The organism is Sphaerisporangium siamense (genome assembly GCF_014205275.1).
Classification (GTDB): domain Bacteria; phylum Actinomycetota; class Actinomycetes; order Streptosporangiales; family Streptosporangiaceae; genus Sphaerisporangium; species Sphaerisporangium siamense.
In genome coordinates, this window is sequence record NZ_JACHND010000001.1 from 1,025,141 (window position 1) to 1,080,841 (window position 55,701).

General features: G+C 70.2%; 59 protein-coding genes (2 of these 59 only partly in view). 34 read left to right on the forward strand and 25 right to left on the reverse strand.

Going from position 1 to position 55,701, the window contains the following annotated elements; genetic code table 11:
* The 7 genes from BJ982_RS04745 to BJ982_RS04775 form a co-directional block, all read left to right on the forward strand.
* Positions 1–407 carry the 3' end of a methylmalonyl-CoA mutase family protein gene (locus tag BJ982_RS04745; protein ID WP_184876905.1) on the forward strand. It extends 1,159 nt beyond the left edge of the window, so only the last 407 of its 1,566 coding nucleotides appear in the window; its start codon lies off the left edge, out of view; it ends in the stop codon at positions 405–407.
* Positions 404–817, forward strand: a complete 414-nt coding sequence (locus BJ982_RS04750; protein WP_184876907.1) for a cobalamin B12-binding domain-containing protein — start codon at positions 404–406, stop codon at positions 815–817. The genes BJ982_RS04745 and BJ982_RS04750 overlap by 4 nt, the downstream gene beginning before the upstream one ends.
* Positions 818–821: 4 nt before the next feature.
* Complete coding sequence (locus tag BJ982_RS04755; protein WP_184876909.1) at positions 822–1,631, forward strand: IclR family transcriptional regulator; 810 nt, start codon at positions 822–824, stop codon at positions 1,629–1,631.
* Positions 1,632–2,136: 505 nt separating this feature from the next.
* A complete protein-coding gene (locus tag BJ982_RS04760) occupies positions 2,137–3,321 on the forward strand; it encodes an ABC transporter substrate-binding protein (RefSeq protein WP_184876911.1) in 1,185 nt (394 codons plus the stop codon).
* Between the two features lie 152 nt (positions 3,322–3,473).
* Positions 3,474–4,340, forward strand: a complete 867-nt coding sequence (locus tag BJ982_RS04765) for a branched-chain amino acid ABC transporter permease (protein ID WP_184876913.1) — start codon at positions 3,474–3,476, stop codon at positions 4,338–4,340.
* Positions 4,341–4,363: 23 nt separating this feature from the next.
* Positions 4,364–6,184: a branched-chain amino acid ABC transporter ATP-binding protein/permease gene (locus BJ982_RS04770; RefSeq protein WP_184876915.1), complete on the forward strand. Its 1,821-nt coding sequence runs from the start codon at positions 4,364–4,366 to the stop codon at positions 6,182–6,184.
* Positions 6,177–6,902, forward strand: a complete 726-nt coding sequence (locus BJ982_RS04775) for an ABC transporter ATP-binding protein (RefSeq protein ID WP_184876917.1) — start codon at positions 6,177–6,179, stop codon at positions 6,900–6,902. The genes BJ982_RS04770 and BJ982_RS04775 overlap by 8 nt, the downstream gene beginning before the upstream one ends.
* Positions 6,903–6,932: 30 nt before the next feature.
* Here the strand turns inward: BJ982_RS04775 and BJ982_RS40250 are convergent, their stop codons facing one another.
* The gene (locus tag BJ982_RS40250; protein WP_184876918.1) at positions 6,933–7,748 is read right to left on the reverse strand and encodes a carboxymuconolactone decarboxylase family protein; all 816 of its coding nucleotides are present in this window, start codon (positions 7,746–7,748) and stop codon (positions 6,933–6,935) included.
* A gap of 99 nt (positions 7,749–7,847) precedes the next feature.
* Here BJ982_RS40250 and BJ982_RS04785 point away from each other — a divergent pair, with 99 nt between their 5' ends.
* From BJ982_RS04785 to BJ982_RS04795, 3 genes are all read left to right on the forward strand, one after another.
* Positions 7,848–8,663 carry an SDR family NAD(P)-dependent oxidoreductase gene (locus tag BJ982_RS04785; RefSeq protein ID WP_184876920.1) on the forward strand — a complete coding sequence of 272 codons (816 nt, stop codon included), beginning with the start codon at positions 7,848–7,850 and terminating at the stop codon, positions 8,661–8,663.
* Positions 8,660–9,496, forward strand: coding sequence for an LLM class F420-dependent oxidoreductase (locus BJ982_RS04790; RefSeq protein WP_184876922.1), 837 nt, complete (start codon positions 8,660–8,662; stop codon positions 9,494–9,496). The genes BJ982_RS04785 and BJ982_RS04790 overlap by 4 nt, the downstream gene beginning before the upstream one ends.
* A 63-nt stretch (positions 9,497–9,559) precedes the next feature.
* Positions 9,560–10,801: an IS701 family transposase gene (locus tag BJ982_RS04795; protein ID WP_184875953.1), complete on the forward strand. Its 1,242-nt coding sequence runs from the start codon at positions 9,560–9,562 to the stop codon at positions 10,799–10,801.
* A gap of 138 nt (positions 10,802–10,939) precedes the next feature.
* Here the strand turns inward: BJ982_RS04795 and BJ982_RS04800 are convergent, their stop codons facing one another.
* On the reverse strand, positions 10,940–11,827 hold the full coding sequence (locus BJ982_RS04800) for an IS5 family transposase (protein ID WP_311772227.1): 888 nt from the start codon (positions 11,825–11,827) through the stop codon (positions 10,940–10,942).
* A gap of 141 nt (positions 11,828–11,968) precedes the next feature.
* Positions 11,969–13,141 carry an acyl-CoA dehydrogenase family protein gene (locus BJ982_RS04805; protein ID WP_184876925.1) on the reverse strand — a complete coding sequence of 391 codons (1,173 nt, stop codon included), beginning with the start codon at positions 13,139–13,141 and terminating at the stop codon, positions 11,969–11,971.
* A 125-nt stretch (positions 13,142–13,266) separates the two neighbouring features.
* Between BJ982_RS04805 and BJ982_RS04810 the strand changes: the two genes are divergently transcribed.
* On the forward strand, positions 13,267–13,881 hold the full coding sequence (locus BJ982_RS04810; protein WP_184876927.1) for a TetR/AcrR family transcriptional regulator: 615 nt from the start codon (positions 13,267–13,269) through the stop codon (positions 13,879–13,881).
* A gap of 50 nt (positions 13,882–13,931) precedes the next feature.
* Here the strand turns inward: BJ982_RS04810 and BJ982_RS04815 are convergent, their stop codons facing one another.
* From BJ982_RS04815 to BJ982_RS04825, 3 genes are all read right to left on the reverse strand, one after another.
* A complete protein-coding gene (locus BJ982_RS04815; RefSeq protein WP_184876929.1) occupies positions 13,932–14,486 on the reverse strand; it encodes a hypothetical protein in 555 nt (184 codons plus the stop codon).
* Positions 14,483–14,692, reverse strand: a complete 210-nt coding sequence (locus BJ982_RS04820; RefSeq protein WP_184876931.1) for a hypothetical protein — start codon at positions 14,690–14,692, stop codon at positions 14,483–14,485. The genes BJ982_RS04815 and BJ982_RS04820 overlap by 4 nt, the downstream gene beginning before the upstream one ends.
* Before the next feature lie 102 nt (positions 14,693–14,794).
* The gene (locus BJ982_RS04825) at positions 14,795–16,276 is read right to left on the reverse strand and encodes a SulP family inorganic anion transporter (RefSeq protein WP_203959290.1); all 1,482 of its coding nucleotides are present in this window, start codon (positions 16,274–16,276) and stop codon (positions 14,795–14,797) included.
* Between the two features lie 271 nt (positions 16,277–16,547).
* Between BJ982_RS04825 and BJ982_RS04830 the strand changes: the two genes are divergently transcribed.
* From BJ982_RS04830 to BJ982_RS04840, 3 genes are all read left to right on the forward strand, one after another.
* Complete coding sequence (locus tag BJ982_RS04830) at positions 16,548–17,018, forward strand: MerR family transcriptional regulator (RefSeq protein ID WP_184876935.1); 471 nt, start codon at positions 16,548–16,550, stop codon at positions 17,016–17,018.
* 132 nt (positions 17,019–17,150) lie between these two features.
* Positions 17,151–17,648 carry an NUDIX domain-containing protein gene (locus tag BJ982_RS04835; RefSeq protein WP_184876937.1) on the forward strand — a complete coding sequence of 166 codons (498 nt, stop codon included), beginning with the start codon at positions 17,151–17,153 and terminating at the stop codon, positions 17,646–17,648.
* A 158-nt stretch (positions 17,649–17,806) separates the two neighbouring features.
* A complete protein-coding gene (locus BJ982_RS04840; protein WP_184876940.1) occupies positions 17,807–18,196 on the forward strand; it encodes a nuclear transport factor 2 family protein in 390 nt (129 codons plus the stop codon).
* 13 nt (positions 18,197–18,209) lie between these two features.
* On the opposite strand, the gene BJ982_RS04845 is transcribed toward BJ982_RS04840, so the two are convergent.
* On the reverse strand, positions 18,210–19,157 hold the full coding sequence (locus tag BJ982_RS04845) for an AraC-like ligand-binding domain-containing protein (protein ID WP_184876942.1): 948 nt from the start codon (positions 19,155–19,157) through the stop codon (positions 18,210–18,212).
* A gap of 454 nt (positions 19,158–19,611) precedes the next feature.
* Between BJ982_RS04845 and BJ982_RS04850 the strand changes: the two genes are divergently transcribed.
* Positions 19,612–21,054: an aldehyde dehydrogenase family protein gene (locus tag BJ982_RS04850; protein WP_184876944.1), complete on the forward strand. Its 1,443-nt coding sequence runs from the start codon at positions 19,612–19,614 to the stop codon at positions 21,052–21,054.
* Between the two features lie 159 nt (positions 21,055–21,213).
* Entirely contained in the window at positions 21,214–21,699 is a 486-nt protein-coding gene (locus BJ982_RS04855) for a cupin domain-containing protein (protein ID WP_184876946.1), read from the forward strand.
* Positions 21,700–21,843: 144 nt separating this feature from the next.
* Here BJ982_RS04855 and BJ982_RS04860 read toward each other — a convergent pair whose 3' ends face one another.
* Positions 21,844–23,322, reverse strand: coding sequence for an ABC transporter substrate-binding protein (locus BJ982_RS04860; RefSeq protein WP_184876948.1), 1,479 nt, complete (start codon positions 23,320–23,322; stop codon positions 21,844–21,846).
* A gap of 429 nt (positions 23,323–23,751) precedes the next feature.
* On the opposite strand from BJ982_RS04860, the gene BJ982_RS04865 reads away from it, so the two are divergent.
* The 6 genes from BJ982_RS04865 to BJ982_RS04890 all read left to right on the forward strand — a co-directional run bounded on the left by BJ982_RS04865 (position 23,752) and on the right by BJ982_RS04890 (position 29,655).
* Positions 23,752–24,693 carry an ABC transporter permease gene (locus tag BJ982_RS04865; RefSeq protein WP_221482274.1) on the forward strand — a complete coding sequence of 314 codons (942 nt, stop codon included), beginning with the start codon at positions 23,752–23,754 and terminating at the stop codon, positions 24,691–24,693.
* Positions 24,690–25,598 carry an ABC transporter permease gene (locus BJ982_RS04870; RefSeq protein WP_239123271.1) on the forward strand — a complete coding sequence of 303 codons (909 nt, stop codon included), beginning with the start codon at positions 24,690–24,692 and terminating at the stop codon, positions 25,596–25,598. Before BJ982_RS04865 ends, BJ982_RS04870 begins: the two co-directional genes overlap by 4 nt.
* Positions 25,599–27,365 carry a dipeptide ABC transporter ATP-binding protein gene (locus BJ982_RS04875; protein WP_184876951.1) on the forward strand — a complete coding sequence of 589 codons (1,767 nt, stop codon included), beginning with the start codon at positions 25,599–25,601 and terminating at the stop codon, positions 27,363–27,365.
* Positions 27,366–27,422: 57 nt separating this feature from the next.
* Entirely contained in the window at positions 27,423–28,310 is an 888-nt protein-coding gene (locus BJ982_RS04880) for a helix-turn-helix domain-containing protein (RefSeq protein WP_184876953.1), read from the forward strand.
* A 118-nt stretch (positions 28,311–28,428) separates the two neighbouring features.
* Entirely contained in the window at positions 28,429–28,878 is a 450-nt protein-coding gene (locus BJ982_RS04885; RefSeq protein ID WP_184876955.1) for a cupin domain-containing protein, read from the forward strand.
* A 126-nt stretch (positions 28,879–29,004) separates the two neighbouring features.
* A complete protein-coding gene (locus BJ982_RS04890) occupies positions 29,005–29,655 on the forward strand; it encodes a GntR family transcriptional regulator (RefSeq protein WP_184876957.1) in 651 nt (216 codons plus the stop codon).
* Positions 29,656–29,664: 9 nt separating this feature from the next.
* On the opposite strand, the gene BJ982_RS04895 is transcribed toward BJ982_RS04890, so the two are convergent.
* From BJ982_RS04895 to BJ982_RS04930, 8 genes are read right to left on the reverse strand one after another with little or no spacing between them, the layout of a single operon-like run.
* Positions 29,665–31,080: an NADH-quinone oxidoreductase subunit N gene (locus BJ982_RS04895; RefSeq protein WP_184876959.1), complete on the reverse strand. Its 1,416-nt coding sequence runs from the start codon at positions 31,078–31,080 to the stop codon at positions 29,665–29,667.
* A complete protein-coding gene (locus BJ982_RS04900; protein WP_184876961.1) occupies positions 31,077–32,579 on the reverse strand; it encodes a complex I subunit 4 family protein in 1,503 nt (500 codons plus the stop codon). Before BJ982_RS04900 ends, BJ982_RS04895 begins: the two co-directional genes overlap by 4 nt.
* Before the next feature lie 4 nt (positions 32,580–32,583).
* Positions 32,584–34,455, reverse strand: a complete 1,872-nt coding sequence (locus BJ982_RS04905) for an NADH-quinone oxidoreductase subunit 5 family protein (protein WP_184876963.1) — start codon at positions 34,453–34,455, stop codon at positions 32,584–32,586.
* Positions 34,452–34,757: an NADH-quinone oxidoreductase subunit NuoK gene (locus BJ982_RS04910; protein ID WP_184876965.1), complete on the reverse strand. Its 306-nt coding sequence runs from the start codon at positions 34,755–34,757 to the stop codon at positions 34,452–34,454. The genes BJ982_RS04905 and BJ982_RS04910 overlap by 4 nt, the downstream gene beginning before the upstream one ends.
* A complete protein-coding gene (locus BJ982_RS04915; RefSeq protein ID WP_184876967.1) occupies positions 34,754–35,323 on the reverse strand; it encodes an NADH-quinone oxidoreductase subunit J family protein in 570 nt (189 codons plus the stop codon). The genes BJ982_RS04910 and BJ982_RS04915 overlap by 4 nt, the downstream gene beginning before the upstream one ends.
* 3 nt (positions 35,324–35,326) lie before the next feature.
* The gene (locus tag BJ982_RS04920; RefSeq protein WP_184876969.1) at positions 35,327–36,259 is read right to left on the reverse strand and encodes a complex I subunit 1 family protein; all 933 of its coding nucleotides are present in this window, start codon (positions 36,257–36,259) and stop codon (positions 35,327–35,329) included.
* Positions 36,252–37,439 carry a hypothetical protein gene (locus BJ982_RS04925; RefSeq protein WP_184876971.1) on the reverse strand — a complete coding sequence of 396 codons (1,188 nt, stop codon included), beginning with the start codon at positions 37,437–37,439 and terminating at the stop codon, positions 36,252–36,254. The genes BJ982_RS04920 and BJ982_RS04925 overlap by 8 nt, the downstream gene beginning before the upstream one ends.
* Positions 37,430–37,771, reverse strand: a complete 342-nt coding sequence (locus tag BJ982_RS04930) for an NADH-quinone oxidoreductase subunit A (RefSeq protein ID WP_239123272.1) — start codon at positions 37,769–37,771, stop codon at positions 37,430–37,432. The genes BJ982_RS04925 and BJ982_RS04930 overlap by 10 nt, the downstream gene beginning before the upstream one ends.
* 317 nt (positions 37,772–38,088) lie before the next feature.
* Between BJ982_RS04930 and BJ982_RS04935 the strand changes: the two genes are divergently transcribed.
* The 5 genes from BJ982_RS04935 (at position 38,089) to BJ982_RS04955 (ending at position 41,879) form a co-directional block, all read left to right on the forward strand.
* On the forward strand, positions 38,089–38,607 hold the full coding sequence (locus BJ982_RS04935; protein ID WP_239123273.1) for an RNA polymerase sigma factor: 519 nt from the start codon (positions 38,089–38,091) through the stop codon (positions 38,605–38,607).
* The gene (locus BJ982_RS04940; RefSeq protein WP_184876975.1) at positions 38,604–39,563 is read left to right on the forward strand and encodes a hypothetical protein; all 960 of its coding nucleotides are present in this window, start codon (positions 38,604–38,606) and stop codon (positions 39,561–39,563) included. Before BJ982_RS04935 ends, BJ982_RS04940 begins: the two co-directional genes overlap by 4 nt.
* 160 nt (positions 39,564–39,723) lie before the next feature.
* The gene (locus tag BJ982_RS04945; RefSeq protein ID WP_239123276.1) at positions 39,724–40,158 is read left to right on the forward strand and encodes an ArsR/SmtB family transcription factor; all 435 of its coding nucleotides are present in this window, start codon (positions 39,724–39,726) and stop codon (positions 40,156–40,158) included.
* 358 nt (positions 40,159–40,516) lie between these two features.
* Complete coding sequence (locus BJ982_RS04950) at positions 40,517–41,134, forward strand: DivIVA domain-containing protein (protein WP_184876977.1); 618 nt, start codon at positions 40,517–40,519, stop codon at positions 41,132–41,134.
* Between the two features lie 16 nt (positions 41,135–41,150).
* Positions 41,151–41,879, forward strand: coding sequence for a ZIP family metal transporter (locus tag BJ982_RS04955; protein ID WP_184876979.1), 729 nt, complete (start codon positions 41,151–41,153; stop codon positions 41,877–41,879).
* A gap of 63 nt (positions 41,880–41,942) precedes the next feature.
* Here the strand turns inward: BJ982_RS04955 and BJ982_RS04960 are convergent, their stop codons facing one another.
* Genes BJ982_RS04960 through BJ982_RS04975 form a run of 4 tightly spaced genes read right to left on the reverse strand, consistent with a single transcriptional unit; the run spans position 41,943 to position 45,293 of the window.
* Complete coding sequence (locus BJ982_RS04960) at positions 41,943–42,737, reverse strand: amino acid ABC transporter ATP-binding protein (protein WP_184876981.1); 795 nt, start codon at positions 42,735–42,737, stop codon at positions 41,943–41,945.
* Entirely contained in the window at positions 42,734–43,381 is a 648-nt protein-coding gene (locus BJ982_RS04965) for an amino acid ABC transporter permease (RefSeq protein ID WP_184876983.1), read from the reverse strand. Before BJ982_RS04965 ends, BJ982_RS04960 begins: the two co-directional genes overlap by 4 nt.
* Before the next feature lie 25 nt (positions 43,382–43,406).
* Complete coding sequence (locus BJ982_RS04970) at positions 43,407–44,228, reverse strand: transporter substrate-binding domain-containing protein (protein WP_203959275.1); 822 nt, start codon at positions 44,226–44,228, stop codon at positions 43,407–43,409.
* Positions 44,229–44,261: 33 nt separating this feature from the next.
* Positions 44,262–45,293: a cation diffusion facilitator family transporter gene (locus BJ982_RS04975; protein ID WP_184876987.1), complete on the reverse strand. Its 1,032-nt coding sequence runs from the start codon at positions 45,291–45,293 to the stop codon at positions 44,262–44,264.
* A 424-nt stretch (positions 45,294–45,717) separates the two neighbouring features.
* Here BJ982_RS04975 and BJ982_RS38950 point away from each other — a divergent pair, with 424 nt between their 5' ends.
* From BJ982_RS38950 to BJ982_RS04995, 4 genes are all read left to right on the forward strand, one after another.
* Entirely contained in the window at positions 45,718–46,080 is a 363-nt protein-coding gene (locus BJ982_RS38950; protein ID WP_203959276.1) for a BlaI/MecI/CopY family transcriptional regulator, read from the forward strand.
* The gene (locus BJ982_RS04985; protein ID WP_184876991.1) at positions 46,077–47,015 is read left to right on the forward strand and encodes a M56 family metallopeptidase; all 939 of its coding nucleotides are present in this window, start codon (positions 46,077–46,079) and stop codon (positions 47,013–47,015) included. Before BJ982_RS38950 ends, BJ982_RS04985 begins: the two co-directional genes overlap by 4 nt.
* A 93-nt stretch (positions 47,016–47,108) precedes the next feature.
* Positions 47,109–47,726 carry a thioredoxin-like domain-containing protein gene (locus BJ982_RS04990; RefSeq protein ID WP_184876993.1) on the forward strand — a complete coding sequence of 206 codons (618 nt, stop codon included), beginning with the start codon at positions 47,109–47,111 and terminating at the stop codon, positions 47,724–47,726.
* Positions 47,727–47,843: 117 nt separating this feature from the next.
* Positions 47,844–48,269, forward strand: a complete 426-nt coding sequence (locus tag BJ982_RS04995; RefSeq protein WP_184876995.1) for a hypothetical protein — start codon at positions 47,844–47,846, stop codon at positions 48,267–48,269.
* Here the strand turns inward: BJ982_RS04995 and BJ982_RS05000 are convergent.
* Together BJ982_RS05000 and BJ982_RS05005 are read right to left on the reverse strand one after the other, a co-directional pair.
* A complete protein-coding gene (locus BJ982_RS05000; RefSeq protein WP_184876997.1) occupies positions 48,242–48,727 on the reverse strand; it encodes a MarR family winged helix-turn-helix transcriptional regulator in 486 nt (161 codons plus the stop codon). The two genes, BJ982_RS04995 and BJ982_RS05000, sit on opposite strands and share 28 nt — an antisense overlap.
* Before the next feature lie 112 nt (positions 48,728–48,839).
* Complete coding sequence (locus BJ982_RS05005; RefSeq protein ID WP_184876999.1) at positions 48,840–50,294, reverse strand: APC family permease; 1,455 nt, start codon at positions 50,292–50,294, stop codon at positions 48,840–48,842.
* Positions 50,295–50,407: 113 nt separating this feature from the next.
* On the opposite strand from BJ982_RS05005, the gene BJ982_RS05010 reads away from it, so the two are divergent.
* A complete protein-coding gene (locus BJ982_RS05010; RefSeq protein ID WP_184877001.1) occupies positions 50,408–51,013 on the forward strand; it encodes a TetR/AcrR family transcriptional regulator in 606 nt (201 codons plus the stop codon).
* Positions 51,010–52,092 carry a DmpA family aminopeptidase gene (locus BJ982_RS05015; protein WP_184877003.1) on the forward strand — a complete coding sequence of 361 codons (1,083 nt, stop codon included), beginning with the start codon at positions 51,010–51,012 and terminating at the stop codon, positions 52,090–52,092. The genes BJ982_RS05010 and BJ982_RS05015 overlap by 4 nt, the downstream gene beginning before the upstream one ends.
* Here the strand turns inward: BJ982_RS05015 and BJ982_RS05020 are convergent.
* Entirely contained in the window at positions 52,076–53,065 is a 990-nt protein-coding gene (locus BJ982_RS05020; protein ID WP_184877005.1) for a hypothetical protein, read from the reverse strand. The genes BJ982_RS05015 and BJ982_RS05020 overlap by 17 nt on opposite strands.
* A gap of 73 nt (positions 53,066–53,138) precedes the next feature.
* On the reverse strand, positions 53,139–54,341 hold the full coding sequence (locus BJ982_RS05025; RefSeq protein ID WP_184877007.1) for a hypothetical protein: 1,203 nt from the start codon (positions 54,339–54,341) through the stop codon (positions 53,139–53,141).
* 179 nt (positions 54,342–54,520) lie between these two features.
* Between BJ982_RS05025 and BJ982_RS05030 the strand changes: the two genes are divergently transcribed.
* Positions 54,521–55,105 (forward strand): hemerythrin domain-containing protein, encoded by a 585-nt coding sequence (locus BJ982_RS05030; RefSeq protein WP_239123279.1) that lies wholly within the window; start codon positions 54,521–54,523, stop codon positions 55,103–55,105.
* Between the two features lie 155 nt (positions 55,106–55,260).
* On the opposite strand, the gene BJ982_RS05035 is transcribed toward BJ982_RS05030, so the two are convergent.
* Positions 55,261–55,701, reverse strand: the 3' portion of a protein-coding gene (locus BJ982_RS05035; protein ID WP_184877009.1) for a hemerythrin domain-containing protein. Its footprint extends 144 nt past the window's final position; the window shows 441 of its 585 coding nt (coding positions 145–585); its start codon lies off the right edge, out of view — the gene reads right to left on this strand; the stop codon is at positions 55,261–55,263.

Genomic DNA, 55,701 nt, shown 5'->3' on the forward strand with positions numbered 1-55,701 from the left:
CCGAACTGGAGCGCATCGACGAGCACGGCGGCGGCCTGGCGGCGTTGCACGACGGCTACATCAGCGCCCGCATCGACGAACTGCGCGGCGCCCGGCAACGTCAGCTGGCCGAGGGCGAGCGGGCGATGGTGGGCGCCAACCTGCTGCGCAGCCCGCACGGCCCGAAGCTGTTCAGCGGCAACAGCACCGGGGAGGTCGGCTTCGCCCAGGTCGAGAGGACCGCCAGGGACCGGGTGGCCGCGCACCGCCGCGACCGCGACGACCATGTGGTCCGCTCGGCGTTGGACGGGGTGCGGGCCGCGGCCGCCACCACCGGCAACCTGGTCCCGCCGACCATCGCGGCGTTGCGGGCGGGGGCCACCTCGCAAGAGATCATCGAGGCCACCAGCCGGGGGTTCGCCCAGTGACCACTAATCGACCGATCCGCGTGGTGCTGGCCAAGGTGGGCCTGGACGGGCACGACGTGGGCGTCAACCTGATCGCCAAAGCCCTGACCAACGGCGGGTTCGAGGTGGTGTACCTGGGCAAGCGGGTGCCCACCGACGACATCGTCGCGGCCGCCGTCGCGGAGGACGCCGACGTCATCGGCGTCAGCTGCCTCAGCGGCGGTCTGGGGCACTTCACCACCGCGCTGATCGGCAAGCTGCGCGCCGGCGACGCCGCCGACATTCCCGTGATCGCGGGAGGGATCGACGAACCGGACCAGATCAGTAGGATGCTCGACGCGGGTGTGTACCGCTACTTCGGTCCTGGCTCTTCCACCGAGGACGTGGTAGCTGCCTTCGCCGCGGCAGGACAGGACGGCAGGGGAGCGTGAACGGATGAGCGCGTACGAAACCGACGAAGAGCCGTCCTCGGCCACCGGGACGGAGGGGCAGGGCGTCGCCCCTGTCCGCTCGGTCGCACGAGCCGTGGACATCCTGCTGGTCCTCGGCGACGGCCCCGGGCAGCTGAGCGAGATCAGCGCGGCGGCCGTGCTGTCCAAGGCCACCACCTACCGCATCCTGACGACCCTGAAGAACAAGGGCATGGTGCTGCAGGCTCCCAGTGGCGAGTACCGGCTCGGTCCTGGCTGCTTCCGCATGATGTCCGGCCTCATCGACCTCCGGGCCGGGTTCCCGTTCGACGCGGAGGCCGACCTGAAGGCGCTACGCGCCGCGACCGGAGAGACGATCACGGTGCACGTGCGCGCGGGTCTGTCCCGCGTGTGCATCGAGGAGCTGCCGAGCCCCCAGCCGATCCGCTACACCGCCGGGCTCGGCGTGGCCACGGGCATCCACGTCGGGTCGGCCGGCAAGGTGCTGCTGGCGTTCCTGCCGCCCGACGAGCTCGAGAACGTGCTGCGCACCATCGATCTGCGGCCGATGACGCCGAGCACGATCACCGACATCGAGGTGCTGCGCCAGGAGCTCGATTCGGTGCGCCGGCGCGGGACGGCGTACAGCGCGGGCGAGCGGGTCGTCGGCGCGGTGGGCGTCAGCGCGCCGGTGCTCGACGATCGCGGCAACCCGGTCGCGGCCCTGAGCGTGCTCTCCCCCGCGTCCCGCGTCAACGACGACCGCCGCCGCGAGTTCGAAAGGCTGGTGGCCCGCACCGGCGAGGACATTTCCAAGCGTATTCACACCCGCTAGTCGCCCACGGAAGGCTCCGCCCCGGACCTCCGGACGCGGAACGCGTAAGGGTCGGTTCTCCTTCGGCGCCGGAACGGTTTTCGAAGGCGACCCCATGATGTGTCGTACAGGTATCGAATTCGACAAAGTTCCGATCGCCGCCGCGGACACGGCGACCGGAACGTGAGCCTCGGCATCTCCGCCGGGACCGGCTCTGTCCGAGCGGCCACGTCCGGCGTGAGCTCGCCGATTTCCACGACGCGTGAGCACCGGCTCCCGCGACCACACCCCGCGAGATCGCACATGAGTTCCGGGAATCCGCGAGCGAGCGCCGCTTGTCGATGAGGCTCTCGGAAGCCGCAATGATCACTAAATACGGACCACTCAGATCCAGATTATTCGTCCGCCCGAAACGTTGACAATGAAACGGGCGGGCCATATCGTGAAACGATCGGTTGCTGAGTTGGGCTCCCGTTTTCTTATAGGACCGCCTTTGAGCCGCTGACTCTCCAGGAAAGGGCCCCATATGAAGAAACGCGCGATCAGCTGTGGGCTGATCCTCGGCGTTCTCGGTTCGCTCACCGCGTGCGGCGGCAGCGGGAGCGGCGGGGACGACGACCCGATTAAGATCGGGATCATCACTCCGCTCACCGGCAACGCGGCAGCGTACGGAAGCGGATTCTGGCAGGGTGTCCAGGCCGCCGAGGAAGAGATCAACAAGGCCGGCGGAATCCTCGTCAACGGAAAACGTCACAAGTTGCAGGCGACCGTCTGCGACGACCAGTTCGTGCCGTCCAAGTCCGTTTCCTGCGGACAGAAGCTCAGCGAATCGCTGATGATCTACACGCCGGCCACCCAGTCGTCGTTCCCGCTGATGGGCTTCAATCAGAAGGACGGCTTCGTTCTGATGTCGACCTCCCAGACGCCGACGTTCACCTCGCAGGGCAACAAGCTGGTGGTGCGCTCCACCTACAACCTGGAGCGGCAGATCCCCGACCTGGCCCGCCTGGTCGGCGAGTACGCCAAGAAGGAGAATCTCACGCTGAAGTCGGTCGCGATCATGGAGGTCGGCAGCGACTTCGGGCCGGCGTTCACGGAAACCTTCTCCAAGGCATGGAAGGCGAGCGGGGGCTCCATCACCGGCACCGCTTCCTATGACACCGTGACAACGGACCTCACGAGCCAGCTCACGAGTTTGTTGCGGGGTAATCCGGACGCGATAGCCATCACCACGGTCTGCCAGTCGGCTGCCCTGGTGATGGATCAGGCCCGGCACCTGGGATTCAAGGGGACGTTCATCAACGCGGTGTGCGGCGGTGGGCCCGGAATGACCAAGTACATGAGCAACAGCGAAATCGTGGGCAGCAATGTCTCCGCGGTGAAGACCAACGCCTTCGACAGCATTCCGGTGGTCGGGGCGTTCCACAAGAAATACAGCGACGAGAAGTACAAATCGGCCATCGAACAGCAGATTCTCGCGTTCGGCTACTTCGGGATCGATTGGTTCGCCAAGGCGGTGAGCGTCGCGGGAACGACGAGCGACGCCGCCAAGGTGCACGCGGCGATGGAACCCGCGCTGCAGGAGCTGCAGCCCAACGTCCTGGGTATCACCAAGTTCTTCCCGGACACCGGCGACATTGAAATGACGACCTATCTGGCCCAGACACAACCGGATGGTAAATCGTTCGACCCGCTGGCCGGCCAGAACTAGTGCCCCTCCCGCCAATATTCGTCCCGTCGCGCCGTCGGGGCAGACCTTGGCGGTCGCGGCACCGGTAGTGCCGCGACGGTGTGGGGCATCCCCGACACGGCGCCCCACACCGACCACACGTCTCACATCGCCGAGTGGATCGGGTTACGTGTATGCAAGTCCTCGCTAACGGGCTGGCGCTCGGAGCGATCTACGCTCTCGTCGCGTCCTGCCTGTTGCTGATCTTCGGGATCCTTGAGATTCCCGACTTCGCCCTGGGCGGCCGAATCATGGTCGGCGGCTACGCGGGCTACTTCGTCGCCGACACCCTGGGCCTGCACTACTGGATCGCGGTCATCGCCGCCGCGCTGGCCGCCGGGGTGATGGGCGTGATCAGCGAACTCGCCGTCTACCGATGGCTGCGCAACACGCCCAGCCCCCTGCTGAGCGGATTCATCGGGGCACTGGTGCTCCTCACCGCGACCGAGATAACGGCGCAGCTCCTGTTCACCGCCGACTTCCGCAAGCTTCCGAGCCCGTACGAGTCGCACATCCTGGAGTTCGCCGGTATCCGGATCACCGAGCAGCGGTTGCTGGCCGGGGTCGTCGCGCTCGTCCTGATCGCCGCGTTGCACGGCTATCTCCGGGGAACACGGGGTGGCCGAGCCATGCGGGCGACGCTGGAGGACCGGCGCGGGGCCGAGATCGTGGGCATCTCGCCGAAGAAGATGGCCATCATCGCCATGCTGCTCGGGAGCTGCCTGGCCGGTGTCGCCGGCGCCCTGCTCGGGCCGATGTACCTGGTCTATCCGACCATGGGCGACAACATCCTGATCAAGGGCCTGATCGTCATCGTGCTGGCCGGCATGCGCAGCAGCCTCGGCGCGATCAGTGCCGCACTGCTGCTGGGCATCGCCGAGAGCTTCGGAGCGAGCTACCTGAGCGTGGGCTTCTCGGACGCGTACGCCTTCATCTTCTTGATCATTGCCCTGATGGTGCGGCCCAACGGGCTGTTTACGAAGAGCGTATTGGTGCGGTGATGTCCGTAATGAACAAATCCGTAATGAGCAAACCCGTCGTGGCCCGCGCCGCCGCCGGCTTGAGGTCGCGTGAGCCCAGCAGCCGGGAATGGCTGGTCATCGTCCCGATCGTGGCCATCTGCGCGCTTCTGCCGTTGGTCGTCCGCGGTCGGTACGAGGTCGGGGTCATGACCCTGATCCTCATCTACGCGATCGCGGCCTACGGCCTGGACCTTGTCCTCGGCCACCTCGGCCTGGTGTCCGTCGCGCACGCCGCCCTGCTCACCGTCGGCGCCTACACGCTGGTGATCCTCACGACCAAGTACGGCGTCGGCTACTGGTGGGCGGCGATCGCCGGCGTCGCGGTCAGCACCCTGGCCGGGCTCCTGCTCGCCGGGCTCACGATGCGCAGCAGGGGACACTACTTCTCGGTCAGCAGTCTGGCGTTCGCCGCGGTCACGGTAGTGGTGATCACGCAATGGTCGAGCCTGACCAACGGGGCGAGCGGGATCTACGCGATCCCCGCGCCCCCCGGGTTCGAGTCCACGACCGCGCAGTTCTACCTGAGCCTGATCGTGCTGACCGTGGTGCTGGCCGGGATGTTCCTGATCACCCGATCGACGCTCGGGCGCAACCTTCGCGCCATTCACGCCGACGAGGTCCTGGCGGCGTCGCTCGGCATCAACGTCGTCGCCACGAAGTTGAAGGCGTTCACGGTGAGCGCGGCGATCGTCGGACTGGCCGGGCCGTTGTTCGCGAGCTGGATCTCCTACATCACCCCGAGCAGCGCCAGCATCACGGAAGGCTTCAACCTCCTGATCTACGTGATCATCGGAGGATCGGCGACACTGGCCGGACCGCTGGTCGGGGCGGCCCTGGTCGTCGGCGTGACGGAGGCGTTCCGGTTCACCGAGCTCTTCCAGACCCTGATCTTCAGCGGTGTCGTCTTCCTGGTACTCCTGTTCTTCCGGGGCGGCGTCGTCGGAAGTGTCGCCCGCGCCTGGACCCGGGTGGCGGCCCGCCGGCGTCCCCCCGAACCCGCCGTGGTCCCCGAGACTCCGGCCGACCCCGACGCCGGTCTCGTCGCGTTGCCCTATCTGAACCCCGACCGGCGCGGCGAGTCGGCCCAGCCCGGCAGGGTGCTGTTCGAGGCCCGCTCCCTCACCAAGAAGTACGGTGGAGTGACCGCGGTGAGCGATGTCTCGCTGGTCGCCCGTGAAGGCGAGATCATCGGCGTCATCGGCCCGAACGGAGCCGGCAAGAGCACCCTGTTCGGCCTGATCTCCGGCGTGGTCGGAGGGTGGTCGGGATCCGCGAGCTTCGCCGGGCGGGATCTGCGCCCGCTGCCGGTCCACGAGCGGGCGCGGCTGGGCATCGGCCGCACGTTCCAGACCAACCGGCTGCTCAGCGACAAGACCGTGCTGCAGAACCTGATCACGGCCGGTTATCTGCATCGGCCCACGCGGAGGACCGCGGACGCGGACGACGGCTTCCTGGACACGATCCTCGACCTCACCGGCCTTCGCGCGAAGGCCCATGAGGTGGTGAGCGGCCTGTCCATCGAGGAGCAGAAGCTGGTCGGCGTCGGCATGGCGCTGGCCGTGCGCCCGCGCATGCTGCTCCTGGACGAACCGTTCGCCGGGCTCCGCGAGTCGGAGACCCCCCGGCTGATGCGGCTGCTCGAATGGCTTCGGGACCAAGGCATGGTGATCCTGCTGGTCGAGCACAAGATGCGAGTCCTGATGTCGCTGTGCGGCCACGTGTACGTACTGGATTCGGGACAGTTGATCGCCGAGGGCTCACCGACCCAGATCGTCAACGATCCGCGGGTGATCTCGGCCTACCTGGGGACCAAGAATGCTTGAGGTCTGCGACATCACGGCAGGTTACGGCAACAGCACCGTGCTGACAGGCGTGTCCTTGTCCATCGGGCAGGGCGAGGCGGTCACGGTGCTGGGCGCCAACGGGGCCGGCAAGTCCACGCTGATCCAGGCCATCGCCGGCCTCACCCCGATACGAAGCGGGGAGATCCGGTTCGAGGGAGAACGGATCGACGGGTTGTCGGCCGCTCGGATCGTGCGCCGCGGTCTGGTGCTCTGCCCGGAGGGCCGGCACCTGTTCCCGCAGATGAGCGTGCGCGAGAACCTGATGCTGGGAGCGTATCCCCGCAAGCTCGGCCGCTCGGCCATCGCCGCCCAGATCGACGAGGTTCTCGAGATCTTCCCGAGGCTCAAGGAGAAGCGGACGCTGTACGCCGGGTCGCTCAGCGGCGGCGAGCAGCAGATGGTGGCGATCGGCCGGGCCCTGATGGCCAAGCCCCGGCTGTTGCTGCTCGACGAGCCGTCGCTGGGCTTGGCTCCGCTGCTGGTGCAGACGGTGATGCGGGTGGTCGGCGAGATCAACCAGCGGGGTATCGCCATCGGACTGGTCGAGCAGAACGCGGCGGCCGCACTCGAACTGGTCTCCCGGGGCTACGTGCTGGAGACGGGCGCGGTGGTCATCGAGGGGTCGTCGCACGAGTTGTCCACCGACGACCGGGTGCGGGCGGCCTACCTCGGCGTCACCGAACAGACCGTGGAGTAGTGGCCCGCGCCCGGGATTCGCCGGCGATGTTCAGTCGACCGTCCGGTCCGCGGGCCGGCCACCCCCGCCGGGCGGTCGAGCGTCGGTCGCGGTGTTCAGCAGCGGGACCCCGAGCAGGCACGACTCGACCCCCATCAGGCTGATCAGCTCGAACACCTGCACGATCTCACCGAGAGTCGCTCCGTGGGCGCGCGCGTTGCGCACGTGGATCCGGATACCGGGCGCGTACAGGTGCGTGGTGGCCGCGTCGATCGCGATCAGGACCAGCTCGCGCGTCTTGGCGTCCAGCACGCCGTGCCGCCCGGGCGCCGCGCTGAAGTCGATGTACCGGTCGAGGAAGCCCGGCAGGTGGGCGAGCACGGGCTGCCATCCGGCGTCCCAGTAGCCGCGCATGCGCTCGAACCGCTCCCGGACACGTGCCTGGAGGGCGGGCGACGGTTCGGGACGCTCCTCGTCCGCGTACTCCTCCAGCGCGATGGACAGCCCGACGTTCAGGGCGTGGATGCCCAGCACGCTGACCAGTTCCAGGACCTCCAGCACTCCCTCCGGGGGGACGCCGGCGTCGAGCGCGCCGTGGATCCGTGCGGGCAGGGAGTCGCGGTTGCGGTACGTCATCGCGGCGTCGCAGGCCAGCAGCACCAGCGTCTTCGCCTGGGTGCCGAGCGGGCCGGCCGCCGCTTCTTCGGCCAGTGCGACGAAGGCGCCGGCGTAATCGGGGTCCCGCTCGATGACCGGGTCCAGTCGCTCGTCCCACGAGCCGAGCGCCGCGCGACAACGTGTTCGAAGATCGGCCCCGCGAGGGTCGTCACCGGGCATGGGTTCGGTTTCCGGCAAGTACGCGCTCACATCAAGATCCACTATCCGGTTTCACTGTACAGTATTTGTATTTCGTAGCATGATATTCACCCTGATACAGGGTGACAAGACCACGAAAGGGGCGTGCCGATGAGGTTCGTTGATCGGGTTGCGATCGTGACCGGCGGCGGAGGCCACGGCCTCGGCGGCGCCATAGCCCGGAGCCTGGCCGGGGAAGGCGCTCGGGTCGCGGTGGCCGATCGAGATCGCGACATGGCGGAGTCCGTCGCCGCCGCGATCACCGCCGCCGGGGGCGAAGCGCTGGCGGTCGCCGTCGACGTGCGGCGGCCGGATCAGGTCGAGGCCATGGCCGAGACGGTGTTCGAAGCCTTCGGCGGGGCGGACATCCTCGTCAACAACGCGTTCACCTCGTGCCCGGACTCGATCCTGGACGCCGACCTGGACGACTGGATGCGCGACGTCGACGTCATCCTCAAAGGCGCCTTCCTCTGCGCGCGCGCCGTCCTGCCGGCCATGCGGGAACGACGGCGCGGCGCGATCGTCAACGTCTCCACGGTCAACGCCCATACGTACGTGGGCGCTTCGGCGTACAGCGCGGCCAAGGCCGGCGTGGAGTCGTTGAGCCGCAGCATCGCCGTCGAGTACGCACGGCACGGCATCCGGTCGAACGTGGTGGTCCCGGGGACGTTCGCCACCGAGGCATGGGAGCTGCGACGGCAACGCCACCCCGACATCCTGGACCGGCTCGCCCACTGGTACCCGACCGGCCGGATCGGCCGGGTCGAGGAGATCGCCGCCGCCGTCCTGTTCCTGGCCTCGGACGAAGCCGGCTGGATCACCGGCGCCACGCTGCCGGTCGACGGCGGCCTCCTGGCGGGCAACCCGTGGTTCGCGCGGGACGCCCATCCCGACGACCAGCCCGCGTCCGGCGAGGAGGCACAGTGAAGTTCGGCATCGACACCTTCATCACCGACCAGACCATGCGACCCGCGGCGCTCGCCCGCGCCGTCGAGGAGCGCGGACTCGACACCCTGCTGGTCACCGAGCATTCGCACATCCCCGTCCGCCGGGAGACGCCGTGGGCGGGAGGGCCGGAGCTTCCGCCGCACTACTACCGAAGCTACGACCCGTTCGTCGGCCTGGCCGCCGCGGCGACGGCGACGTCCCGGCTGCTGTTGGGCACCGCGGTCGCGCTCGCCGCGCAACGAGACGTCATCCATCTGGCGAAGGAGGTGGCCACCCTCGACCGGGTCAGCGACGGCCGGGTGCTCCTCGGCGTCGGTGTCGGGTGGAACAAGGAGGAGGCGCGCAACCATGGGATCCCATCGGATCGGCGCGGCGCGGCGCTCGACGAGAAGCTCGCCGCGCTGAAGGAGATCTGGACCCACGACGAGGCGGAGTTCCACGGCGAGTTCGTCGACTTCGATCCGATCTTCTCGTGGCCGAAGCCGGTGCAGCGCCCGCACCCGCCGATCCTGATCGGCGGCGAGAGCCGTCCGGCCGTACGGCGACTGCTGCGGTTCGGCGACGGGTGGCTGCCGCGGGTCAAGACCGCGCCCGAGGAGATCAGCCGCACCCGGGCCTGGCTGGCCGATCAGGGCCGGGCCGTCACCGTCACCGTCTGCGGCCTCCGGCCGGACGCGGCCGAGATCGAGCGCTTCGCCGCGATCGACGTCGAGGGTGTCACGTTCAGCCTCGCTCCGTTCCCGGCCGCCTCGCCGGACGCCCTGCGGTTCCTGGACCAGGTCGCGGACGCCGTGGCGCGGTTCAACGCCTAGTAGTGCTTTGTTAGGTCGGCGTGTCGCGGGGTGCTGTGGCGGTGCGGGTAGTTTCATGCTGCGGTGACCCCTCATGAGCTTTCGGTTGTGCGGCAACGTCTTGAGGCGTTCGCGGCGGAGATGTTCGCGCCTTTGGCCCGCTCGGATCAGCGGGCCAAGGGGCTGACGTATGTGCGTGGGTTGCTGCTGGAGGGGCGGCGTAAGTCGATGCAGCCGATGGCCGAGCGGCTGGGGGTGGATCACCAAGGGTTGCAGCAGTTCGTGACCACCTCGACGTGGGACACCGGGGCGGTGCGGGCCAGGGTGGCCCGCCGGGCGGTCGAGGTGGTGGGACCGGTGGCGTGGGTGGTCGACGACACGGGTTTCCCTAAGGACGGCACGGGCTCGCCGTGTGTGGCCCGGCAGTACTCCGGCACGTTGGGGAAGGTGGCGAACTGCCAGATCGGGGTGAGTGTCCACGCGGTCACCGACACCGCCTCCTGCCCGCTGGATTGGCGGCTGTTCGTTCCGGCGTCATGGGATGACCAGGCCGCCGGCGCCGAAACCCGTCCGCAGGTCCTCGCCCGGCGGGGCCGTTGCGGGATTGCCGAGGATGAGCATCACCGTCCCAAGTGGATGATGGCGGTGGAGATGCTCGATGCCCTGGCCGAAGCGGGGGTGCGGCCACCGCTGGTGGCCGCGGACGCCGGCTACGGCGACAACAGCCGGTTCCGCAGCGCCTTGGACGAACGCGGGATCGGGTACGTCGTGCAGGTCAAGGGTGACGCTCTGGCCCACGCTGCTGAGGTGGTGCCGGTCGAGCGGGTCTGGCCGGGGCGTGGCCGGCCCCCGGTCCGGACCGGCCTGCGTTACCCGGGTACCGCGGTGAGCCTGGCCGAGCACGTCCAGGCCGCCGGCCGGGCCGCTACGGTGCCGATCACCTGGCGGGAGGGCTCCAAAGGGATCATGAGCTCTGAGTTCGTCTTTCTGCGGGTGCGCCCGGCCGGGCACCGGGTCGCCCGTGACAGCGACGGCACTCTGCCGGAGCGGTGGCTGATCGCCCAGTGGCCCGAACAGGAGGACGAGCCGGTCAAGTACTGGCTGTCCAGTCTGCCCGCCGGCACCGATCTGGCCGACCTGGTCCGGCTGGGAAAGATCCGCTGGCGGATCGAACACGACTACCGCGAACTCAAGACCGGCCTTGGACTCGACCACTTCGAGGGCCGCTCCTGGACCGGCTGGCACCGCCACGTCACCCTGGTCACCGCCGCACACCTGTTCATCACCATGCTGCGCCTGGACCCAAAAGCGGCTGCGCCGGCCTGACCCTCTACAAGGTCATCCGCGAGCTGCAGCTACTGCTCGCGACCTGGACCGGCGCATGCCCCACCTGCCACCGCTCACTGAAACGATTACGCCGCAACAGCCATCAACAGACCTAACAAAGCACTACTAGGGCCTGTTTCAAAGACCGGTGAGCCAGTCGTTGATGGACGCGACGTGGATGGTGGCCTCGTAGCGGACGGCGAGCTTGTCGTACCTGGTCGCGATGGCTCGATGGCGTTTGAGCAGGTTGATACCGCACTCCACCGCGTGGCGGGCGCGGTAGCCGGTGAGGTCGAACTTCGGAGGACGGCCACCATGGCTGCCACGCCGTAACCGGGCGGCAACGCGGTCGGCCGGTTCGGGGATGATGCACCTGATCCGGCGTCTGCGCAGGTGAGCACGGATCGCCCGTGAGGAGTAGGCCTTGTCGGCCAGCACCACCTCAGGCCGGGTCCGCGGCCGTCCCACGCCCGGCCGGGGAACCCTGATCGCAGCCATGACCGCCTCGAACTGCGGCGCATCCCCGCGCTGCCCGGCGGTCACCACCAGCGACAGCATCCGCCGGCTCTGCTCACAGGCCAGATGCAGCTTGGTCGTCCACCCACCCCGTGAGCGCCCCAGAGCGTGATCGGCGGGCTCGGTACGCACCCCACCGGGTGACTCGGCCTGCGCCTGCGGGTGCCGCGCTGCGCCGGCCGCGTGTTGATGGGCACGCACGATCGTGGAGTCCACTCCGACCTGCCAGCCGATCAAGCCGGCGGCATCGGCCAGGGCCTGCAGCCCAGTGGCGATCTTGTGCCAGGCACCGGCACGCTGCCAGCGGCGAAACAGCCCGTACACCGCCTGCCAGGAGCCGTAACACTCCGGCACATCCCGCCAGGGCGCCCCCACCCGCACCCGCCACCGAATCCCATCGATGAGCTGCCGCTTGCTCCACTTCGACGGCCGTCCTGATCTCCTTGGCGCGGGCAGCAGCGGCTCCAGCCGCGCCCATTGCGCATCGGTCAGGTCAAACCGCCTCGTCACCGCTAAGGTGGCCACGAGGTCTCCGGTGCTGGGGTTTTTCTTGGTCGATCAACCCTCTATCGGAGACCTCACTGCATGTCCCGACACGACACGCCGTCACACAGCGGACTTCGAAACAGGCCCTAGCGGTGCGCACGGGCCTCACCGGAAGGCGGCGTGGCCGGTGAGCGCCTGGCCGATGACGAGCTGGTGGATCTCCGAGGTGCCCTCGTAGGTGAGCACCGACTCCAGGTTGTTCGCGTGCCGCATCACCGGGTACTCCAGGGTGATGCCGGCCGCGGCGAGGATCGTGCGGCATTCCCGGGCGATGGCGATGGCCTCCCGCACGTTGTTCAACTTGCCGAGGCTGACCTGTTCCGGCTGGAGGAGCCCGGCGTCCTTGAGCCGGCCGAGGTGCAGCGCGAGAAGCATCCCCTTGCCGAGTTCGAGGGTCATGTCCGCCAGCTTGGCCTGGGTCAGCTGGTACGACGCGAGCTTGCGGTCGAAGATGTCGCGTTCCTGCGCGTAGGCGATCGCCGTCTCCAGGCAGTCACGGGCGGCGCCGAGGGAACCGAACACGATGCCGAGGCGGGCCTCGTTCAGGCACGACAACGGCCCGGACAGCCCGCGCGCCCCGGGCAGCATCGCCGAGTCGGGAAGCCGCACATCGTCCAGCACCAGCTCGCTGGTCACCGAGGCCCGCAGGGACAGCTTCTTCTTGATCTCCGGAGCCGAGAAGCCGGGAGTGCCGGCCGGGACCAGGAAGCCCCGCACCTTGTCGTCCGTCTGCGCCCACACCACGGCCACGTCGGCGACGGAGCCGTTCGTGATCCACATCTTGTTCCCGTTCAGCACCCAGTCGCCGCCGGCACGGGTGGCCCGGGTGCGCATCCCGCCGGGGTTGGAACCGAAGTCCGGCTCCGTCAGCCCGAAGCATCCGATGGCGTCCCCGGCGGCCATCCTCGGCAGCCACTCCTGTTTCTGCTCCTCCGAGCCCCAGCGGTGGATGGCGTACATCGCCAGCGAGCCCTGGACGCTGACCAGCGAACGCAGCCCGGAATCACCGGCCTCCAGCTCCAGGCACGCCAGCCCGTACGCCGTGGCGGAGGTGCCGGCGCAGCCGTAACCGTCCAGGTGCATGCCGAGCACCCCGAGCTCGCCCAGCTCCTGGGTCAGCTCACGGGCGGGGATCGATCCGGACTCGTACCACTCGGCCAGCCCGGGCCGGATCTTCTCCTGGACGAAGCGATGGACCGTGTCGCGGATCGCGCGGTCCTCCTCGCTGATGAGCGAATCGGTCTCGAACAGGCCCAGTGGGCTGCGGGCAGTGGCCATGGGATGAGCGCTCCTATCATTTACCTAACGCCGTTAGGTGAACGATAGGCTGAGTCGGCAAGGATCGCAATCCCGGCCGCCAGCCGACGCGCGGCCGGACGGACGAGGTCGAGAGGCAGGACCCCATGGCGCGCCCGGCACAACCGCTGCTGAACCGCGATCTCATCCGGGACACCGCGCTGGCGATCATCGACCGCCACGGCCTGGTCGGGCTGACCATGCGAAGGCTGGCCGAGAAGCTCGGCGTCCAAGCGGCGTCGCTGTACACGCACTACCCCACCAAGGAGGACGTGCTGGACGCGGTGGCCAACCTGCTCGTGGCGCAGGTCGACACCTCAGGCTTCGAGCACGGCTGGCGCGAGGGCCTGCGCACGTGGGGACGCTCCTACCTGGGCGCCCTTGCCGCCCATCCGAACGCGGTACCGCTGATCGCCTCCGGCACCGGGCGCCGCGACACGTTCCTCGCGATGGCCAATGCCGTGCACGGTGGACTGACCGGCGCCGGTTGGCCCCCCCGGGTGGCCACGACCATCTCCGGCGCCGTGAAATACCTGGTGATCGGCGCGGCGTCCACCCCGTTCGCCAGCGGTTTCGCCGACGACGTCCAGGTCTACCTGGACCGCTACCCCCACCTCACCCAGGCCCACCGCCTCCGCTCCGACGCCGAACGAATCGACCAGGAAAGCTTCGAACTCGGCCTGTCCTGCCTGATCCGCGGCCTCGAACCAGGGCCGGGGTGACACGGCGTCGCGCGGTCAGGCGAGTGTTCAGGGGCGGGGGCGGTCGCCGTTCATTCCGCCGCGACGGTGGAGCGGGGCGTGTCCAGCCATTCCTTGTCGAGGTGCGCACCGGTCCGCGCCTCCAGGATGGCCATGGCCGTGGCACGGCGTGCGGGCCAGCGGCGCCGGGCCGCTTGCCTCAGCAGATCCATGTCGGCGCCGATCTCGTTCACGTGAGTGCCCCAGGCGTTCTCCGGGTCCAGGTCGGGGACTTCGACGACGATCTCACCCTCCAGAGCGACGCGCAGTTTGCTCTGCCCTGTGATGTTCCATGACACGTGCCAGACCTCGGCGCCTTCGCTGAGCGACCTCGAGATCTCCGGCCGGCCGGTGTAGGAGATGTCGTTCGCCTCGAACAGCATCGTCGACGTCCGGACCAGCCCGAAGGAGATCTCTCCGGAGATCCCCGGCTCGGACGTGTACACGTCAGGAGCGTCGCCGAGGCCGAGGCGCGCGACCACATCCTCCGTCGACAGGCTGCCGTCGCGGGGGGTGACAACGGTCCAGCCCATGGAGGTTCCGAGCCAGGCGAGCTCGGTCATCAAGGACTTATAGCGCGCGATCATCGGTTGCAGATCCATGACATGTGCTCTCTGGTGGAAGAGGACGTCCTCGCCGCCGCCGGGTCGCCCGGCGGCGGCGAGGAGTTACGCGTGCCGTAGAGAACGCCGGCCACCGGGTCGCTGATGGTGATCGCCGGTTGGGCGGCGATCAGGGAACCGCTCTGGAACGCGTTCTGGAGCAGGAAGAAGCTGCATATGCCGGTGGCCACCAGTGTTTTCCATGATCCATGAAACGCGGCCCTCTCGTGCCAGGCCGAGGCCCACGGCGGCGCGCGGTCGTCGGGATGCGGGTTCTGCGGGCGCTTCGAGGGTCAGTGGCCGCCGGTCAGTTCGCCGGACAGGGTGGTGTGGATCTTGGCGCTGGGCTCGTTGAGGCCGACGATCTCCACGGTCTTGCCGCGGGCGGCGTACTTGGTCTCCACCGCGTCCAGCGCGGCCACGGAGGAAGCGTCCCAGATGTGCGCGTCCGACAGGTCGATGATCACATGGTCGGGATCGCCGGCGTAGTCGAACCGGGTGACGAGGTCGTTGCTGGAGGCGAAGAACAACTCGCCGGTGACGGCGTAGATGACGTGACCGCCCTCGGGGTCGGCGGCGGAGGTGACCTCGGCCAGGTGGGCGACGCGGCGGGCGAAGACGACCATGGCGGCCAGGCTGCCGACGACCACGCCGATGGCCAGGTTGTGGGTGGCGACCACGACGGCGACGGTGACGGCCATGACGGTGGTCTCACCGATGGGCATGCGCTTGAGAGTGGCCGGGGTGACCGAATGCCAGTCGAAGGTGCCGACCGAGACCAGGATCATCACCGCGACCAGGGCGGCCATCGGGATCTGGGAGACCAGCGGGCCGAAGACGATGCACAGAATCATCAGGAAGGCGCCGGCGCAGAACGTGGACAGCCGGGTGCGGGCGCCGCCGGCCTTCACGTTGATCATCGTCTGACCGATCATGGCACAGCCGCCCATGCCGCCGAAGAAGCCGGTGACGATGTTGGCGATGCCCTGCCCGATGGATTCGCGGGTCTTGGAGGAACGGGTGTCGGTCAGGTCATCGACCAGCTTGGCGGTCATCAGCGATTCCATCAGCCCGACCAGGGCGAAGCCCAGCGCGTAGGGAGCGATGAGCGCCAGGGTGGCCGGGGTGAAGGGCACATCCGGCAGGCCGGGCACCGGCAGCGCCGACGGCAGCGCGCCGCGGTCGCCGACCGTGGGCACGGCCAGGTGGGCGCCGACGGTCAGGGCGGTGAGCGCGGCGATGGAGACGAGCGGCGCCGGGACGGCCTTGGTCAGGCGGGGCAGCGCCACCATCAGGGCGAGCGCGCCACCGACCAGCGGGTAGACGATCCAGGGGACGTCGACGAGTTCGGGCACCTGCGCCATGAAGATCAGGATGGCGAGCGCGTTGACGAAGCCGACCATGACGCCGCGCGGGACGAAGCGCATCAGCCTGGCCACGCCGAGCGCGCCGAGCAGGATCTGGATCAGGCCGCCCAGGATGACGGTGGCGACCAGGTAGCCCAGGCCGTGCTCGCGGGCCAGGGGTGCGACGACGAGCGCGATGGCGCCGGTGGCGGCGGAGATCATGGCGGGGCGGCCGCCGGCGATGGCGATGACCACGGCCATGGTGAAGGAGGCGAACAGTCCGACGCTGGGGTCGACGCCGGCGATGATGGAGAACGAGATCGCGTCGGGGATGAGGGCGAGGGCGACGACCAGCCCGGACAGGATCTCGGTGCGGGCCACCGAAGGCGTCAGCCAGGCGGGGCGTCCGGCCCGCAGCCGGGCGGCCAGGGACGCGGACGGTCGGGCGGGCACAGATGAGCTGGGCAACAGGCATCCTTACAGGAGCGGCCCCGCACGGGGCGGCGACTCGGCCCGCACCGGTGCATGTCGTCGGGGGGGCCGGAGGTGACAGGGTGGCGGTATGTCCGGCTGCGCTGGAGGGGCCAGTGTGGGACCGCCGCGGCCAACCCTACCCTAACGTTAGGGTAGAGATTCGGCGGGGCCGGACAATGGCGCCCGCACGGACGTACCCGGCTGAGCAGTGAGGTCATGAGAAAAGATGGACGGTTCAGCGCTTTCCGCCGCCGGTGACGAGGTTCCGTCTTCGGGGCACAGTGGTAAAGATCACCTGCACATCGGGCAGGTGGCGGCGCGGACCGAGCTGTCGCTGCGCACCATCCGGCACTACGACGACGTAGGCCTCGTGCGGCCCTCGGCGCGCAGCCAGGGCGGCTTCCGGCTCTACACCGAGGCCGACGTGGCGCGGCTGATGGTGATCCGCCGGATGAAGCCGCTGGGCTTCACACTGGATGAGATGGGCGAGTTGCTGTCCATCACCGACCTGCTCGACGCGGGCGACACGGCGGGCCTGAAGGCGGCGGAGCGTGAGCGGTTGCTGCTGCGGCTGGGCCGGTTCGAGCAGGCCACCCGTGAGCGTTGCGAGACGTTGCGCACCCAGCTGAGCCGAGCCGAGGAGTTCGCCGCCGACCTGCGACGGCGCGCCGGCCAACTCACCACCGACACGCCTTGACCACCTCTGAGCGGCCCGAAGGTACGACACTTCGCGAGTGATCGAGTAGTCAGCACCATAAGAGTGGTTTCTGGGCATCGGCCCGCCGTGTTCGCGCGCCGTCCATGATCGGGCGTTGCTACGCTCGCTCGCGTGGCGATCAGGAATTCCCACTGCTCCTTCTGCGGAGCGGCCTACGCGCCCGGTCTGCCCTGGCCGAGGACCTGCGGGGAGTGCGGCAACACCGGCTATCTCAACCCCCTGCCGGTCGCGGTCATGGTGCTTCCGGTGGACGACGGCGTTCTCGTGGTCCGCCGGGACGTCGAGCCGCGCCGCGGCCTGCTCGCCCTTCCCGGCGGCTTCATCGACATCGGCGAGTCGTGGCAGCAGGCCGCGGTGCGGGAGCTCCGCGAGGAGACGGGCGTCGTCGTCGACGCGGCCGGCGTGCGGCTGCTCGACGCGGTCAGCGCGCCCGACGGCACCGTGCTGATCTTCGGCCTCGGGCCGCGTACGACCGCGGACGCCCTTCCGCCCGTCGTGCGCACCGCGGAGACCAGCGAGTGGCTGGTGCTCGACGGCCCTCGGGAGCTGGCGTTCCCGCTGCACACGCAGGTCGCGGCCCGCTACTTCGGCTCCGGCCGATCGTCGTGAGCCCGGCCGAGACGGTCCCCCAAGGGTGGGCGTTCACGGAACGTCAACAGGCATGCGGAAACAGACATGGAGGACGGCGGGGACGGCCGGTACGTTGGGGGGTCGCCGTGCCGGGAGTCGTGCCGGCCGGCGTTCCGCCCGCTGATCGGAGTGACACCGTGAAGAACACCGATATCGTCGCCGCCCACTACGCCGCGTCCGCACGGGGCGATCTCGACGGCATGCTCGCCCCGTTCGCGCCCGGCATCCGCTGGACCGAGGCCGAGGGGTCGCTCTACGCGGGCACCTACGTGGGGCCCGACGCGATCGTGGCGAACGTCTTCGCGCCGATCGGCGAGCAGTTCGAGGGGTTCACCGTCGAGATCGACAGCCTGCTCGACGCCGGTGACCAGGTGGTCGCGCTCGGCCACTACTCGGGAAAGCACCGGGGAACCGGCCGTGCCCTCCGGGCCCGCATGGTGCACGTGTGGGGGCTGGACGGCGGCAAGGTGGTGGCGTTCGAGCAGATCGTGGACAACGCGCCGTTCAACGCCGCCGTGTCGGGGTGACCGCCGCCGGCGTTCAGGCCGCGCGGCGCTGCCGGTAGGAGCTCGGCGAGCAGCCGAAGGCCGCCTTGAAGATGCGGCTGAAGTGCGCCGCGTCCAGGAAACCCCATCGCGCCGCCAGCGCCGCGACGGACTGGTGGCAGTGCAGCGGATCGAGAAGGTCGCGGCGGCAGCGTTCGAGCCGCCGCGACCGGATCCACGCGGCGACCGTCGACCCTTCGGCCCGGAACAGATTGTGCAGGTGCCGGGTCGAGATGAAGTGGGCCGCCGCCACCTTGGCCGGGCAGAGGTCCGGGTCGCCGAGGTTGGCGTCGATGTAGTCGCGGATCCGGTCGACGTGCGTCTGGTTCGCGTTCCCCGCCTGGTGCGCGGTGCCGAGTTCGTCGGCGAACATCGTCGTCACCAGGTCCAGGGCGTTGTGCGCCAGGCGCAGCCCGCTCGCGCCGGAGAACTGCTCCAGGTTCTGGGCCAGCTGGACGAGGAAGGGGCTGATCACCCGGCCGAGGCCGGTGTCGCCCGGCATCCGGACGGCGGTCAGGCGCCCCACGGCGTCGACGGGCAGATCGACCAGCGTGCGCGGGAACATCACGATGAGCGAGCGGAAGTCGTCGTCGTGTGTGAGGGTGTACGGTCGGCTCGTGTCGTAGACCGCCAGGTCACCGGGGGTGAGCACCGCCTCCCGTCCGTCCTGGATCAGCAGCCCCGTGCCGGCCAGTTGCAGGCTCAGCTTGAAGAACGCGGCGGCGTCCCGGCTGATCATGGTCGAGGTGCGGCGGACGGTGTGGCTGGACGCGGTGATCTCGCACAGGGACACGTCGGTGAGCACCCGGCGGCGGATGCCGCCGCGGAACCGCCGCGAACCGTCTCTGGTCACCCCGAGCGAGACGAACGATCGCGAGACGAGGTTCTGCCACTCGTCGAAGGACGACGCGACGGAGACAGCGAGGTCATTGTCAGATGTCACCCTGCTCCTCCTTGCCAGAAGGTTCTACTGCGCTGTAACGGCAGGCCAAGAAGCCAGGTCGTGTTACCATATATGATTACGTCCGAAAAAGGGACCCATCGGTAGCCGAAAACCGGCCGGGTCGGAGGTCAGCGGCCTCCCCGGCGAATCGATCGAGGGCACCGCCGCGAATCACCGGCCCGTATCCCCGACGTGGGCGACGGTTTCTCCCGCGTTCTCGCCGACCCGCGAAGAATGCCGTCCTTTGAGCCGCCTGGATTTCCCGTACAGAGTTCCCGCGCGTCGCCGCGGGCACGCCCGCGCCCCCGGATCCTGGCGGGACGGCAGCTCTTCGCGCGTGGTCAACCGCCTTACGCGCATAGTCAAGGTCACCACAGCCGCCAGCCCCCATGCTGGGGAAGCTCTCGCCGAGGTGGGAGCGCCGAAGAGTGCACCGGAGCAGGAAGAGGCGGCAGTGGCGACCAACGTCTACATCGACGGGACCTGGGTGCCGGCATCGGGCGGCGTCCTCCCGACCCATGACCCAGCGACCGAGGAATTGCTGGAGGAGGTCGGCTTCGCCGACGCCTCCGACGTCGACGCCGCCGTCGCCGCCGCGCGGCGGGCCTTCGAGGACCCGCAGTGGCGGTCGATGCCGCCGGCACGGCGCGCCCGCCTCCTGTTCGACCTGGCCGACCTCATCGAGGCGCACGCCGAAGAGCTGGCCGTCCTGGAGACCCGGGACCAGGGCCAGCCGGTCGGCATCTCCCGCGCCGTGAGCGTCGCCGGGGCCGCCGAGCACTTCCGCTACTACGCCGGCTGGGTCACCAAGATCGAGGGCACCACCGTGCCGGTCTCGTTCCCGGACACGCTGCACTACACCCGCCGCGAGCCGGTCGGGGTCTGCGCGCTGATCACGCCGTGGAACTTCCCCCTCATGATCTTGGCGTGGAAGCTCGCCCCCGCGCTGGCCACGGGGAACACCGTGGTCGTCAAGCCGGCCGAGCAGACCCCGCTCACCTCCATCCGGCTGGTTCAGCTCGCCGAACGGGTGGGGTTCCCGCCCGGGGTGATCAACCTGGTCACCGGGGACGGCTCCACCGGGGCGGCGCTCGCCGAGCACCCGGGGGTGGACAAGGTGTCGTTCACCGGCTCGACCGAGGTCGGCCGCTCGATCGTGCGGGCCAGCGCCGGCAACCTCAAGCGGGTGACCCTGGAGCTCGGCGGCAAGGCTCCCTCGATCATCGCCGCCGACGCCGACATCGACGCCGCGGTCGCCGGGAACATCGCCGGAAGCGTCCTCAACAGCGGCCAGGTCTGCGCGGCCTACACCCGCTTCTACGTCGACCGCAAGCGCGAGGACGAGTTCGTCGGCAAGCTGGCCGCCGGGGTGAGCGGGATGCGCCTCGGACCCGGGCTGGACGAGTCCACCCAGCTCGGCCCGCTCGTCTCCGCCGAGCACCTGCGCTCGGTGGAGCAGCTGGTCGCCACGGGGCCGTCCGAGGGCGCCGAGCTCGTCACCGGCGGGCAGCGCGCGGCGGACCGGGGATGGTTCTTCCAGCCGACGGTCTTCGCCGGGGTGAAGGACGGGATGACGATCGCCACCAAGGAGATCTTCGGCCCGGTGCTGTCGGTGCTCTCCTACGACGACGAGGACGAACTGGCCTCGGTGATCGCCCGGGCCAACCAGACCGAGTACGGCCTGGCGGCGACGGTCTGGACCAAGGACCTCGCGGTGGCGAACCGGGTGGCCGAGGGCATCCGCGCGGGTGCGATCTTCATCAACATGCCGTCGATCCCGGACATGGCCGCCCCCTGGGGAGGGTTCAAGGCCAGCGGCTGGGGCCGGGAGATGGGGTCGTACGCGATCGACGCCTACACCGAGGTCAAGGGCGTCTGGTGCCACTACGGAAGCTGAGCGGTGCCGGTGCGCCTTCAGTGGCCGGCTGAGCCCGCCTATCGCGTGCCGCCCGTGAGGAGCGGCGAAAAGCCCCACTTTTGCGGCAATGAGTCCCTCGAAGTGTGGGGCATCCGCTTTATACCGTTTCTATACGCCATCTGATCGAAGGAGATCGACATGTCCAGCCCTTATGAGCGGCTCTTCGTCAGGAAGATGCCGAACTGCGCCGACGATCTCGTGAACGAGGGCGCGAGCGCGGGCGTCGCCGAACCGGACAACATCGGCGAAGCGCTCGCGCTCGTCCGCTCCGAGGACGTGCCCGAGAGCCAGATCCACATGACCTACTGCTGGATCAAGGAGTGCAGTGAGCCTGTCCACTGGGTGAACGAGCACGTGCACGACTACGACGAGGTGCTGGTCTGGACGGGGAACAACCCCGACGACCCCCACGACCTGGGCGCCGAGATCTACTTCGACATCGAGGGCCACCGTCACATCGTCACCCAGAGCGGTTCGGTCTACATTCCGGCCGGCACCCGCCACTGCCCGCTGGGGTTCAACCGGGTGGACCGGCCGTTCCGCTTCAGCGCCCTGTCGCTGGCCCCCAACTACGCCAACCGCGCCTACGTCGCCACCACGCCCGAGGCGAAGGCCTCCGAGTAAGACAACCTGATCACGGCGGGCCGGCGCGGACAGACGCGCCGGCCCGCCGTTCGTGTGCGGACCGTATCCGGACCTGGAACGCGACCGGCGCCGTACCCCGACCCGGTGGTCGGGGACGGCGCCGGTCGACGGCGGCGGATGCGGTCACCCGACCGAGACGCCGCCGTAGAGGTAGGCCGAACGGCCGAGCAGGTCGGGCTGCAGACCGCGCACCTTGGAGGTGTAGGGGGTCAGGTCCTGCGAGGTGACCGCGATGATGCTGCCACCGCGCTCCCACTGGATCTTCTGCAACTTCTGGATGTCGCTGCACTGCCGGCCCGTGTCACTGCTCGCGAACAGGTCGGCGGCGATCTTGTTGAACTCCGGGTCGTCGAAGTGCGCCGCGTTGTTCCCGCCCTTGGGCAGCAGGTGGTCGGTGATGGCGTTGATCATCGGCGAGCTGGTGATGTTGATGATGAACGGCCACTCCAGCCACTTGTTCAGCAGCGTCGCGACGTCCATCTTCCGCACCGTGACGGTGACCCCGGCCTCGGCGGCCTGCTGGGCGAACAACTGGGCCAGCTCCATCATCCCGGGGAACGCCCCGTCGGTCACCAGCTCGACCTTGAGGTCGCTCTGCCCCGCCTCGGCCAGCAGTTCCTTGGCCCGGGCGATGTCCTGCGAGCGCTGGGACACGTCCGGAGCGGGACAGGAGGCGCTCACGCCGTTGTAGTCGTTGGCCGGCTTGGCGAACCCGCCGAACGCGTTGCTGGCGATCTGCTCCCGGTCGACGATCAGCTTCATCGCCTCGCGGACCCGGTTGTCCTTGAACGGCGCGACGTCGGTGCGCATGTCCAGCGACAGCACGTTCATGCTGTCGCTCTTCAGCACCTTGACCCCGCCGGCCTCAAGCGTCTTCGCGTCGGAGAAGGGGACGGACGGCGCGACGTCGATCTGCCCGCCCCGCAGCGCGTTGGTGATCGCCGTCTGGTCCTGGAAGAAGTGCACGTTGAGCGTGCCGAACCCGGGCTTGGTGCCCCAGTAGCCGTCGTACCGTTCCAGAACGGCCTGCGCCCCCGGGGAGAAGTTCTTCACGGTGAACGGCCCGGTGCCGTCCACCTTGTCCTTGGTGGAACCCGCGCCGATCATCTTGAAGGAGCTGTAGGCCCACGCCGCGGCGAACGGGCCGAACGGGCGCTTCAGATGGAACTCGACGGTCAGGTCGTCGATCTTCTTCTGCCCGTCCGGGTCGACGAAGTCGAGGTTCGCGGCGAAGGGATAGCCCTCCTCGGTGAGCAGCGACTTGACGCTGAAGATGACGTCGTCGGCGCCGAAGACCTTGCCGCTGTGCAGCTTCACATTGGGCCGCAGCTTGACGGTCCACACGTCCAGCGCCTTGTTGGGCGTCATCGACTCGGCCAGGGCGTACTTGACCGAGCCGTCCTGGCCGTACGTGGTCAGCTGGTCCAGGGTGTTCTGCCAGAGCACCTCCTCGGAGATCGTCTGCTGCGGCGCGTACGGATAGAGCATGTCCTTCGTGCCCCCGACCACCCCGAGGCTGAGCGCCCCGGAGCCGCCGGCCGAACCCGACCCGGCCTCCTTGGCCGGTGGCGAGCAGGCGACCGTTGCGGCTGCGACGAGCATCAGGGCAAGACCTGGCGCACCCACCTTCCATCGCCGGCTGCGACGTTGCCACGTTGACGAGCGCATGTAGGTCTTCCCTCCTGAGTGTCTGGCGAAGTCGCCACGACGTCGGTTCCAGTTGACGGAGTCAACCGCTAGACACGGGAGGCGTCTTGTGCGGCAGCGCACGAACCCTTGTCGTCGGGAGCACTGTGTCGTCCGGGCGGGCCGCGACGGCCGCGCCGGGCCCGCGACGCCCACCGGCGTGCGTTGGGCAACAACCGCATTGCGCGCAGGTGCAAGACGCCGTCCCGCCGGTCTGCTGGGATCGACATCGCCTTCGGGCACAGGTGAGAACGACGCGAAGGAACGGCAATGGTCGCGGAACTACCCGGTGCAACCCTGTCGGCAGGCCCCCGCCGCGGTCTCACTCGACGCCGGTCCACGACCGTGCTAGGCCGGGTCGGGTGGATCGTCGTCCAGGCCGTCGTGATGCTGTTCGTGGTGTCGACCCTGGTCTTCTTCGCCACCCAGGCCATGCCCGGCGACGTCGCCAAGGTCATGCTCGGCATGTCCGCGACGCCGGAGCGGGTCGAGGCCCTCCGGCACCAGCTCGGTCTGGACCGTTCGCTTCTGAGCCAGTACTGGGACTGGCTGAGCGGCGTACTCGGCGGAGACCTGGGCACCTCGCTGGCGAGCGGCCGGCCGGTCTCCCAGATGCTCGGCGAGCGGCTGGCGAACTCCGCCACGCTGAGCCTGTTCGCGATCGTGCTGATCCTGCCCCTGTCGCTGCTGATCGGCATCCTCGCCGCGCAGTTCAAGGACAGCGTCTTCGACCGCACATTCCTCTGGTCGTCGATGGTGGCCAACGCGCTCGCCGACTTCGTCGTCGGAACCCTGCTGGTCGCGCTGTTCGGCACCACCGTCTTCCACTGGTTCCCGCCGGTGTCGCTGATCCCGGCGGGGGACATGCCGTGGTGGCACCCGCAGGCTCTGACGCTGCCGGTCGCCACCTTGGTGATCGGCGGCGTGATGTACCTGTCCCGGCTGATCCGCGTCTCCTTCATCGACGTGCTCAACAGCGAGTACGTCGAGATGGCACGGCTCAAGGGACTCGGCCCGACCCGGATCCTGCTCACCCACGCGCTCCCGAACGCGCTCGCCCCGGCCGTGCCCGCGGCGAGCCTCGTGGCGGCCTTCACCGTCGGCGGCGTGGTGGTGGTCGAGTACCTGTTCGGCTATCCGGGCATCGGGGCGTTGCTGATCGACTCGATCAGCAACCGGGACCTGCCGGTCATCCAGGCCGTCGTGCTGGTGATCGCCGCCGTGTACTACTTCTTCAACCTACTGGCCGACCTGCTGCACACCGGCAGGAGCGGAGAGCGGAGGTGAGCACCGTGTCGGAAGTGGTCGATGCGGTCGACCTGAGTCCGAGCACCCCGGATGCCCCCGCGCCACAGCGGAACCGGTCCGGCGCGCTGCGGATCCTTCGCTCGGGACAGGTGCGGCTGGGATGCGCGCTCGTCCTGCTGACCATGGCCTTCGCCCTGATCGGGCCGCTGCTGGCGCCGCACGACCCGGGCAAGAGCATCGCGCTGCCCTACGCGGGGCCGGGCGACGGGCTGCCACTCGGCGCGGACCAGCTCGGACGCGACGTGCTGTCCCGCGTGCTGGCCGGTGGCTTCCACCTGGCGTGGATGGCTCCGGCGGCGGCGATCGCCGCGGTGGCCCTGGGCGCGCTGGTCGGCATCGCGGCCGCCTTCTACGGCGGCATGACGGACATCATCCTGATGCGGATCATGGACGTGCTGCTCGCGTTCCCCGCCCTGCTGTTCACGCTGCTCTTCGTCTCCGTGATCGGGCCCAAGCCGTGGCTGCTGGTGGTGCTGACGGCGATCGGCATGACGCCCGGCGTCGCGCGGGTGATCCGCGGCGCGGCGCGACCGCTCAACGACCGCGAGTACGTCATGTGGTCCCGTACCGTCGGGATCCCCTCCCGCACCATCCTGCTGCGCTGCTTCCTGCCCAACGTGTCCTCTCCTCTGCTGGTGGAGCTCGGGATGAGGTTGATGTGGTCGATCGGGATCCTCGCCGCGATCAGCTTCCTCGGCTACGGCATCCAGCCGCCGGCCGCGGACTGGGGCCTGATGATCAGCGAGAACCGGACCGGGCTGGCGAACATGCCGTGGGCCGTGCTGGCCCCGGTCGCCTGCATCGTGCTGTTCACGATCGGCGGCAACCTGATCGCCGAGGGCGCCGCCCGGGTGATCGCCAGGACCGAGGGAGGGCGTGACTGAATGAGTGCGATCGAGGTTCGCGGCCTGACCATCGCGTTGCGCGACGGAAGCCCCATCGTCAAGAACGCCACGTTCGACCTGGAACCGGGTCAGGTGCTCGGCGTCGTCGGAGAGTCGGGCTCGGGCAAGAGCACCATGTCCCTGGCCATGCTGGGCTACGCCCGGCACGGGGCACGGATCACCGCCGGTCAGGTGCTGGTCGACGGCACCGACGTGCTCTCGCTCGGGCCCCGTGCGCTGCGCCGGTTCCGCGGCAACGTGGTGGCCTACGTCCCGCAGGACCCGGCGACGGCGCTGAACCCGGCGCTGCGCATCGGCGTCCAGTTGGCGGAAGGGCTCGACGGGGACGCCAAGGAGGTCGACGCGCGGATCCGCGAGGTGCTCGCCGCGGTCGGGCTGCCGTCGGACGACGCGTTCCTGCAGCGCCGCCCCCGGGAGCTGTCCGGTGGTCAGCAGCAGCGGGTGGCGCTGGCCATGGCGGTCGCGCCGCGTCCCCGGCTCACCGTGCTGGACGAGCCGACGACGGGCCTGGACGTCACCACGCAGGCGCGGGTGCTCTCCCTGGTGGCCCGGCTGTGCGCGGACAACCAGATGGCGGCCATCTACGTCTCCCACGACCTCGCCGTGATCGGGGAGGTCGCCGACCGGGTCGCCGTGATGTACGGCGGCATGATCGTGGAAGAGGGCCCCACCAGGGAGGTCGTGGCCAGGCCGGCGCACCCGTACACCCGGGCGCTGCTCGCCGCCGTGCCGTCGGCCCGGGAGCGGATGCGGCTCACGTCGATCCCCGGCCGCGCTCCGGGAGTGCAGGACACCTACTCCGGCTGCGTCTTCGCCCCGCGCTGCGCTTTCGCGGTGGACGAGTGCACCACGCGGGTGCCGTCGCCGGTCGACCTGACGCCGGGCCACTCGGCGCGTTGCATCCGCGCCGAGGAGATGCCCGAGCGTCCGCGTCAGAGCGCCGCCGCACCCGCCTCCGCGGTGCGGGACGCCGCGCCGGGCGAGACCCCGCTCCTTCGCGTGCGGGACCTGACCGCCGGCTACCGCGACCGTCAGGTGCTCTTCGACGTCTCGTTCGACGTGGTCCAGGGGGAATGCCTGGCGGTCGTCGGCGAGTCCGGCAGCGGCAAGACGACCATGTCGCGCAGCCTGATCGGGCTGCAGGAACGCTGGGGCGGCTCGGTCGAACTCGGCGGGGCGCCCCTCGCGCCGACCGCCGGCGGGCGGGACCAGGACCAGCGCCGGTCCATGCAGTACATCTTCCAGAACCCGTACGGCTCGCTCAACCCGCGGGGCACGGTCGGCGACAGCGTGGCCGAGCCGCTGCGGCACTTCTTCGGGCTCGGCGCCAAGGCCGCGCGACAGCGAGTGGCTGAGCTGCTGGAACGGGTGGAGCTCCCGGCCCACCTGGCCTTCCGGTACCCCGCGGAGCTGTCCGGCGGGCAACGCCAGCGGGTCGCCATCGCCCGGGCCCTCGCCTGTGAGCCGACCGTGTTGATCTGCGACGAGGTCACCTCGGCGCTGGACGTGTCCGTGCAGGCGGCCATCGTCGAGTTGCTGCGAAGCCTGCTGCACGACGGGCTCGGCATGGTGTTCGTCACCCACAACCTCGCCGTGGTCCGCAGCCTCGCCGACAGCGTCATCGTGCTGAGCGGCGGGCACGTCGTCGAGCACGGCGGCACCGACGCGGTGCTCACCGAACCGCGGCACGGCTACACCCAGGCCCTGCTCGCGGACACCCTGGAGGTGTCCGCGGCCGCCGGTTGACGACGCGCCGGAGACGCGGCCCCGCGTCTCCGGCGCCCGCACGAAGGGACGAGGACCATGACCAGAGCCTCTCGTTCGCCGCTTCCCGTCCACGTGATCGAGGGAGGAGGGGTGCGGGACGCGCCGCAGTTCGAGATCGGCCCCGTGCTCAGCCACGGACCGCGGGAGACCGCGGCGATCCCGCACCGGCACGAGTTCCTGGAGATCCTCTACGTCCGCGAGGGACGTGGGACGCACGTCATCGACGGCACGGCGTACCCGATCGCGGCGAACCGGCTGTACCTGGTCCGCCGGGGGCAGGTACACGCCTGGGTGACTCCGGAACCCCTGGACGGAACCGTGGTCGTCTTCGACGAGTCCTTTCTCGCGGGGCCGGGAGCGCCCGGTTCCGTGGACTTCAACCAGTACCCGAACATGCTGTGCCCCGACGCCGGGCAGATCCCGAGGCTCGAAGGACTGCTCGCGGCCATGGCCGACGAGGACGCCGAGGGTGACGACCTAGCGGACCTCATCGTCCGGCACCTGCTTTCCGCGCTGCTCCTGCTGTGCCAGCGGTTCGACGGTTTCCACGCGCCCGAGGGGTCGCGGGCCGGCCTCTCGACGGAACTGAGCGTGGAATTCACGAAACTCGTCGCAGAGCGGTCGTCGGCGACTCTCACGGTGCGGTCGGCCGCCATGCGCCTGGGGGTCACCTCGGGATATCTGCGTGAGGTGGTCGTCGCGCAGACCGGGCGGACACCGGGACAGATCATCCGCTCGGCGGTGCTGACCGAGGCGCAGCGTCTCCTCGCGAACACGGACATGACCTGCGCGCAGGTGGCGGATCGCCTGGGCTTCGAGGACGCCTCGTACTTCTCGCGCTTCTTCCGGCGCGAGGCCGGCGCGCCGCCGTCGGCGTACCGCAAACAGGCCCGCGAAAAGTACCAGGCTTGCCTCGGTGCATGAATGGGATCGGATATGAAGCCATTCGTACTATTGGCCTGTCCCACTGAAGGTGCTGCCATTTCAGTGGGTCCATGAACAAAGCCGAAACGCGGCAATGGCGCGATGAAGGGAATAGGAAATGAGCGGTAAGTACGACCACCTGTTCGTCACCAACTTCAAAGAGTGCGCTTCGGACATGGTCTACGAAGGTGACGTCGCCGGCCAGCGGCTGCCGCCGAACCTGAGCGAGCCGCTGGCCGCCATGCGCGCGGCCGACGTGGCCCAGGCGTCCACCTACATCACGACCAGCTGGGTGTCGCAGATCGACCACGAGGTCGAATGGGTGCGCGAGCACGAGCACATCTACGACGAGGTGCTGATGTTCGTGGGCAACGACCCGACCAAGCAGAACGACCTCGGCGGCGAGGTGTACATGACGATCGAGGGCGAGAAGCACGTGTTCACCACGACGACCTCGGTCTTCATCCCCGCCGGCACCAAGCACTGCCCGCTCGGGTTCCACAAGGTCGAGCGCCCGTTCCTGTTCTTCGCGGTCGCGCTCAGCGGCACCGGGAACTACATGCCCTAGTTCACGACCCGGATGGTCGGCGCGCGTCGCCGGCCGGGGCCGGACGAGCCGCCGGCCCCGGCCGACGACATCGCCCGACGGAATGCGCCGAACCGGTGGTCGTGAGAGCCGGCATGAGGAGGGAAAATGGCGCGAACGGCGCGTTCGTCCAAAGTCGACCAAGCCTACGAGATCATAAAGAACCGCATCACGGACGACACGTACGGGCCCGGCACCCGTCTCGTCTTCGACCAGGTGGCGCGCGACCTGGACATCAGTGCGGTCCCGGTCCGCGAGGCGGTCCGCCGGCTGGAGGCCGAAGGGTGGGTGACCTACCAACTCAACGTCGGCGCCCAGGTGGCCAGCTTCGACGTCGAGCAGTACCGCGCCGCCATGGAGGCCCTCGCCCTGCTGGAGGGCTACGCGACCGCCGCGGCCGTCCCGCACCTCGACGCCCAGACCCTGCACAAGGCGCACGCGCTCAACAAGAAGATGCGCACCAGCCTGACCCGCTTCGACCCCCTCGCCTTCACCCGCCTCAACCACGACTTCCATGAGCTGCTGTGCGAGAAATGCCCGAACCTCCACGTACGCGGCCTACTTGAACGAGAGTGGCAACGCCTCGACCTGCTCCGCCGAACCAGCTTCAGCATGATCCCCGCCCGCGCCGGCGAGTCAGTAGACGAACACGACACCCTCCTCCACCTGATCACCTCCGGCGCCGACCCCACGACGATCGAAACCTTCAGCCGCCGCCACAAACTCAACACCCTGCGCGCCGTGGCACAGCAGCCCTGATACGCCCGGTCACGGGAGCAGGGCGCCGGTGAAGAGCGGAAGGACGGCTCCGCCGGCGAGGCCGAGGGCTAGGGAGGAGGTGGCTGCGAGGTAGGCCGTTGTGGCGGGCCAGTGGCCGGTGGTGGTGTGGGCGTTGGTCGGTACGGCGGGGTGGAAGAGGGGGGCGAGCCAGCGGAGGTAGTAGAAGAGGGAGGCGACGGTGTTGGCCACGGCGAGGGCGGCCAGCCAGGTGTAGCCGCCGTTGATGGCGGCGGTGAAGACTTCCAGTTTGCCGAGGAAGACGCCGGTGGGCGGGGTTCCCACCAGGCCGAGCAGGCAGACGACCAGGACGGCGGCCAGGGCGGGGCGGCTGCGGGCGAGGCCGCGGTAGTCGGCGAGGGTGCGGGCGTCCGGGAGTTCGGTGACGACGGCGAACGCGCCGAGGTTGGTGAGGGCGTAGGCGGCGAGGTAGAACAACAGGGCCGGCTGGGCGAGGTCGGTGCGGGTGGCGACGGCCACGGCCATGAGCAGGTAGCCGACCTGGCTGATGGTGGAGTAGGCGAGCAGCCGCTTGACAGAGGTCTGGAAGAACGCGGCCAGGTTGCCGAGCGTCATGGACAGGGCGGCCAGCACGGCGAGCAGCAGCGGCCAGTTGACGTCACTCGCGGGCAGGGCCTGGTGCAGGAGCCGGAAGGCGGCGATCAGCCCGCCGATCTTGGGGAGGGTGGTGACGTACGCGGCGACGGGCGCCATGGCGCCGTCGGTCACGTCGGGCACCCAGAAGTGGGCCGGCACCCCGCCGATCTTGAACAGCAGTCCGGCCAGCACCGCGACGAGGCCGACGGCGACCAGCCCGTAGGGGGCGGACGGCAGCGCTTGGCGCAGGTCTCCGTACAGGGTGGCGTGGCCGGCGGCGTAGAGGACGCTCACCCCGGCGAGCATGACGACGCCCGTCAGGGCTCCCATCAGGTAGTACTTCAGGGCGGCTTCGGTACTGGAGGCGTCCTTGGCGAAGCCGGCGAGCGCGTAGGCCGGGACGCTGGCGAGAAGGTAGCCCGCGAAGAGCGTCAGCAGGTCGTTGGCGCCGACCATGGCGAGGGTGCCCGCGCCGGTCAGGAGCAGCAGCACGTAGTACTCGGTTTCGCGCTCATGCCCGCGCACGCTCTCCACCGACATGGCGCAGACGAGCAGCAAGGCGCCGAGCACGATCAGCCGTCCCGCGTCCGTGGCGGTGTCGACGGCGAACGTGCCGGAGAAGACCAGTTGTCCTCGCCCGCCGGCCATCGTGACGGCGGTGGCGGCGACGCCGGTCACGCAGGCCGCGGCGGCCAGGGCCGCGACGACCCACTGGCGGCGGCGGGGCAGCCATGACCCGGCGAGCAGGCCGGCGACGGCGGCGCCGAGCAGCGCCGTCTCGGGGATGAGGGCGGCGAGGTTCTCGTTCACCGGGCGACCAGGCCCACCAACGTGCGGCTGGCCGGTTCGATGACGTCCAGCAGGAAGCGCGGCGCCACGCCGATGACCAGCCCGAGCGTCAGCAGCGGCGCGATGGAGAACGTCTCAGGGGCGACCAGGTCACGGAAGCCCCCGGCTCCGACGGAGGATGGCAGGCGGACGGAGCCCATGAACATGCCGCGCAGCGCCCTCAGGAACAGCGCGGCGGTGATGAGGATGCCGGTCAGGGCGATGGCGGTGGCCACCGCCTGCGAGGCGAGGCTGCCGGTGAAGATCTGGAACTCCGCGATGAAGCCGGAGAAGCCGGGTATGCCCAGGCTCGCGAACGCCGCGACACCGGTCGCGGTGGCCAGCTTCGGCGAGGGTGCGGCCAGTCCGGAGTACTGATCCATCTCGTAGGTGCCGCCCCGGTCGTAGAGCACGCCGGAGAGCAGGAAGAGAGCGGCGGTGAGCAGGCCGTGGCTGACCATCTGGGTGACGGCTCCGGTGACGGCCAGGGCACGGGCCTGGGCGTCGGTGCCCGCCAGCACGCCCGCGGCGCCGACGGCGAGGATGATGTAGCCCATGTGGTTGACGGACGTGTAGGCGATCATGCGTTTGAAGTGCGTCTGCCCCAGGGCCACCAGGGCTCCGTACACGGCGGAGACCGCGCCGACGACGATGAAGACCATGGCGTAATCACGCCAGGTGCTCGGGAGCAGCGGCATCGCGACGCGGACGAAGCCGTAGGTGCCCATCTTCAGCAGGACGCCCGCGAGTATGGCGGACCCGGTCGCGGGCGCGTCGGTGTGCGCCGGAGGCAGCCAGGTGTGGAAGGGGACGGTCGGGGTCTTGACGGCCAGGCCGACGCCGATCGCCAGCAGGACCAGCGCCGCGTACGCGCCCCGGCCGGCCAGGGGGTTCGCCCGGGTCAGGTCGAGCATGTCGAAGGTGTGCGGCGTGGCGGCCAGGTACAGGCCGATGAAGCCGAGCAGCAGGGCGAGCGAGCCGATGAAGGTGTACAGGAAGAACTTGAGCGCCGCCGCACGGCCCTGCTCGCCGTGCCCCCAGCCCGCGATGACGAAGAACATGCCGACGATCGACAGGTCGAAGAAGACGAAGAACAAGATGAGGTCCAGCGCGACGAACAACCCCAGGCACACGGTCTGCAGGAAGAGGAACAGGCACGTGTAGGAGCGGACCCTGCGGTTCTCCCGCAGCGAGTACACGGCGACGGCGAGGAAGAGCAGGCAGGTGAGCGCCACCAGCGGCAGGGACAGGCCGTCCACGCCCACGTGATAGCTCACCCCGGCGCTCGGGATCCAGCGCACCCGCTGCTCGTACCGCAGGCCGCCGCCGGCGCCGAACCCCGCCCACAGGACGACGACGAGCGCCAGGTCGGCCGCGGCGGTGGCGATCCACACCCAGACGCGGGCACGGTCGGGAAGCCCGCGCGACACCAGCAGGACGGCGCACGCCAGCAGCGGCAGGAAGGTGACCACGGTGAGCACGGGGTCACCTCACCAGCAGCAGGAGGAGGAGCAGCACCCCGAAACCGATCGCGGCCTGGACGTAGTACTGGTGCAGCAGGCCGGTCTGCGGACGACGCGCCCACCGGCCCAGCCGGCGCGCCCCGGCCGCGACCGCGCCGACCGACGCGTCGATCCCGTTGTCGTCGAAACGCGCCGAGAGCCGGGCGACGGTCATGCCCATCCGCCCGGCCCCCCGGACGGCGCCGTCGAGGACGCGGTCGTCGAAGGCGGCCAGCAGCCGGGCCAGTGCCATCACGGGCCGGGCCACCAGCGCGTGCGCGCCGTGGTCCAGCCCCAGCCAACGGACCGCCCATCGCCTGTGCTCCACCGGCATCACGACGTGGCGGCTCCGGCCCCACCAGGCGAACGCCGCGGCGGCGAGCGCGACGACCGCCGACAGGCCGAGCTCCCACCCGTGGGGGGAAGGTTCACCGGCGCCGCCGACGGCCGCGCGCAGCCACGCGGAGAGCCCCGGAAGCGCGAACACTCCCAGCGTGGCGGCGGCGAACGCGAGCGCCACCAGCGGCGATGTCATCATCCGCGTGACGCGCCGGGTGCCCTGGCGCTCGGTGTCATAGCCGTCCCCGGCGTTCGCGGGCGGCGGGCGCCACACGTACCACAGCGCTTTGACGCTGTAGAGCGCCGAGACGGCGGCCGCCGCCAGGCCGACGCCGTACAGCCAGAGGCCGCGCTCCACGGCCGCGGCCAGGATCTCGTCCTTGGTGGCCCACAGCGACAGCGGCGGGAGCCCAGCCAGGGTCAGCGCCCCCGTGGTGAAGGCGGCACCGGTGACGGGGTAGGTTCTGGCCGCGCCGCGCAGCGCGGGAAGCTGTTTGGTGCCGAGGGCGGTCAGCCAGGCCCCGGCGGCCAGGAACAGCCCGGCCTTGGTCGCGGCGTGGGCCATGAGCTGCATGGTTCCGCCGACGACGGCGCCGCTTCCGGCGGCGAGCACCATGAATCCCACCTGGGCGGCGGTGGAGGCCGCGAGCAGTTGCTTGAGATCGGTCTGCGCGACCGCGACGAGCCCCAGGACCAGCGCGGTGACGGCGCCGGCCCAGGCGACGAACGGCTCGGCCCAGCCGGTGGCGGCGAGCAGCGGCTCCAGCCGCAGCAGGAGGTAGGCGCCGGCGGCGACCATGGTGGCCGAGTGCAGCAGCGCGGAGACCGGGCTCGGGCCCTGCATCGCCCGCGAGAGCCAGAACGAGAAGGGCAGTTGCGCGGATTTGCCCAACGCGGCGAGCACGACTCCGGCGGTGACCACGTGCAGCCAGGGCGACGCGGCGGCCGGCAACGCGTTCAGGCTCAGCGTGCCGACGCCGCCGGCCAGCGCCGCCCCGGCGGCGAGATAGAGCCCGAGGTCGGCGGTCCTGGTGGTGAGGAACGCGATGTCGGCCGCGCGCACCCGCTCGCGCCGGCGCCACCAGTATCCGATCAGCGCCCAGCTCATGGCCCCCATCACCTCCCACGCCATCAGGAGCACCGGCAGCGTGGTGGCGGTGACGGTCACGAGCATGGCGCCGGCGAAGATCAGCATGAGCCCGAAGAACCGGCCCCGGTTCTCGCCGCCGCCGAACTCGCCCGCGGAGAAGACGAGCACGGCGACGGTCACCGCGGCGACCGTGACCACCATGACGGCGGACAGGCCGTCCACGTCCAGCCCGGCGCGGATCCCGGCGAAGAGCGGCGCGCTCGCCCGGGGCCGCAGCGCCGCCGCGGCGACGGCGAGGGCGAGCGTCGCCCCGGCCGCGGCGACGCCCAGCGCGGGGACGTACCGGTCGACGTGGTGCCCCGCGAGGGCGAGCCACGCGCCGGCGACCAGGGGGACGGCGACGAGCGCCCACAGGAGCGCGCTCATCCTTCGAGATCCTTGGCCATGTCCGTCATGTCGATCTGACGGGTCCGGAAGATGGCGGTGGTGACGGCGAAGCCCATGGCCATCTCGACGGCCATCGCCACGACGGCGGCCACGACGATGACCTGCCCGCTCGCCGCGGCGGGCGCGAGAAAGCGCCAGAACGCGGCGGCGCCGACGATGACGCCGCCGATCATCAGCTCGATCCCCATCATGATCATCACGATGGACTGCTGGGTCAGCGCGCCGAACAGGCCGATCGCGAAGAGCCCCGCGGCCAGCAGGAGGACCAGGTGCAGGGTCATCGGCCCACCCCTCCGCCGGCGGGGTCACGCGGCGGGCGCCGGTCGAGGTCGTCGCCGAACCGGTCGTAGCGTCCGCGGCGGGTGGACAGCACGATCGCGCCCACGATCGTGGCCAGCAGGGCGAACCCGAGCACGATCATCGTCAGCATCTGCGCCCCCATGAGGGACTCGCCCACCTGGAACGTCGTGTCCGGCGGCGGCGAGCCGGCCCGCCGCGGCCAGGGCACCAGGAAGATCCCGGCGGCCAGCGCCACGAAGACGGTGCCGCTGACGGCCAGGGAGCCGCCTTTGTTGTGCAACATCGACATCGGCGTCAGGCCCGCCGGGTTCATCATGTAAGCGATCATGAACACCGCCATGATGGCCATCTCCATGACCATCATCAGGATGGTGACGACCCCCAGGTACGGCAGTCCCAGCAGCACCACCTCGCCGCCCACGCAGATCAGCGACGTCAGCAGGGCGATCGTCGCCCTGGCCATGGAGGTGAAGCGGAACACCAGCCCGCCGCTGACCAGGGCCAGCACCCCGAGGACCCAGAACGACGCCACCACCACGAGTGCCACCCCCTAACGGCTGTTCAGGACGACCAGCGCCGGGACGAACGCCTGAAGGATGGACAACGGCAGGACGACAACCCAGGCGAACTCCACATAGCGGTCGGCGCGGATCAACGGGAGCCGCCGTCGTACCCAGACCAGCAGGGCGAGCACGGCCAAGGTCTTGATCACCGACCACGTCCAGGCGGGCAGTACGGGGCCGGAGCCGCCGCCGAGGAACAGCGGGACGGCCATGGCCGATCCCGCCGCCAGCAGCAGCCACCGGCCCGCCGACAGCAGCAGCCGGTCGGCGCCGGACGCCTCGCCGAGCAGCCCTCCGGCGATGTCCCGGCCGGTCGGGTAGGCGAAGCACCCGAAGAAGCTGAACGCCAGCACGCCCGCGAGGTACACCACGAACGCCAGCGGCATCCACACCACGAACCACAGACGGCCCTGAGCGGCGACGATGTCGCCGACCCGCAGCGACTCGGCCCCGATGGCGGGCGTCATGAGCGCGAACATCAACGGAAGTTCGTACGCGAGTCCCTGCGCGAGGAAGCGGTACCCGCCGATGAGGCTGAACACGGCGTTCGGCCCCCAGCCGGCCAGCCACAGCCCGGCCCAGGTCAGCACTTCCATCGCGTTGAACCACACGACGCCCACCGCCAGGTCGGCGACCGCCGTGTTCCCGACGGGGACGACCAGAACGGCCAGCACCGCCGCCACGGGCACCGTGATCACGCCGATCCGCCACAGCGGCACGTCGGAAGCGGGCAGCCGGCGGGATTGCGCCACGAGGAGGCGCGGCACTTCCAGCAGGGGACGGACCGGCATGCCCATGGTGATCGGCCGTCCGGCGTCCCGCGCGGACAGCGCGGCGTCACAGACCACCGCGCTCAGCGCGAAGGCCACCAGGAGGGCCGGGACCGCGAACAGGCCCCACCACGGCGTGACCTCACCCATGGGCGGCTTCCGCGGGCCGCGCCGCCAGTTCGTCCGGGTCGGGATCGAGGCTGGCCACGATCAGCCGGGCCGCGGCCAGTTCGGCGCCCTCCAGCAGCGCCGGCAGCACCGCGGCCAAGGCCGCCGACGGCGATCGCGGGCCGCGCGCCAGGCCACGCGGGCCCGCGTCGCGCGTGGGATCGAGCGGGCCCGGTTCCTCCAGCCGATCCAGGTCCTCCAGGACGGCGGTGAGCCACAGCCGGTAGCGGGCCGTCACGTCGCCGTCCGCCCGCGCCGCCGGCCCGCCGACGCCCGCGGCCGCCGCCTCGCCCGCCGGCAGCGGGCCCAGGCCGCGGGTCATCCAGGACAGCGTGCGCGACCGGCCGGCCCGCCGCGCGAAACGCCGGACGCCCGGTCCGACCCTCGCGGGTTCCGCGCCGTCCAGAAGCTCGTCGCGCAACCGCCGCGCGGTCGTGGCCGCCGCCGGCCAGCCTGCCACGGACAGCAGCCGTCCCAAGCTGTCGAGGTGGCCGGCGGCCCGGCGCCGGCTCGCCTCCCCGGTGGTGACCCGCTCCCCCGCGGCGGCACGGGCCCACGGTTCGGTCCAGAAGGGCGGCGCGTGGCTCGGCGCGGGCTCCGCGAGCACGGCCCGCTGGATGACGTCGCCCTGCACGGTGACGCGCAGGGTCAGGCCGCCCGGCCAGTCGGCGAGGAACGGCCCGAGGGCGACGTGCAGCCGGTCGAGCGTCAGCCCGTCGCGGTCGGGGCCCTGCTCGGCCATCGGCAACCCGGCCGGCATCTCCGTCTCGCCGTTCCCGTCACCGCTGTCGCCGCCCGTGTCGTCCTCGTGTTCTCGGCCCGGGTCCCGTCCGGCGTCGGTGACGGGCGCGGCCGGGCCGGCCACGTGAGAGCGGGCCGCTTCGATGGCCCCGGCGACGTCGTCGGCGTCGTCCACCTGTGTCCGGACGCGCGGGGCGGGCATGTCCCGCCACAGCCGGTCGAGCGCCGGCGCCAGCTCCGGACCGCAAGGACCCGCGACGAGCAGGATGTCGGCGTCGGCCGGGGTGAGCGCGAGCGGAAGGTCGCGCAGGCGCAGTTCCCGTTCCGCCGCCAGCCGTACCCGCGTGCCACCGGGCGGCGTGGCCAGCAGCACGTGCGGACGGGCGGCCACGGCGCGCAGCAGCACGGCGGTCAGGTCCATCGCAGCGCGCCCTCCCGCCACGCGTAGGTGACACCGGCGAGGAGGATCACCAGGAAGACGAACATCTCGATCACGGCGCCGAGGCCGACGGCGGAGATGACCCGCACCCACGGGTACATGAACACCATCTCCATGTCGAAGGCCAGGAACAGCATCGTCACCGGGTACCAGCGCACGTGGAACCTGCTCACCGCGTGCTCGGCCGGCGCCAGCCCGGACTCGAAGGGGCAGGCGGCCACCGGGACGGCGCTCACCCGCGCCCACCGGGCCGCGCCGTAGGTCACACCGACCATGAGCAGCGCGAACCCCAGCAGCGACACGGCAGCGGCCAATCCGCTCAATGGTCCGCCTCTCCCACGCAGAGCGCCGGCACATCCAAGATCAAATACATGGTGATGTTACCGAACGCGATCGGACCGTCGCGGCTTGTGCCGTCGCGGAGATTCCGTGTCGTACCCCCAAGGTGTCTCCTCATCGCCGGTGCCGGGCGACGACGGAAATCTCCGCGTCGTGCCGCGAAATGATGGCCCGGCTCCCGACATAGGCCTAGGTGTCCGTACGACGCGGCAAAAGGAGGCGGCCATGGGGATGCCGACGACATCGGGGACGGGACCGGCCCGTGGCTGGTGAGCCGGCCAGGTTCGAGTCCGTGTACCGAGAGACATATGGCCGGATCACGGCATACGCGGCCCGTCGCTGTGTCTCGCCGCAGGACGCGGCGGACGTCGTGGCGGAGACCTTCGCCGTCGCCTGGCGGCGCATCGGCGAAGTGCCGGAGGGAGAGCAGGCCACGCTGTGGCTGTACGGCGTGGCGCGCAAGGTGCTGGCCAATCACTATCGGGGCGAGGTGCGCCGCCAGGCCCTCAGCGTGGAGCTCGACGCCGAGATGGCCGACCTGTACGGGACCGCGCCCGACAGCGGGGTCGAGCTGACGGCGATCGCGCAGATCTTCCGCACCCTGCCCGACGCCGACCGGGAACTGTTGTCCCTGGTCGCCTGGGAGGGGTTGGACCGGCGGCAGATCGCCACCGTGCTCGGCCTGTCGCGCAACGCCGTACGCGTCAGGCTCCACCGCGCCCGCAGGCGCTTCGCCCGCGCGCTCGCCGAGGCGGACGTGCGTTTCGCACCGGAAAGCCGGCTGAACCCGACCGAGGGACGGTTCTCATGAAGCACATCGACGACATCGACGTGATCACACGGAAGCTGGCCCGGGTGGAACCGGGCAGGCCGGGCGGGGACGCGGCCGGCCCCGGGGCGCGAAAGCTGCTGGCCGCGATCAGCGCCGAGCAGGCCGAACCGTCCGCCGTCCGCCCTCGGCGGCACTCCGCCCGGCGGCTGACCGTGGGGCTGATCGGCGCGGGGCTGCTCGCCGCGGGCGTCGTGGTGGGGCCGAGCCTGCTGAAGGACGACGGCACCTCCTCCTACGCGGTCACCAAGGACCCGGACGGCGTCGTGTACGTCCAGGTCCGGGATTTCCGCGACAAGGCGGGGCTGGCGAAGCGTCTGGCGGAGCTCAACGTCCCGGCCGTCGTCGACTACGCGCCGCCGGGCATGTGGTGCGAGGAGCCGCGTGGCGCCCTTGTCCGGGACATTCCTCGCGGCCTGTACTCCGTGCCCGAGAACATTCCCGGGGACGAGGCCGGGCAGGGCTGGCAGATGCGGATCGACACCAAGCTGTTCAAGCCGGGCCAGACGTTCGTCTGGACGATCAGCGACCGTTGGACCAGCACGATCCTCATGAGCGGCCCGGTCGCCCCGTGCGTCCTCGTGCCCGACACGTCGCACGAGCCGAAGGCGATCGAGCCCGACTATCGGACGGCGACCACCAAGGGCCGCTCGCTCGCCGATTTCCGGGTGGACGAGAAGACGGTCGGGGAGGTGCTGCCCGAGCTCACGAGGCGTGGCCTGGAGGTCACCTATCTGATCATGGCGGTCGCGCCGGACAACCCGGGCGGCTTCGGCGAGCTTCGCACGCAGACCGAACCGGTCGGCGACGACTGGATCGTCTGGGAGGCGGAGGAGTCCGTCCGCCGGCCGGGTCTGATCCGCCTGCTCGTCACCGGTGAGCGCTTCGACAGGAACCCTGTTTACGGCGGTCCCCGCGACGACGTCATCAAGGAATAGTCTCGACGCCGTGGACGGCGAGTACGTCACTTTACCCGAAAGGCGATGAAACTCACGCGGGGACGGCGTCGGCGCAGATCACCGAATATTCCGGGGAACGCCTGGCCAATGCCGTCTTCGCTTCACCGATATATCGGCGGTAACATCACAGCGTGGACGCTTGACGCCATCCCTTTCAGCGCCTACGGAGGTCGGCGGGTTGCATCGATGTGCGGAGCAGGGGCCGGAGGAAAGCAGGCCGGCGGAGGCGCGTGATCGGCTTCTCAGGGCCGAGGAGGCGTCGCGGCTGGCCGATCTCTTTCGTCTGCTCGGCGATCCCACACGCGCGCAGCTCCTGTACGCGCTTCTCGAATCCGGCGAGCTGTGCGTCTGTGACCTGGCGTCGGTCGTCGAGGTGACGGATACCGCCGTTTCCCATGCTCTCCGCCTGCTCCGGACCGCGGGCATCGTGACGAGCCGCCGCAGCGGACGGATGATCTATTACCGGCTCGCGGACGCGCACGTGCGCATGCTGCTGGATCTGAGCCGTGAGCATCTGCGCCACGAGCTTCCCCGCCACGAACACTTCACGGCATATCCCGTCGAAGGCGCATGAACGCTTAATGCGGAACAGGCTGAGCCCCGCCCAGAAATGGGGGATTTTGCCCGGTAATAATGTGCTCTGTCGGTATTCGTAGCGGGAAGTACGGCATTCCGAGGTCAGCCGCCACACCGTGACGCCCGTTTGGGGCTCCAGCTACATCTGAACAACTAATCAGAGGTTGCAGTATTGGCGTTTCCGGGCCGATGGCGCAGGGTAATCATCCAGTCGCGGACTGTTATTGGGCTGGAAAAGGCCATTCGCGGGATGTGCACCGCACCCTCCGCGGCGCCTGAAGGGCTTGGTGAGGCAGGCCATGTCAGACCGACACCGGGACCACGACCCGCATCGAGATCACATACCGGAGCACGTCGTGACCGGGACCTCGATGCCGGCGGTCACCTCGGATCACCGTGACGGCGGCGGGTTGAGCCCGGCCGACGTCCATCACAAAGTGTTCTCCACCGTCCGCTTCCGCGAGGGGTACGCCATGGCGGAGGTGGACGGCTTCCTCGCGCAGGTCGAGGTCACGCTGACCCGGCTCCTGCACGAGAGAGCCACCCTGACCGCCCGGCTCGGCTCGCCCCCCCGTTCCGGCGGCCCGTCCGCCACCTCGGCCGGCGAGAACGTGGCGCGCATCGTCGCCGTCGCCCAGCAGGCCGCCGACCAGGTGATCCGCGACGCCCACGAGCAGGCGGCCGAGATCATCACCCAGGCACACGCCCGGGCGGACGCCGTGGAGCACGCCGCCGCCGGCCAGGCCCGGCAGATCCAAGGGCTCATCCGGAATCTGGAACGTCAGGCGGGCGCGTTGTTGCGCGAACTGGACCCCTCCCCGGCACGGGCCACCGTGACAGAGCACCCCGCGGCGGAGGACACCGGGCCGCTCGGCCGGACCGCGGAAGCCGCCGGACCAGCAAAGGACGCCGATCATGCTGAACCATTGGTTACAGGCCGGAGGGCCCGTACTGAACGGACAGGCACCCCGTAGCGGGACATGGATCGCCGTGATCCTCGTATCCCTGTCCACCCTCGCGGGATCATGGCTCGTCCGGGCGAACTCCCGGCGCCTGGCGGGCTGGCTGGCGGCCGCCTCCGCGGTGATGCTCATCACGGCGGTGACCGACATGCTCCCCGACGCCTGGCGGGACGCGCGGGAAGAAGGCATCGCCCTCTGGGTCATCGCGATCGCCATGGCCGTGGGATTCCTGGTCATCACCTACTTCACCCGCAAAGGATGCGGCCACGACCACGCGGGGAGCCGGCCGGCGGGAGCCCACGCGCCCGGCAGGCACCGGCCGATCAAGCAGGCCATCGACGCCGCGCTGTTCGGGGGAATGGGCACGGCGACCGCGCTGACCGCGCACCGGGCCATCGAGGGGGCGACGCTGGCGCTCACCGGGTCGGTGGTCGTCGTCCTGGCGCTGATGGTGCACTCCGCCAGCGAAGGGCTCGCGCTGACGGCCCTCCTGGACATCGCGGGGCAACGCGTGGCCCCGTGGATGGTCGCCGCCTGCCTGAGCCCGGCCGTCGGGGTCGTCACCGCCTTCGTCGGTCCGATCCCGGGGGGCGCCGTTCCGGTGTTGCTGGCGCTGGTCACCGGCGTGATGCTCCGGACGGCGTTCGTGGGGCTGAAGCTGGCCACCCGGGAGCGGGGCGGGCTGTCGAGGTGGCAGGTGACGGTGGCCGCGGCCGCCGCCGTCGGGATCGGCGCCCTGCTGCTGCTCGCGCACTGACCGGTCACACCTCCGTCGGGAGGGCCGTACGGCTCTCCCGACGGAGTGTCCTCGCGCCGGGGATCAGCTGGTGTTCTCCAGCGCCGGAGGAGGGGTTTCCGGGTCCGGCATCAGCCGCAAGAACGATTTGGCGCGGGCAGTGGAGGGGTCGCTGAAGAAGACGCGGGGCGGGTGGTCTTCGAGGATGTAGCCCGCGTCCATGAAGACGACGCGGTCGGCGATCCGCCCGGCGAAGGCGACGTCATGGGTGACCAGCACCATCGCGATGCCGCGCGCCGTGAGGCCGCGCATCGTGGCGAGCAGGGCGTCGCCGAGCTCGGGGTCGAGCGCGGAGGTCGGCTCGTCGAAGAGGATGACCTCCGGGTCCATGGCCATGGCCCGGGCGATGGCCACGCGCTGCCGCTGCCCGCCCGAGAGCCTCGCCGGGTACTGGTCTCGCCGGTCGCCGATGCCCAGGCGCGCGAGCAGGCGCTCGCCGACCTCGACGGCGTAGGAGCGGGGCAGACGCCGCACCGCCACCGGCCCTTCGATGACGTTCTCCAGCACCGTGAGGTGAGGGAAGAGGTGGAACTCCTGGAACACCGTCGCGGTACGGATCCGGATGTCGCGGATCGCGCGCCGCTGGTGGCGGTCCGGCGGCGAGGAGCAGTCCACCGTGCGCCCTTGGACGCGGATCGTTCCCGCGTCGGGCCGTTCCAGCATGGTGAGGCACCGGATCAGGGTGGTCTTGCCGGCCCCGGAGGGCCCCATGACCGCCACGACCTCGCCGGCGCGCACGGTCAGATCGACGCTCTTGAGAACCTGCCGTTCGCCGAAGCGCTTGTGCAGTCCCCGCGCTTCGATGGCCACCGCGTTCATGCGTAGGCCCTCGCCATCCGCCGCTCCAGGACCTCCTGCCCGGCGGACAGAAGGCCGTTGACCAGCCAGTAGACGACGCCGGCGATCACGAACGCCTCCACGTACCGGAAGGAGGAGGATCCGACGCTCTCCGCGACCCGGGTGAGCTCGACGACGGTGATCACCGAGGCCAGGGACGTGTCCTTCATCAACGCGATGAAGCGGCTCCCGATGGCCGGGGTCGCCACCCGCAGCGCCTGCGGGAAGATGATCCGCCGCATGATCCGGTGGTACGGCATCCCGAGGGAGCCGGCGGCCTCCCACTGACCGGCGTGGACGGCCAGGACGCCGCCGCGGAGGTTCTCGCTCATATAGGCGGCGGAGTAGAGCGTGAAGGCGAGGATCGCCGACGGGATGGGCGGGACGCGGACGCCGAGCTGCGGAAGCCCGAAGTAGACGAGCATGAGCTGGATGAGCAGCGGAGTACCGCGGAACACCGAGACGTAGGCGATCGCGGCCACCTTGAGCGCGCCGAAGCGGGAGATCCTCGCCAGCGCGATCAGACCGCCGATCAGGAAGCCCAGGGCGAACGACACACCCCCCAGGACGACGGTGATCGCCAGCCCGTTCAGCAGGCCGGGCAGCGACGCGGTGATCAGATCCATCAGCCCTCCCTTTCCTGTCGTTCGCCTACCTGGGGCCGCCCAGGTCCGGCGCGAGCGCGCGCAACTCGGCCGCCATGTCGAGGCCGTCGAACCAGCGGCGGGAGATGGACGACAGCGTGCCGTCGGAGATCATGTCGCCGACGGCACGGTCGACCTCCCGCTTGAACGCCGTGGACTCCTTGCGGAACGACATGCCGAGCGCGTCGGTGCGCAGGATCGGCCCGGCGGGCCTGATCGCCAGCCCCTTGGCCGCGGCCAGGTGGAGACCGAGGAACCGGGACACCAGGGCGGCGTCCGCGCGCCCCCAGGACAGGTCGGTCAGGCCGAGCGTGGCGTTCCTGTAGATCCTCAGGTCGGCGCCGGGGATGTTCGCGCGGGCGAACTCGGCCTCGACGGTGCCCTCCGACACCGCTATCCGCTTGCCGGCCAGGTCGTCCACCCCGCGGATCGCGGTCTCGCCCCGCCGCACGAAGACCGACACGCCGTTGACGGCATAGGGCCGCGAGAAGCCGACCTGTTCGCCGCGGCGGGCCGTGATCGTCTGGCCGGAGATCACGATGTCGAAGCGGTCGGCGCGGACGCCGCCGATGAAGCTCGCGTAGTCCGATCCGACGAACTCCACCCGCGCGGCCTTCAACCGCCCGGCCACCGCGCGGGCGACGTCCACGTCGTACCCGGCGGGGCGGCCGTCGCGGTCGAGGAAGTTCCACGGCGGGTTGGCCTGCGTGAGCGCGACCCGCAGGACTCCGGCGGCGCGCACGCGCTCCAGCGTGTCCTCGCCCGTCCCGCCGGAACACGCGACGCCGGCCAGGCAGGCCACCACGACCACCGTCAGGGCGGCGGACACGTGAACGCGGTTCCCTCCGCGTGTCATCGGCGGTCAGTTCCGGGGAGACCGGTAGTGCGGCCCGTGCGGGTCGGTGCAGTGGAACACATCGACGCACGTCCCCGCGCCGGCGCCGGGCGGGACCGGATCGACCTGCAGAGTGGTGTGCGTGATGCCGTAAGCCGCGACGAGCACCTCGTGCAGGTGGCGTCGCAGCGCGCCGCAGTCGCTGCCGGGGCCGGCGAACACGTGCGCGGACACCGAGGCGTACCCGGAGGTGAGTTCCCAGACGTGCAGGTCGTGCACTTCCGCGACCCCCGGCTGGCTCGCGAGCCGCGCCCCCATCTCGGCGGGCACGAGCCCGGACGGCGCGGCCTGCAGAAAGATGCGCGAGGTGTCGCGGACCAGGCCGTACCCGGCCTTCAGCATCAGGGCGGCGACGACCAGGGTCGCGATGGCGTCACCCCGCGCGAACCCGGTGACCATGACCACCACCCCGGACACGGCCGTGGCGATGAACGCGAACAGGTCGTTCAGGATGTGCTGGTAGGCGCCTTCGACGTTGATGCTGGACCTGTCGGCCCTGCTCAGCAGCCAGGTGGCCGCGAGGTTCACCACGATCCCGACCAGCGCGGTGACCAGGACCAGGCCGCCTTCGACCTCCGGAGGCGCCAGCAGCCGCCGCACCGCCTCGTAGAAGAACAGCCCCGCCAGCACCAGCAGGGTGGCGCCGTTGAGCTGCGCGGAGAGGATCTCGGCTCGCTTGAGCCCGTAGGTGAACCCGCCGCGTGGGGGGCGTAGCGCGAGACGCATCGCCACCAGGGCGAACAGGATCGACGCCGTGTCGGTGAGCATGTGCCCGGCGTCGGAGATCAACGCAAGCGACCGTGCGACGAGCCCGGCGATCACCTCGCCCACCATGAACAGCAGCAGCAGGGCGAGCGCGGCGATCAGGTACCGCCGATCCGCGTCCGCCGAGACGGCGTGACCATGCCCATGCCCATGTCCATGCCCACGTCCGTGCCCGTGCCCGTGTCCTTCGTCGTGGCGGTGCCGGTCGGAGTGATGTCGTGCCGGTCCCGTCATGGAGACTCCTTCACGACCGCGCATCGCACCGCGGAACGATGCCTGAACCTCTGCTCATATGTAAAAGCGTAGGAAATATATGTCCCGTTCACCAGCGTTACCGCGATCTGAATACACGTGTTCGCGCATCACATCCGCACCCCGAGGCCATTTATCATCACATATTCAGATTCGACGAAACCGCACGTCGGCGCACACCACCGGCCCCACAGCAGGAAATAGAGAAACATATGGAATTTCGCGCGCCTATGGCAGGTTTTCACCGCTTACGTCCAAGGCGAATCCGGCGGACGACGGCACGCCCGCGGCCTCGATCCACGCACCGCGCGAAGGAGGCCGTCCGCGCGCGACGGTCCACCGTCCCGCGGCGTCCACGGTGCTCAGTATTCTCTCGGCAGGGCCCTGGAGCGGGGGAGGTCGGCGGGTGCGGCTGGGGAACCTCGAACGATCGGTCATGGAAGCGTTGTGGGATCGCCCGGACGGGATGTTCGCGCAGGAAGTGGCCGACGCCCTCGACTCGCGGCCCGCGGTGACGACGGTGCTGACCGTGCTGGTCCGGTTGTCGCGCAAGGGGATGGTCGCGCGGGAACGTCGTGGCCGCGCTCACATCTACCGGGCCACCGGCGACAGGGACGCCTTCGTCGCCCAGGCCATGCAGGCGGCGCTCGACGAGGCGGGCGACGTGGCGGCAGCGGTGAGCCACTTCGTCGGGACGGTGTCACCGGAAGTGGCGACCGCCCTGCGTGAGGCGCTGGACGGCCGCGGCGACGACGAGGGCGGCGCATGACCGGCTGGATGGTCGCCACGGGAGCGGCCCTGCTGCCCGTCCTGCTCAACGGCCGGATGCTCGGCCGGCTGGCGGTGGCCCGGTGGACGCACCTGCGCCCCCGCGCGGCTCTGGTGCTGTGGCAGGCGATCGGCCTCGGCGCGGGCCTGGGCGCGGTGGGGCTGGGCCTGGTGGCCGCCGTCGCGCCGCTGGCGGCGGCGTTCCCGCACGGCGTGCACACCCTCGGCCGGCAGATCGTGCAGGGCCAGGGACTGCAAGGGCTCGGACCGGGCCATATCGCCGGGCTGGCCTGGTCGGCGGCCTTGCTCGCCTGGCTCGTCACGCACACGGCATGGGTCTGCCGCGCCACGCTCGCCGAGCAGAGGCGTCTTCGCCTGCTGCTGGACGTCGTCGCCGACCGGAGCCGGACGCGCGACTTCTACGTGATCCCCAGTCCCCGGCCGGTCGCCTACTGCGTCCCGGGCCGGCGCTCCCGGGTGGTGGTGAGCTCGGGCACCTTCACCCTCCTGGACGATCGGCACATCGAGGCGCTGCTCCACCATGAGCGGACGCACCTGAAAGGGCGTCACGACCTGCTCCTGCTACCGTTCATCGCCCTGGCCCGGGCCTTCCCCTGGCTCCCGGCGGCACGCACCGCCCGCCAGGTGGTCCCCCTGCTGCTGGAGATGCTCGCCGACGACCGGGCGCGGCGCGTCCACGGCGACGCGGTGCTCGCGCAGGCCCTTTACCGGATGGCGACGGCGGGCGTGGCGACACCGGCGGAGGCCCGGGCGTTCGCCGACACCGGCGTGGTGCACCGCGTGCGGCGGCTGACCGGCAAGGGCGACCACGCTCGGCAGCGGTGGGCGCCGTCCGTGGCGTACGCGAGCGCGGGCGTCCTGCTGAGCGGGCCGGTCGCCGTGCTGCTCGCCCCCTTGGCCTGCGTCACCCCCTGACGCCTCGGAAGGCGCGAGGTCCTTTATGGCCGCCGTATGGCTCATGCCCTAGAACTTCTACGACTTGTAGAAGTTGAGAGTGATCGGAGTCATATGACCGGCAGCGCGCACCAGACCCCCAGCAGGAAGGAGCGACTGTCCCACCTGCGGTCGCGCCAGCACAAGACCGAACGCCTGCGCCGGACCGCCGTGGTCGCGGGCTCCGCCGCCGCCGTCGGCGTCGTCGCCGCCACCGTCGTGGTTCTGGTCACCGGCGAACGCGCGAAAGGCGCCCTGACGGAGGTGCGGACGCTGACCATCCCGGCGGGCAAGCACACCACCGCGACGGTGACCTATCCCCACTCCCCTCCGGCCGGCGGCGACCACGACCCGCGGTGGCTGAACTGCGGGGTGTACCCCGAGCCGGTGCGCGACGAGAACGCGGTGCACGCGCAGGAGCACGGCGCGGTGTGGGTCACCTACCGGCCCGACCTGCCGCAGGCGGACGTCGCCCGGCTGCGCGCCCTGGTTCGGACGCAGCCGTACGCCATCCTCTCGCCCTACCAGGGCCTGACCTCCCCCGTGACCGCGAGCGCCTGGGGCAGGCAGCTGGCCCTGCGCGGCCCCGACGACGCCCGCCTCCCGGCGTTCCTCCAGAAGTACGCGCAGAGCGTCGACGCCCCGGAGCCCGGCGCTCCCTGCACGGGAGGCACGGGAGACCCCATCGCGTGAACGGCGGAACATCATTGCAGAGTGCAACTTTTGCATAGGGCATCGGTTTGCTAGGGTCGGACGCGGTGTGCCGGGAAGTCGGGTCGGCGAGGTCGTTGCCGCTGCCCGGAGAAGATCATGTACCCGCCGTCCCCGCCGCACGACCCCGATCCCGGTACGCCGAGGGAGCTGCTGGTCACCTCGATGGTCGTGAGCTCACGGTTCGTCGTGATCGGCCTTCGCGGCCACCTCGGCCCCTCGACCTATCGCGCGCTCAAGGAGCGCCTGGCGTGGGCGCTGACCCTCATGCTGCCGCCGCGCATCATCGTCGACGTCAGCGAACTGGCCTCGGCGCGGGCCGAGGGAGTGACGGTCCTGCGCAACGGGGCCGATCACGCCCGTGCGGCCGGGGGCCTGCTCCTGGTCTGCGGGGCCACGGACGTGCTGGGGCCGGCGCACGCGGAAGAAGGCGGGCCGCTCGACGTCCGTTCCTCCATGGGAGAGGCGATCCGGGAGATCGCGCTCCATGGCGGTGATCAGGGCTCCGGCCAGCCCAGGGGGTAGTCGCCCTCGACGGGGACCTCACCGCCGGCCTCGTTGAAGCCCGTCATGGCCTCGACCAGAGCACGCCGCTGCCCGGGGGTCATCCGCGAGACGATCTGGGTGATCTCGGCGCGCCTGCGGGAGGTGACCTCGTCGACGATGTGCCGTCCCTCCCGGGTCAGGGTGATGACGGCCTCGCGGCGGTTGCCCGGGTTGACCTGGCGGGCGACGAACCCGGCGGCGGCGAGACGGTCCACCATCCGCATGGCGGTCGAAGGGTTGACGTTCAGGCGTTCGGCCAGCGTGACCAGCTTGGTTCCGCCGTGCCCCGCCAGGACCACCAGCATCCGGAACTGCGGCAAGGTGATCTTGTCTTCCGCCGCGGCCAGAGAGCGGGCGGCGATGGCCACCAGCAGCCGGGATCCGGTCAGGACGGCCGACACCACCGCCTCGGGATCATCTCGCCTGGACTCGGTCATGCGATAGTTCTACCGAATCCCGGCGGGCCGTTCCGCCACCTTGGGGACGGACCCGCCTGGACCGCGAGAGCAGGCGGACCAGGCGGGGGCACGGCGAACGGCGGCGTGGAGGTCAGCGGGCCGCGGTCTCCGGTGCGGTCGTCTCCTCCTCTTCCGGGCCGCGCAGGACCCACTGGCCGCGCCCGCGCAGCACCAGCGCGTAGTAGAGGGCCGCGACGGCGCAGACCCCCACGGTGATCAGGAGGCTGGTGCGCCCAACGGCCGGATCCATCGCGTTCTGCCAGATGACATAGGCCAGGGCCGCCAGGGCGAGCACCGGCGCGACCGGGAACCACGGCATCCGGTAGGCGGCGTGCGCGGTGGTGCCGTTGCGCCGTCCGGCGATCGCGGCCAGGCACAGCGCCGCGTAGACGACGATGAGCGAGGTGCCGGTGACGACGAGGAGGAGCTCCTCGTCGGCGAAGCACAGGAGGGTGGCGAACCCGCCGGTGACCAGCGTGGCGATCCAGGGGGTGCCGGTGCGGGGGTGGATGGCGGCCAGCGCCCGGCTGACCGCGCCCGGCCACGCCGTGTCCCTGCCGGTGCTGAACACCATGCGCGCGGAGATGAGGATGATCGCCAGGACGGCGTTGATGATGGCCAGCGCGACGGCGAGGCTGATCACGGTGTTCACGGTCTCGCCCGCCTGTGTGGTGACGAAAAGCCCCATCATGTTGTCGGCGGCGAACAGCTCCTGCAGCGACGGCGCGCCGAGCAGCACGGCGGTCACCGGGACCAGCTCGGCCACGACCGTGATCGCCAGCGCCCACAGGATGGCGCGGGCGATGCCGCGGTGGGCGTCCGTGGTCTCCTCGCCGAAGTAGACGGCGGAGCCGTAGCCGTTGTAGGCGAAGATGGCCACGGCCGCCGCGCCGACGATCAGCCCGGCCGAGACGGGGGCGACGGCGCCGTCCACGGCCGCGACAGGCGAGGTGAGCAGTTCGCCGAGCGATCGCGCCGGGTGGAAGAACCCGAGGGCGCTCACCACGATCAGCGCGATCATCTCGATCGCCAGGAAGACACCGGTGATCCAGGCGTTGAGCTTGATGTCGAAGACGGCGAGCACGGTCGCCGCCGCCGTCGTCACCGCGGCCACGACAGGTCCGGGCACCCCCGGGAACAGCACCGCCAGGTAGGTGCCGACGCCCAGCGCGATGACCGCGATGATCAAGAGCTGCGTGACCACCAGCAGGCCGAGGATGACGAAACCGGGCAGCTTGCCCAGGGTGCGGCCGACGATGGCGTACTCGCCGCCGCTGAGCGGATAGGCCGAGGCCAGCTCGGCGTAGACGAAGGCCATGAAGATGCCCACGACGGCCGCCATCACGAAGCTCCAGAACGCGCCGCTGCCCGCCTGGCCCACCACGCCCGGCGCGATGATGAACACAGAGGACGCGGGCGTGATGGCCGAGAGCGTGATGAGCAGCGTGCCGAGCATCTTGAGACCTCGGCGCAGGGGCGGGTTGGAGAGTGACGACGACGGATCCGACACGGCGGCCTCCTCGGTCGTGGTTCTTTGACTGGTCATCAAAGAACTCGACCCCCGCCGACGTCAATAGCATGCTTGAGCACGACTGAGTCACGATAGGTCACGAAGAGGCACCCTTGCGTTCTTCGAAGATCAGTTGAAGAATGACCGACATGCCACGACCAAGCCGAGCACATCACCGGCGCGGCGAGCTCGTCGCCGCCGCTCGTCAGGCCGTCCTCGACCGGGGCGTGCTCGGTCTGCGACTGCGCGATGTCGCCGACCAGGCCGACATGTCCACCGGCTCGGTCCTGTACTACTTCCCGACGCTCGACGACCTGCTGTACGAGGTGCAGCGCGACGCCGTCGAACGGTTCTGCGTGGACCGCGAAGAGGCGGCGCGCCGTGAGACCGACCCGCGCCGGAAGCTGGTCCGCACCATCAGGGCGGGCCTGCCCAGCGGTCAGGACGACGAGCTGTGCGTCCTGCTCTACGAGCTCGGCGCGTACGCCCGGCGCACCCCCGCCTACGCCGCCGAGCACATCCGGCTGTACGAACGCCAGGTCGGCCTCTACACCGCGATCCTCGAAACGGGCGCGGCGACCGGGGTGTTCGACCTGACCCGCGACGCCGCCACCATCGCGCGCGGCCTCGTCGCCCTCGAAGACGGCCTGGGGTTGCACATCACCCAGGCCGTGCCCACCTTCACCCCGCCGGCGGCCGAGGCGATGCTCATCGCCTACGCGGCCGACGCCACCCGCTGCGAACTGGATGCATGATGCGTGCCCGTGACCTCGGCCTGCCCCTGACCGGAGAGACGGGGCCGCTCAACGCGATCACCGACGTGCCCGGCGTCGAAGTCGGCTACACCACGCTGATCGAGGGCGACGCGGTCCGCACCGGCGTGACCGCGATCCTGCCGCGCGGCCGCGAGGACGTCCACCTGCCGTGCGCGGCCGGCCGGTACTCGTTGAACGGCAACGGCGAGATGACCGGCACGGTGCTGCTCGACGAGACCGGGGCGCTGCGGCTGCCGGTACTGATCACCAACACGCACGCCGTGGGGCCGTGCCACCGGGGCGTGATCGAATGGACGGCGCGGGAGAAGCCGCGCGTCGCCGACGAGTGGCTGCTGCCCGTCGTCGCCGAGACCTGGGACGGCTACCTCAACGACATCAACGGCCCGCACGTACAGCCTGAGCACGCCGTCGCCGCGATCGACGCCGCGGCCGGCGGGCCGGTCGCCGAAGGGTCGGTCGGCGGCGGAACCGGGATGAACTGCTACGCCTTCAAAGGCGGCAGCGGCACCTCGTCCCGTGTGGTGCCCTACGGCGCCGACACCTACACGGTCGGCGTGTTCGTGCAGGCCAACTTCGGCTCGCGCCGGGAGCTCACCGTGTGCGGAGTACCGGTCGGGACGCTGCTCGCCGACGACAACCCCATGGAGGACGGCGCCTGGCAGCACCCGCCCGGCGCGGGATCGGTGATCGCCGTCGTCGCCACCGACGCGCCGCTGCTCCCCGGGCAGTGCTCGGCGCTGGCCCGGCGGGTGCCGCTCGGCCTGGCACGCACCGGCACCACGGGCTCGCACTTCTCCGGGGACATCTTCCTGGCGTTCTCCACCGGCAACGTGCTCACCCCGTCGGAGTTCCCGCAGGGTGAGCCGGGTTACGACCACCTTCGCCACATCCCGTGGAACCGGCTCGACGACTTCTTCGCCGCCGTGGTGCTCTCCGTCGAGGAGGCGGTGCTCAACGCCCTGGTCGCGGCCACCACCATGACCGGACGGCTCGGACGCCGCTCACCGGGCATCCCTGTGGACCGCCTGGTGGACGCGGTGCTCAGCTCCCGGCGCTGACGCCCGAGCGAGCGAGGAGGGTGTCGCGTACCTGTCGGAGGCGCGGGAGTCCGGCCAGTGCCGTCCGGGCTTTGTGCCGCATCGCCGCCGGGGTGCCGGCGCCGAGGTCGTCGAGCAGTTCCTCGAAGGCGGCGGTGCCGTGCGGGGCGAACGTCAGGCACCGTGCGAAGGTGACGACGATCCACCAGGTCGCCTCCCGATGGAGGCCCTGGTCGATGAGCTCGCGGGTGCCGTCGATGGAGATGTGCCGGGCCTCGGGGGTGAGGTCGCTCCCGTACGGCTTCGCCAGGTCGTAGGGGACGCGGTCGTAGGCGTCGGCCAGCCGCTCCAGGTGCGCGGCGACCCGCGCCCTGGAGAGGCGCGCGCACCCGAGCCAGTCGAGCGCCTCCTCGTGGAACCCGGTTTCGCCGTGCCGCGTGAGCACCTCCCGGGCCGCCACGTAGCGGCGGCGCACGGTCGGGTTGACGCCGGCGGCCGTCAGCACCACCAGCGTCGGCAGGCTCGCCGGGAACGCCCAGGCGAGCGCCCGCGCGGCGAGCGGCCGGTCGACGTCGAGGCCGGCCAGGGTCTCGATGCGGGCCTCCAGCGCCGCGCACCGCGCGCGGACCCAGGACGGGCGGGCGAAGTCCCGTGCCACGGCGGCGTGCAGGGCGGCGAGCGATCCGTCCGGGTCGGCCACGAGGACGCCCCTGCTCAACCCGGGCGCCAGGGCCGGTGAGGCCAGCACCTGTTCCGCCGGCTGCGACGGCACGTAGGTGACCTCCAGCAGCAGCCCCTCGTACCGGAACTTGCCCAGTTTGGGCGGGACCTCGCCGCGCACCATGATCATCAGGTCCACGTCGGAGGTGGCCGGGAGCTCCGCTTCGGCCGGTTCCCAGGCGACCGAGCCGCTGATGTAGGCGCCCGCGAAGCCGGGGACCCGGTGGCCCGCCACCCAGCGCGCCGCCACCGCCCGCGCCTCCCCGATCTTCACGGTCCGACTCTAGGAAGGCGCGCTCACCCCCACAACCGGCCGAATCCTCCGAATGGAGTGCGGTGGTGTTGTGTCAGCGGTTGAGCCGGAGGCTCGGCACGGGGTGCGGGCCGTCGGTCTCCAGCCGGTACTCCTCACCGGACTTGTGCACGTTGTCCTCGATGACCTGCTCGGACGGCGGCCGTTCGCCGCCCATGACGGCTTCCTGCATGCGCTGGAAGCGTTCGTGGGCGTCCTGGACGTAGCCGGTGCCGAGCGTGGTGTAGTCGATCTGGGTGGCGAGCAGGTCGCGCAGGAACCCCTTGTTCGGCTCGAAGGTCACGGGGGCGGGCAGCTCGGGGGCGAGCACCTGCTCGGGGTCGCGGCCGTCGTGCTTCTTGAACAGTTCCGCGGCCAGGCGCAGGTGTTCGATCTCCATGTTGAGGTGCAGTTCCCAGATGCTCTTCACCTTGGGGTCGGACTCGGTCTCCATGAACGAGTGGTACAGGTAGCACTCGTTGTACTCGTGGTTGAGGAGCATCTCCCACCAGCTCTCCCCCGGGTCGACCAGCGACTCGTAGTGGGTGACGTGCTCCTCCTCCACCATCCCGATCTCCTGGTAGAGCTGCCGGGCGATCGGTTCCATGTAGGTGGGGCCGACGTTCATGTAGAAGTTCATGGTCTGCTGCTCGGCCGCCATGATCGTCAACGCGTGCAGCTTGGAGATCGGCGCCGCGCTGTTCCTGTCGTACGGCTCCCGGACGTTGTCCACGGGGTCGCGGTGGTGCAGGTAGGTCGGCCGTCCGGGCATGACCTCGGTCAGGTCGTCGACGATCTTCTCGGCCTTGCGGTGCTCGATCATCTCGTACAGGTTGGCGTACCGGTACAGGTGATCGAAGTCCTCCAGCACCCCGAACTCGTACGCCTGCCTGAGGTAGGGGTCGGGCTCCATCCGCGCCACCCACGCGGTCAGGTCCACCGCCACCTGCTCGTAGGCGATGGTCGTCTCCAGCACCGACGCCAGCCCCGGCAGCAGCCAGTTCACCGCCTTCTGCTGCTGCGCCTCGATGTACCGCACCCGCGCGAGCTGCTGCTTGAGCTCCACGCTCGGGCAGTGCCGCGCCAGTTGGTGGCCGAAGAAGATCGCCTCGACCTCGATGCCGTTCATCGTGATGATCCGGCACCGGGTGTACGGATCGGAGTGGTCCGGGTCGATGGGCATGACGTCGAGCTCACGCCAGTTGCGCACCTGCTTGTCGAGCGGGATGCCACGCTCCCGCAACGGGTTGAAGGCCATCCGCGAACTCCTTCCACGCTGGGTGGGCCGGTGACGGCCTGCTCCCGGCGGACGTACCCGAGGGTCGGCCGAGCGATGCTCCCGGTCACCACAGGAGATGGCGCGCAGTTGGTAAGGCAGGGGATGAGCTGGGAGAACGCGGGTAGGCCGTGGGCCGTGCACGAGAGGAGACGCATCACATGACGGACACGCGGACCAAGCCGGAGACGATGGGCGAGGACGACGTCATCGACCTGCTGGTGGCCCAGCACGGGATGATCAGAGACCTGTTCGACGAGGTCGAACAGGCGTCCGACGCCGAGAGGGGGGAGGCCTTCACCCGGCTCGTGCGCCTGCTGGCCGTCCACGAGACCGCCGAGGAGGAGATCGTCCACCCGTATGCCCGCCGCAAGCTGGACGGCGGCGAGGCCGTCGTGGACGATCGCCTGGCCGAGGAGAACGAGGCCAAGGAACTGCTCATGCGGATGGACCAGGCCGGTCCCGACGCGCCGGACTTCGCGGACAACCTGGCGCTGCTGCGCGTCGCCGTGGAGACGCACGCCCGCAGCGAGGAGCGCTACGAGTTCACCAAGCTCCGCGGCCACACCAGCGAGACCGAACGGCGAGCGCTGGCGGCGGGAGTGCGGGCGGCCGAGGCGATGGCTCCGACCCATCCCCACCCCGGCACCGAGACGGCCACCAAGAACGTCCTCGTCGGCACCCCGGTGGCGATGATGGACCGCGTCCGCGACGTCATCCGCCAGACCATCGGCAAAGGAGACTGACCCGCCACGTTCGCGTCACGCGCCGGCCCGGTGACACGTCGCCGGGCCGCCTGCCCCGGTCATTCCGACGACACGAGCAGGTCGTCGCGTTCGGCCAGGCGAACCGAGGATGGCCCGCCGTGCATTCCCTCGCTTCGCCTGGTCGAACGCACGGATCAGTTCCGCTCGGCCGTGGTCCGGCGGATCGCGTCACGGACGCGGTCCATCAGCGCCACCGGCGGTCCCAGCAGGAGGTTCTCCGTGGCCGACTCCACGCCCGGATGGGGGTGGGTGGGGGCCACCGCCTCGGCGGCCTTCAGACCGGCGGCCAGAGCTCTGCGCTGGGCCGGCGTGGTCCTGGCGCGGAGCTGGGTGAACTCGTAGCGTTCCTCACTGCGGGCGTGCGCCGTCACCGCGCCGCGCAGCAGAGCGAGCCGCTCCAGGAAGTCCGGCGCCCCAGGACCGTGCTTGTCGAGGTCCATCAGCAACTGCTTGGCCTCGTTCTCCTCGGCCAGGCGGTCGTCGACGACCTCGTCACCGCCGTCGATCGCGTGGCGCGCGTAGGGGTGGACGATCTCCTCCTCCACCGTCTCGTGCACGGCGAGCAGGCGGACCAG

Bases quoted from the DNA above. Each gene is read 5' to 3' on its own strand.
- BJ982_RS05005 (WP_184876999.1), bottom strand. From the start codon at position 50,294: ATGACCAGTCAAAGAACCACGACCGAGGAGGCCGCCGTGTCGGATCCG.
- BJ982_RS04760 (WP_184876911.1), top strand. From the start codon at position 2,137: ATGAAGAAACGCGCGATCAGCTGTGGGCTGATCCTCGGCGTTCTCGGT.
- BJ982_RS04810 (WP_184876927.1), top strand. From the start codon at position 13,267: ATGGCGCGCCCGGCACAACCGCTGCTGAACCGCGATCTCATCCGGGAC.
- BJ982_RS04975 (WP_184876987.1), bottom strand. From the start codon at position 45,293: ATGACGGGACCGGCACGACATCACTCCGACCGGCACCGCCACGACGAA.
- BJ982_RS04990 (WP_184876993.1), top strand. From the start codon at position 47,109: ATGACCGGCAGCGCGCACCAGACCCCCAGCAGGAAGGAGCGACTGTCC.
- BJ982_RS05000 (WP_184876997.1), bottom strand. From the start codon at position 48,727: ATGACCGAGTCCAGGCGAGATGATCCCGAGGCGGTGGTGTCGGCCGTC.
- BJ982_RS05030 (WP_239123279.1), top strand. From the start codon at position 54,521: ATGACGGACACGCGGACCAAGCCGGAGACGATGGGCGAGGACGACGTC.
- BJ982_RS04965 (WP_184876983.1), bottom strand. From the start codon at position 43,381: ATGGATCTGATCACCGCGTCGCTGCCCGGCCTGCTGAACGGGCTGGCG.
- BJ982_RS04890 (WP_184876957.1), top strand. From the start codon at position 29,005: ATGGCGCGAACGGCGCGTTCGTCCAAAGTCGACCAAGCCTACGAGATC.
- BJ982_RS05010 (WP_184877001.1), top strand. From the start codon at position 50,408: ATGCCACGACCAAGCCGAGCACATCACCGGCGCGGCGAGCTCGTCGCC.
- BJ982_RS04770 (WP_184876915.1), top strand. From the start codon at position 4,364: ATGAGCAAACCCGTCGTGGCCCGCGCCGCCGCCGGCTTGAGGTCGCGT.
- BJ982_RS04920 (WP_184876969.1), bottom strand. From the start codon at position 36,259: ATGGGTGAGGTCACGCCGTGGTGGGGCCTGTTCGCGGTCCCGGCCCTC.
- BJ982_RS04875 (WP_184876951.1), top strand. From the start codon at position 25,599: ATGAGTGCGATCGAGGTTCGCGGCCTGACCATCGCGTTGCGCGACGGA.
- BJ982_RS04805 (WP_184876925.1), bottom strand. From the start codon at position 13,141: ATGGCCACTGCCCGCAGCCCACTGGGCCTGTTCGAGACCGATTCGCTC.
- BJ982_RS04830 (WP_184876935.1), top strand. From the start codon at position 16,548: ATGGACGGTTCAGCGCTTTCCGCCGCCGGTGACGAGGTTCCGTCTTCG.
- BJ982_RS04765 (WP_184876913.1), top strand. From the start codon at position 3,474: ATGCAAGTCCTCGCTAACGGGCTGGCGCTCGGAGCGATCTACGCTCTC.
- BJ982_RS05025 (WP_184877007.1), bottom strand. From the start codon at position 54,341: ATGGCCTTCAACCCGTTGCGGGAGCGTGGCATCCCGCTCGACAAGCAG.
- BJ982_RS04855 (WP_184876946.1), top strand. From the start codon at position 21,214: ATGTCCAGCCCTTATGAGCGGCTCTTCGTCAGGAAGATGCCGAACTGC.
- BJ982_RS04860 (WP_184876948.1), bottom strand. From the start codon at position 23,322: ATGCTCGTCGCAGCCGCAACGGTCGCCTGCTCGCCACCGGCCAAGGAG.
- BJ982_RS04905 (WP_184876963.1), bottom strand. From the start codon at position 34,455: ATGAGCGCGCTCCTGTGGGCGCTCGTCGCCGTCCCCCTGGTCGCCGGC.
- BJ982_RS04785 (WP_184876920.1), top strand. From the start codon at position 7,848: ATGAGGTTCGTTGATCGGGTTGCGATCGTGACCGGCGGCGGAGGCCAC.
- BJ982_RS04940 (WP_184876975.1), top strand. From the start codon at position 38,604: ATGAAGCACATCGACGACATCGACGTGATCACACGGAAGCTGGCCCGG.
- BJ982_RS04775 (WP_184876917.1), top strand. From the start codon at position 6,177: ATGCTTGAGGTCTGCGACATCACGGCAGGTTACGGCAACAGCACCGTG.
- BJ982_RS04885 (WP_184876955.1), top strand. From the start codon at position 28,429: ATGAGCGGTAAGTACGACCACCTGTTCGTCACCAACTTCAAAGAGTGC.
- BJ982_RS04985 (WP_184876991.1), top strand. From the start codon at position 46,077: ATGACCGGCTGGATGGTCGCCACGGGAGCGGCCCTGCTGCCCGTCCTG.
- BJ982_RS04960 (WP_184876981.1), bottom strand. From the start codon at position 42,737: ATGAACGCGGTGGCCATCGAAGCGCGGGGACTGCACAAGCGCTTCGGC.
- BJ982_RS04910 (WP_184876965.1), bottom strand. From the start codon at position 34,757: ATGACCCTGCACCTGGTCCTCCTGCTGGCCGCGGGGCTCTTCGCGATC.
- BJ982_RS04995 (WP_184876995.1), top strand. From the start codon at position 47,844: ATGTACCCGCCGTCCCCGCCGCACGACCCCGATCCCGGTACGCCGAGG.
- BJ982_RS05015 (WP_184877003.1), top strand. From the start codon at position 51,010: ATGATGCGTGCCCGTGACCTCGGCCTGCCCCTGACCGGAGAGACGGGG.
- BJ982_RS04755 (WP_184876909.1), top strand. From the start codon at position 822: ATGAGCGCGTACGAAACCGACGAAGAGCCGTCCTCGGCCACCGGGACG.
- BJ982_RS04925 (WP_184876971.1), bottom strand. From the start codon at position 37,439: ATGGACCTGACCGCCGTGCTGCTGCGCGCCGTGGCCGCCCGTCCGCAC.
- BJ982_RS04880 (WP_184876953.1), top strand. From the start codon at position 27,423: ATGACCAGAGCCTCTCGTTCGCCGCTTCCCGTCCACGTGATCGAGGGA.
- BJ982_RS04815 (WP_184876929.1), bottom strand. From the start codon at position 14,486: ATGATCGCGCGCTATAAGTCCTTGATGACCGAGCTCGCCTGGCTCGGA.